35 protein-coding genes are annotated in these 42,395 nt (G+C 72.1%); 13 read left to right on the forward strand and 22 right to left on the reverse strand.

The window, feature by feature from the left end; genetic code table 11:
- Positions 1-403: 403 nt before the first annotated feature.
- Positions 404-2,737 carry a DNA helicase PcrA gene (gene pcrA / locus ACIRPH_RS25120; RefSeq protein ID WP_402918628.1) on the reverse strand — a complete coding sequence of 778 codons (2,334 nt, stop codon included), beginning with the start codon at positions 2,735-2,737 and terminating at the stop codon, positions 404-406.
- Between the two features lie 167 nt (positions 2,738-2,904).
- On the opposite strand from pcrA, the gene ACIRPH_RS25125 reads away from it, so the two are divergent.
- Positions 2,905-3,834, forward strand: coding sequence for a nucleoside hydrolase (locus tag ACIRPH_RS25125; protein WP_402919096.1), 930 nt, complete (start codon positions 2,905-2,907; stop codon positions 3,832-3,834).
- 102 nt (positions 3,835-3,936) lie between these two features.
- Here the strand turns inward: ACIRPH_RS25125 and ACIRPH_RS25130 are convergent, their stop codons facing one another.
- Complete coding sequence (locus ACIRPH_RS25130) at positions 3,937-4,608, reverse strand: response regulator (RefSeq protein WP_402918630.1); 672 nt, start codon at positions 4,606-4,608, stop codon at positions 3,937-3,939.
- Positions 4,609-4,730: 122 nt separating this feature from the next.
- Complete coding sequence (locus ACIRPH_RS25135) at positions 4,731-5,942, reverse strand: PspC domain-containing protein (protein WP_402918632.1); 1,212 nt, start codon at positions 5,940-5,942, stop codon at positions 4,731-4,733.
- Positions 5,943-6,156: 214 nt separating this feature from the next.
- Between ACIRPH_RS25135 and ACIRPH_RS25140 the strand changes: the two genes are divergently transcribed.
- Together ACIRPH_RS25140 and ACIRPH_RS25145 are read left to right on the forward strand one after the other, a co-directional pair.
- Positions 6,157-7,632, forward strand: coding sequence for a PspC domain-containing protein (locus ACIRPH_RS25140; protein WP_402918634.1), 1,476 nt, complete (start codon positions 6,157-6,159; stop codon positions 7,630-7,632).
- The gene (locus ACIRPH_RS25145) at positions 7,619-7,846 is read left to right on the forward strand and encodes a hypothetical protein (protein ID WP_402918636.1); all 228 of its coding nucleotides are present in this window, start codon (positions 7,619-7,621) and stop codon (positions 7,844-7,846) included. The genes ACIRPH_RS25140 and ACIRPH_RS25145 overlap by 14 nt, the downstream gene beginning before the upstream one ends.
- Positions 7,847-7,966: 120 nt before the next feature.
- On the opposite strand, the gene rsmA is transcribed toward ACIRPH_RS25145, so the two are convergent.
- Positions 7,967-8,851: a 16S rRNA (adenine(1518)-N(6)/adenine(1519)-N(6))-dimethyltransferase RsmA gene (gene rsmA, locus ACIRPH_RS25150; protein WP_267946598.1), complete on the reverse strand. Its 885-nt coding sequence runs from the start codon at positions 8,849-8,851 to the stop codon at positions 7,967-7,969.
- 57 nt (positions 8,852-8,908) lie between these two features.
- Positions 8,909-9,982, reverse strand: a complete 1,074-nt coding sequence (locus ACIRPH_RS25155; protein ID WP_402919098.1) for a ubiquitin-like domain-containing protein — start codon at positions 9,980-9,982, stop codon at positions 8,909-8,911.
- 415 nt (positions 9,983-10,397) lie between these two features.
- On the opposite strand from ACIRPH_RS25155, the gene ACIRPH_RS25160 reads away from it, so the two are divergent.
- The 3 genes from ACIRPH_RS25160 (at position 10,398) to ACIRPH_RS25170 (ending at position 14,899) form a co-directional block, all read left to right on the forward strand.
- Complete coding sequence (locus ACIRPH_RS25160) at positions 10,398-11,492, forward strand: CaiB/BaiF CoA transferase family protein (protein ID WP_402918638.1); 1,095 nt, start codon at positions 10,398-10,400, stop codon at positions 11,490-11,492.
- A 146-nt stretch (positions 11,493-11,638) separates the two neighbouring features.
- Positions 11,639-13,948 carry a hypothetical protein gene (locus tag ACIRPH_RS25165; RefSeq protein ID WP_402918640.1) on the forward strand — a complete coding sequence of 770 codons (2,310 nt, stop codon included), beginning with the start codon at positions 11,639-11,641 and terminating at the stop codon, positions 13,946-13,948.
- Between the two features lie 597 nt (positions 13,949-14,545).
- On the forward strand, positions 14,546-14,899 hold the full coding sequence (locus ACIRPH_RS25170) for an STAS domain-containing protein (RefSeq protein ID WP_402918642.1): 354 nt from the start codon (positions 14,546-14,548) through the stop codon (positions 14,897-14,899).
- Between the two features lie 146 nt (positions 14,900-15,045).
- Here the strand turns inward: ACIRPH_RS25170 and ACIRPH_RS25175 are convergent, their stop codons facing one another.
- Positions 15,046-15,741 carry a M50 family metallopeptidase gene (locus tag ACIRPH_RS25175; protein ID WP_402918644.1) on the reverse strand — a complete coding sequence of 232 codons (696 nt, stop codon included), beginning with the start codon at positions 15,739-15,741 and terminating at the stop codon, positions 15,046-15,048.
- Positions 15,742-16,010: 269 nt separating this feature from the next.
- On the opposite strand from ACIRPH_RS25175, the gene ACIRPH_RS25180 reads away from it, so the two are divergent.
- Positions 16,011-16,496, forward strand: coding sequence for a hypothetical protein (locus ACIRPH_RS25180; RefSeq protein WP_402918646.1), 486 nt, complete (start codon positions 16,011-16,013; stop codon positions 16,494-16,496).
- 114 nt (positions 16,497-16,610) lie between these two features.
- Here ACIRPH_RS25180 and ACIRPH_RS25185 read toward each other — a convergent pair whose 3' ends face one another.
- The 11 genes from ACIRPH_RS25185 to ectA all read right to left on the reverse strand — a co-directional run bounded on the left by ACIRPH_RS25185 (position 16,611) and on the right by ectA (position 27,552).
- On the reverse strand, positions 16,611-17,054 hold the full coding sequence (locus tag ACIRPH_RS25185; protein WP_402918648.1) for an SRPBCC family protein: 444 nt from the start codon (positions 17,052-17,054) through the stop codon (positions 16,611-16,613).
- A gap of 56 nt (positions 17,055-17,110) precedes the next feature.
- Positions 17,111-18,136 (reverse strand): NUDIX domain-containing protein, encoded by a 1,026-nt coding sequence (locus ACIRPH_RS25190; protein ID WP_402918650.1) that lies wholly within the window; start codon positions 18,134-18,136, stop codon positions 17,111-17,113.
- Complete coding sequence (locus ACIRPH_RS25195) at positions 18,133-20,235, reverse strand: RNA degradosome polyphosphate kinase (protein WP_402918652.1); 2,103 nt, start codon at positions 20,233-20,235, stop codon at positions 18,133-18,135. The genes ACIRPH_RS25190 and ACIRPH_RS25195 overlap by 4 nt, the downstream gene beginning before the upstream one ends.
- Positions 20,236-20,445: 210 nt before the next feature.
- Positions 20,446-21,378, reverse strand: coding sequence for a lysostaphin resistance A-like protein (locus ACIRPH_RS25200; RefSeq protein WP_402918654.1), 933 nt, complete (start codon positions 21,376-21,378; stop codon positions 20,446-20,448).
- Positions 21,379-21,595: 217 nt separating this feature from the next.
- The gene (gene ehuA / locus ACIRPH_RS25205) at positions 21,596-22,432 is read right to left on the reverse strand and encodes an ectoine/hydroxyectoine ABC transporter ATP-binding protein EhuA (protein ID WP_402918656.1); all 837 of its coding nucleotides are present in this window, start codon (positions 22,430-22,432) and stop codon (positions 21,596-21,598) included.
- Entirely contained in the window at positions 22,419-23,057 is a 639-nt protein-coding gene (gene ehuD / locus ACIRPH_RS25210) for an ectoine/hydroxyectoine ABC transporter permease subunit EhuD (RefSeq protein WP_402918658.1), read from the reverse strand. The genes ehuA and ehuD overlap by 14 nt, the downstream gene beginning before the upstream one ends.
- The gene (gene ehuC / locus ACIRPH_RS25215; protein ID WP_402918660.1) at positions 23,054-23,782 is read right to left on the reverse strand and encodes an ectoine/hydroxyectoine ABC transporter permease subunit EhuC; all 729 of its coding nucleotides are present in this window, start codon (positions 23,780-23,782) and stop codon (positions 23,054-23,056) included. Before ehuC ends, ehuD begins: the two co-directional genes overlap by 4 nt.
- 7 nt (positions 23,783-23,789) lie before the next feature.
- On the reverse strand, positions 23,790-24,641 hold the full coding sequence (ehuB, locus tag ACIRPH_RS25220) for an ectoine/hydroxyectoine ABC transporter substrate-binding protein EhuB (protein ID WP_402919099.1): 852 nt from the start codon (positions 24,639-24,641) through the stop codon (positions 23,790-23,792).
- Between the two features lie 514 nt (positions 24,642-25,155).
- The gene (locus ACIRPH_RS25225) at positions 25,156-25,557 is read right to left on the reverse strand and encodes an ectoine synthase (protein ID WP_267946611.1); all 402 of its coding nucleotides are present in this window, start codon (positions 25,555-25,557) and stop codon (positions 25,156-25,158) included.
- Positions 25,558-25,687: 130 nt separating this feature from the next.
- Entirely contained in the window at positions 25,688-26,953 is a 1,266-nt protein-coding gene (gene ectB / locus ACIRPH_RS25230; protein WP_402918661.1) for a diaminobutyrate--2-oxoglutarate transaminase, read from the reverse strand.
- 89 nt (positions 26,954-27,042) lie between these two features.
- Positions 27,043-27,552, reverse strand: a complete 510-nt coding sequence (gene ectA, locus ACIRPH_RS25235) for a diaminobutyrate acetyltransferase (RefSeq protein ID WP_402919101.1) — start codon at positions 27,550-27,552, stop codon at positions 27,043-27,045.
- 781 nt (positions 27,553-28,333) lie between these two features.
- On the opposite strand from ectA, the gene ACIRPH_RS25240 reads away from it, so the two are divergent.
- The 3 genes from ACIRPH_RS25240 (at position 28,334) to ACIRPH_RS25250 (ending at position 30,223) form a co-directional block, all read left to right on the forward strand.
- Positions 28,334-28,597: a WhiB family transcriptional regulator gene (locus ACIRPH_RS25240; RefSeq protein ID WP_402918663.1), complete on the forward strand. Its 264-nt coding sequence runs from the start codon at positions 28,334-28,336 to the stop codon at positions 28,595-28,597.
- 296 nt (positions 28,598-28,893) lie between these two features.
- A complete protein-coding gene (locus tag ACIRPH_RS25245) occupies positions 28,894-29,469 on the forward strand; it encodes a copper resistance protein (protein WP_402918665.1) in 576 nt (191 codons plus the stop codon).
- A gap of 76 nt (positions 29,470-29,545) precedes the next feature.
- Positions 29,546-30,223: a copper resistance protein CopC gene (locus ACIRPH_RS25250; RefSeq protein WP_402918667.1), complete on the forward strand. Its 678-nt coding sequence runs from the start codon at positions 29,546-29,548 to the stop codon at positions 30,221-30,223.
- Positions 30,224-30,351: 128 nt separating this feature from the next.
- Here the strand turns inward: ACIRPH_RS25250 and ACIRPH_RS25255 are convergent, their stop codons facing one another.
- Positions 30,352-31,113 carry a PP2C family serine/threonine-protein phosphatase gene (locus ACIRPH_RS25255; protein ID WP_267946617.1) on the reverse strand — a complete coding sequence of 254 codons (762 nt, stop codon included), beginning with the start codon at positions 31,111-31,113 and terminating at the stop codon, positions 30,352-30,354.
- 770 nt (positions 31,114-31,883) lie between these two features.
- Between ACIRPH_RS25255 and ACIRPH_RS25260 the strand changes: the two genes are divergently transcribed.
- Positions 31,884-33,161, forward strand: coding sequence for a glycosyltransferase (locus ACIRPH_RS25260; RefSeq protein WP_402918670.1), 1,278 nt, complete (start codon positions 31,884-31,886; stop codon positions 33,159-33,161).
- 86 nt (positions 33,162-33,247) lie between these two features.
- Positions 33,248-34,180, forward strand: coding sequence for an anti-sigma factor RsbA family regulatory protein (locus ACIRPH_RS25265; protein WP_402918672.1), 933 nt, complete (start codon positions 33,248-33,250; stop codon positions 34,178-34,180).
- On the opposite strand, the gene ACIRPH_RS25270 is transcribed toward ACIRPH_RS25265, so the two are convergent.
- Both ACIRPH_RS25270 and ACIRPH_RS25275 read right to left on the reverse strand, forming a co-directional pair.
- The gene (locus ACIRPH_RS25270; protein WP_402918674.1) at positions 34,170-34,517 is read right to left on the reverse strand and encodes an STAS domain-containing protein; all 348 of its coding nucleotides are present in this window, start codon (positions 34,515-34,517) and stop codon (positions 34,170-34,172) included. The two genes, ACIRPH_RS25265 and ACIRPH_RS25270, sit on opposite strands and share 11 nt — an antisense overlap.
- A gap of 52 nt (positions 34,518-34,569) precedes the next feature.
- Positions 34,570-35,325 carry an ANTAR domain-containing response regulator gene (locus ACIRPH_RS25275; RefSeq protein WP_402918676.1) on the reverse strand — a complete coding sequence of 252 codons (756 nt, stop codon included), beginning with the start codon at positions 35,323-35,325 and terminating at the stop codon, positions 34,570-34,572.
- Between the two features lie 103 nt (positions 35,326-35,428).
- Between ACIRPH_RS25275 and ACIRPH_RS25280 the strand changes: the two genes are divergently transcribed.
- Positions 35,429-36,595 (forward strand): PAS domain-containing protein, encoded by a 1,167-nt coding sequence (locus ACIRPH_RS25280; RefSeq protein WP_402918678.1) that lies wholly within the window; start codon positions 35,429-35,431, stop codon positions 36,593-36,595.
- 489 nt (positions 36,596-37,084) lie between these two features.
- On the opposite strand, the gene ACIRPH_RS25285 is transcribed toward ACIRPH_RS25280, so the two are convergent.
- Both ACIRPH_RS25285 and ACIRPH_RS25290 read right to left on the reverse strand, forming a co-directional pair.
- Positions 37,085-37,723, reverse strand: a complete 639-nt coding sequence (locus ACIRPH_RS25285) for a two-component system response regulator (RefSeq protein ID WP_402918680.1) — start codon at positions 37,721-37,723, stop codon at positions 37,085-37,087.
- Between the two features lie 6 nt (positions 37,724-37,729).
- Positions 37,730-42,217, reverse strand: a complete 4,488-nt coding sequence (locus ACIRPH_RS25290) for a HAMP domain-containing protein (protein ID WP_402918682.1) — start codon at positions 42,215-42,217, stop codon at positions 37,730-37,732.
- Between the last annotated feature and the right edge of the window lie 178 nt (positions 42,218-42,395).

A 42,395-nucleotide genomic window follows, 5' to 3' on the forward strand; every position in this document is an offset into this window, starting at 1 on the left:
GTCTGCTCTTCCGTGGAAGGCGTCTGCGTTTCCGCTTTGTTGTGTCTTTACTTTATCAGGTGTTCCGCGCCCCGCCAAATCGGCGGTTTGTGGTGCTGATCGGGGTAAAGCCCGTTGTGCTTCGTTTGCTTTTGTCCGAATGGACTGGGCTTTTGAAGCGACTCCCTGAGTTTACATGGCCAGACCAGTGCTCGAACCGCGAGGCCCGGAGGACAGTGCTGGTGATGAATCAGGGAGGGACCGGCCCGTCCGCGGAGATTCCGCGTCCGTCTCGCTCGGTCTTGACCAACTGTACCCCTGTGCCGGAGTCCTCGTGACGCGTTCCGGGGAATCCGTCGGTGTGGCGTGTCCCGCTCCCCCGTCCCGCGCGGGCGGAACCGGGACACACCGGCACACGTCGTCGTCAGAGCTTCTCGATCGGGGCGTACTTGACGAGGAAGTCCTTCTCCCCGATGTCTGCGCCGAAGTCGATCCGGGCCTTGGTCTTGTCACCGGAGCCCTCGACGAGCTGCACCCGGCCCATGCCGAACGAGTCGTGGTTGACCAGGTCGCCCACGCTGAGCGTCGGCGCCTCCTTGCCCGCGCCGCGGCGCGGACCGCCGCCGAAGGCGCCGCCGAACCCGCCGGCGCCGCGCCCGCCGCCGCCGATGCTGCGGCTGGGCGGGGCGGCCAGGCTGGACTCCGCCCTGCGCCAGTCGACCAGGGAGGCGGGGATCTCGTCCAGGAACCGGGACCCCGGGTTGTAGGAGGGCGTCCCCCAGGCGCTGCGCACCGCCGCGCGGCTGATGTAGAGGAGCCGCTGGGCGCGGGTCAGGCCCACGTAGGCGAGTCGCCGCTCCTCCTCCAGCTGAGTCTTGTCGCCCAGCGTGCGGGTGTGCGGGAAGACGCCGTCCTCCATGCCGGTGAGGAACACCGCGGGGAACTCCAGCCCCTTGGCCGCGTGCAGTGTCATCAGGGTGACGACGCCGCCGGTGTCGTCCGCGTCGGGGATCTGGTCGGTGTCCGCGACGAGGGAGATCCGCTCCAGGAAGTCGACCAGTGTCGGCTCCCCGGGATCGAGCGTTCCGGAGGGGACAGCGCCGTCCCCCTCGTCCTCGTCCGGCGGCTCCTCCTCCAGGAGCGCGGCGAAGGTGTGCTCGAACTCCCTGGCCACGTCCACGAACTCCTCCAGGTTCTCCACCCGGCTCTCGTCCTGGAGGTCCTTGGACTCGGCGAGCTCGGAGAGGTAGCCGGTCTTGCTCAGCACCGCCTCGACGACCTCGGCGGGCGTGCTGCCCGGCACCGCCTCGGCCAGCTCGTCGAGCAGGGCGGTGAAGTTCTGCACCGCCTTGACCGAGCGGGTCGCGATCCCCGGCGCCTCGTCCACCCTGCGCAGCGCCCTGGAGAAGGAGATGCGCTCGCGTGCGGCGAACAGCTCCACCGCCTCCTCGGCCCGCGCCCCGATCCCGCGCTTGGGCACGTTGAGGATGCGCCGCAGGCTGACCGTGTCCTCGGGGTTGGCCAGCACCCGCAGGTAGGCGAGGATGTCGCGGATCTCCTTGCGCTCGTAGAAGCGCACGCCGCCGACGATCTTGTACGGCAGGCCGGTGCGGATGAACACGTCCTCGAACACACGGGACTGGGCGTTGGTCCGGTAGAACACGGCGACCTGGCTGGGCGTGACCGTGCCCTCGTCGGTGAGCTTGTCGATCTCGCCGACCACGAAGGCGGCCTCGTCGTGCTCGTTGTCGGCGACGTAGCCGGTGATGGCCGGGCCGTCGCCCTGCTCGGACCACAGGTTCTTGGCCGGTCGGCCCTCGTTGCGGTCGATGACCGCGTTGGCCGCCGAGAGGATGTTCTGGGTGGAGCGGTAGTTCTGCTCCAGGAGGATGGTCCGCGCGCTCGGGAAGTCACGCTCGAACTCCAGGATGTTGCGGATGGTCGCGCCGCGGAAGGCGTAGATGGACTGGTCCGCGTCGCCGACCACGCACAGCTCGGCGGGGGGCACCACGCTGGTGTCGGAGTCCTCGGCCGCGCCGACCAGCTCGCGGACGAACGCGTACTGGGCGTGGTTGGTGTCCTGGTACTCGTCGACCATGACGTGCCGGAAGCGGCGCCGGTAGTACTCGGCGACGTCCGGGAACATCTGGAACAGGTTGACGGTGACCATGATCAGGTCGTCGAAGTCCATGGCGCCCGCCTCGTGCAGGCGCCGCTGGTAGAGCTGGTAGGCCTCCGCCAGCTTCTTCTCCTGCTCGGTCTGGGCCTGCTCGGCGGCCGTGTCGTAGTCGACCAGCTCGTTCTTGAGGTTGGACACCTGGAAGGAGAACGACTTGGGCGGGAACCGCTTGGGGTCGAGGTCCATCTCCTTGCAGACCAGCTGCATCAGCCGCGCGGAGTCCGCGGAGTCGTAGATGGTGAAGCTGCTGGGGTAGCCGAGCCGGTGCGCCTCCCTGCGCAGGATGCGCACGCACGCCGAGTGGAACGTCATCGTCCACATGGTGTTCGCGGCACGGACGCCGAGGAGGGCCTGGATGCGCTCCTTCATCTCGGCGGCGGCCTTGTTGGTGAAGGTGATCGCGAGGATCTCACCGGGGCGGACGCCGCGCTCGGCCATGAGGTGGGCGATGCGGTGCGTCAGGACGCGGGTCTTGCCCGATCCGGCGCCCGCCACGATCAGGAGCGGTGCGCCGCTGTGGGTGACGGCGTCGCGCTGGGGACCGTTCAGACCTTCGAGAAGCTGCTCTTGGGAGGACACTCCTCCAGGTTACGGCCGTCGGGGACGGCGGCGTCCCGGTGGCCGGGGGCCGCTCCGCGTGCTCTGCCCGTTTCGCGGGTGAAAGTGCGCTGACCGGCGGCCTAGGCTGTTTCGGTACGGGTCCCCGGTGGGGGACCGCGGTTGTCTCGGGGGGAGTTTCCTTGACCATGCGTGTGTTCGTCGACTGCGACCCGGGGATCGACGACGCCGTCGCTCTCGCCTACCTCGCCGCGCGCCCGGAGGTGGAGATCGTCGGGATCGGTGCGGTCTTCGGCAACAACAGCGTCGACATCACGGCGGACAACGCGCTGCGGCTCCTGGAGCTGTACGGCCGTCCGGAGGTGCCCGTGGCGGTCGGCGCCGCCCGGCCGCTGGTGCAGGCGCCCCGCCTCGCCGCCCACGTCCACGGCGGCAACGGCCTGGGCGACGTGGAGCTGCCCGCGCCCGCGGGCAAGCCGGTCTCGGAGTCCGCCGCCGAGCTGCTGGTGCGGCTGGTCCGCGAGGCCCCGGGGGAGGTCGACGTGCTGGCGGTGGGGCCGCTCACCAACATCGCGATCGCGCTGGGGCTGGAGCCGCGGCTGCCGGAGCTGGTGCGGCGCCTCGTGGTGATGGGGGGCGCGGTGCGGGTCCCCGGCAACGTGACCTCGCACGCCGAGGCGAACATCAACAACGACCCCGAGGCCGCGGAGGCGGTGTTCGCGGCCGGGTTCGACCTGGACCTGGTGGCGCTGGACATCACCATGAAGACGGTGGCGACGCCCGAGTGGCTGTCCGACCTGCGGTCGGTGCCGGGTGAGCGCGCCGAGCGCACGTCGGCGTTCCTGGACTTCTACGCGGACTTCTACACGGGGATCTTCGGCGTCCGCCAGTGCGCGATGCACGATCCGCTGGCCGCCGCGGTCCTGGTGGACGGGCACCTGGTGACGGAGGCGTTCGAGGCGCCGTTGCGGGTGGAGCTGTCCGGCGGGCTCACCCGCGGGATGACCGTCGCCGACCTGCGCCCGCGTCCGGGGGCCGACGACCGCCGGCCCGCCCGGGTGGTCACGGGGGTGGCGGAGGCGGAGTTCCTCACCAGGATGCTGGACTCCCTGCGCTGAGGCGCCGACGGCGGTCGCCCCGGGGGCGGCCGCCGTCGCCGTTCGCACGGCGGGTGCGCGGCGCTCCTCCGGACGGGGCGGGCCCGGCCCGGCCGGAACGCGTCAGACGAGCCGCCGGGCCGTCGCCCACCTGCTCAGCTCGTGCCGGTTGGACAGCTGGAGCTTGCGCAGGACCGAGGACACGTGGGTCTCCACCGTCTTGACGGAGATGAACAGCTCCTTGGCCACCTCCTTGTACGCGTAGCCGCGCGCGATGTGCCGCAGCACCTCGCGCTCGCGCTGGGTGAGGCGGTCCAGCTCGGGGTCGACCGGCGGGGCGTCGGTCGCGGAGAACGCGTCCAGCACGAAGCCGGCCAGGCGCGGCGAGAAGACCGCGTCGCCGTCGGCCACGCGCACGATGGCGTTGGCCAGCTCCTTGCCGGAGATGGTCTTGGTGACGTAGCCGCGGGCGCCGCCCCGCACCACGCCGATGACGTCCTCCGCCGCGTCGGAGACCGACAGCGCGAGGAAGCGGATCTGCGGGTGCTGCGACAGGACCCTGCGCAGCACCTCCACCCCGCCGCCGCCGGGCAGGTGGACGTCCAGGAGGACGAGGTCGGGCTTCTGCTTCCCGATGACGTGCACGGCGCTGTCGACGTCCCCGGCCTCCCCGACGACGTCGACGGCGTCGCCCAGTTCACCACGGACCCCGCTGCGGAACAGCCGGTGGTCGTCCACGATCACGACGCGGGGCACCGCGTCACCGTCACTGAAGGTCGTGCTCTCGTCTCCCACACCCTGGACTCTACCCACGTCGGGGGGCGCGGGGACAGCGGAGCCGGGGGTCGCGGCGCCCGTTGTCCGCATCCGGTCGGCGGGCGGCGCCCCGGGGTCTTCCCGCGCGGCTCCGGCCGGCGCTACGCCTCCGGGATGCGGGCCATGCGGAGCTGCACCTCGGTGCCCTCGCCCGGACCGGTGCGGATGCGCGCGGAGCCGCCGTGGCGCTCCATCCGGCCGAGGATGGACCCGCGCACGCCCATGCGGTCCTCGGGGATGTCGTCCATGTCGAACCCGGCGCCCCGGTCGCGGACGAACACGAGCACCTCGTCCTGGTCGACCTCGCCGAACACGGAGATGCTGTCGGTGCCCGCGTACTTGGAGGCGTTGACCATGGCCTCGCGGGCGGCGCGGAGCATCGCGGAGAGGGCGTCGTCCATGGGGCAGTCGCCCACGCACACCACCTCGATGGGGACGCCGTGCTCCTCCTCGACCTCGGCCGCGACGCGTTCGAGCGCGGGCGACACGGTGGTGTCGGCGTCGGCGGGCCGCTGGTAGAGCCAGCTGCGCAGGGCGCGCTCCTGGACGCGGGCGAGGCGCTGGACCTCCCGCGGGTCCTCGGCCCGGCGCTGGATGAGCGTGAGGGTGTGCAGGACGGAGTCGTGGATGTGCGCGGCGAGTTCGGCGCGCTCGGCGTTGCGGATGCGCTCGCGGCGCTCCTGGTCGCGTTCGCGGACCAGTCCGATGATCCACGGCGCGGCGATCAGGGAGACCCCGGCGAGGAGGGTGAAGGCGAAGGTCAGTCCGGCGCGGGCGTTCTGGAGCTGTTCCTGGAAGACGAGGAAGCCGATGACGCCGACCACGACGAGGAGGACGCCCGTCCCGGCGCGCATGACGCCCTTGCCGCCCCGGTCCCCCCTGCCGACGGCGCTGGTCATCCACTCGTCGCGCTGGGAGGGGTTGGCCTGCTGCCAGAGGATGATCCCTCCGAGCGTTCCGAACACCACGAACCAGAGCAGGGGGTCGAACACGCCGCCGAAGAGCAGGAACAGGAAGCCGAGCGCCGCGGCGAGGCCGACGTAGGCGATCAGCTGGGAGATGTCGCGCCCCTTGCGCCGGTTCTCCGCCTCGCCGGGTCCGCGCTTCTCCCCGTCCTCGTCCGCGGGGACGAAGAAGTACAGGGCGACGTACACGGCGAGGCCCATGCCGCCGACGGACAGGGCCATGAAGGCGAGGCGGACGACCACCGGGTCGAGTCCGAGGTGCCGGGCCAGTCCGGCGGCGACCCCTCCGAGGAGCCTGCCTTCCACCGCGCGGGTGAGCCGCGGGGTGTCCGCGGCCGTTGCTGCCACCGCCCGATCACCGCTTTCCGTCGTGCGGCGCGGGTGTGCGCGCCGCTCGTGTGTCCTGTGCTCCAGGATGCCCTCCCTGGGAGGTGTTCGGCATCCGGGGCGCGTCCCTGGTCCTGCCCTGGACCCGGTCAGGGTGTGTTCAGGGTCGTCCCGGATGCCGTGGCGCGTGGTTTCGGGTGACCATGGGTGGGTGAGGAAAGTGCGGTGAGCGACCATGGCTGACGATCCGACGCCCGGCGGTCCGGGGGGCGGCGCGTTCCCCGCGTCCGGTTCCCCGGGCGCCGCGGAGGGCGGGCCCCGGGCCGCCGCCGAGGCGCGCCCGGAGGCTTCCGGGCGCGAGATCCGCAAGGGGGACGAGGACCGGGTCCTCGCCGGTGTGTGCGCGGGGCTGGGCCGGTACACGGGGGTCGATCCCGTGGTGTGGCGGACGGGGTTCGTGCTGACCGCGTTCGCCGGGGGCGCCGGCCTGCTGCTCTACACCGGTGCGTGGATGCTGATGCGCGGGCCCGAGGGGGGGCCGGCGACGTTCGAGCAGATGCTGAACCGGAGCTTCCCCTCGCGTGCGGTGCCGAAGCTGCTCGCCGTCGGGTTGGCGGTGGCGACGGCGTTCAGCCTGGTCGGCGGCCTGGGGTGGTCGACCCTGGTGCTGGCGGTACCGCTGGTGCTGGGGCTGCTGACGGCGCGCAACCGCGGGGTGGACCTGCGGGCGGCGTTCGCGGAACTGCGGCAGGACCTGGCGTCGAAGGAGCCGCCGCCCGCCGCCCCGGTCTCGGAGCCGTCCCCGACCTACTACAACCCGGCCCAGCCGTGGGCGTCCGCTCCGCAGGGCCCGGTGGACCTGGCGGTGGTGGCGGAGCGTTCCGCGCACGCCGGCGGGTCCGGAGCGGTGGGGGAGGACGAGGACGCGGAGGAGGGACCCGGCGGTTGGCACGGGGGCGGCGGCTCCTCCGCCGTCGCCCCCGACCGGGACTCCGGCGGGACGTGCCGCAGGGGTGCGCCCCTGGCCTCGTTCGCCCTGTGGACGGTGGTCGCCGGGGCCGTCCTGGTCCCGGTGGCCGTGTTCGGCTGGTCGTCCTCGCTGTGGAGCGCGCAGACGGCGACGCTGCTGTTCGGCCCGGAGACGGGCGTGTTCTTCCTCGCCGGGGTCCTGGCGGTGATCGGCCTCTGCTCGTTGGTCGGCGCCTGGGCGGGCGATCCCCGCGGCCTGGTGTCCATGGGGGTGGCGGCCGCCCTGGCGCTCTCTCTGGCGTCGGTGACCGACCTCACCCGGGTGCGGATCGGCGGGGAGACCTGGCGCCCGGCCACGGTCGCCGAGGCCGAGGCGGGCGACCACCTGCTCACGGTGGGCTCGGGGACCCTGGACCTGACCGGCATCCGGGACCTGGGGCCCGGCGGGACCGCCGACGTGTCGCTGAGCGTGGGCGCCGGGCACCTGGAGGTCCTGCTCCCCGAGGACGCCCGCGTCGCGTTCACGGCGGACGTCGGCCTCGGGATGGTGGACCTCGGGGGCACGGGGGACGGCGGTGAGCTGGCCGGGCGCTCCCTCGTCCACGAGGAGGTGTACGAGCCCGTCCCGGCGTCCGGGGGCGCGGCGGAAGGTCCGGCGGACGGCGGGGCCGAACCCCCGTTGATCAACGTGCGCGCCGATTCTCGGGTCGGGGTAGTGGAGGTACGGCATGGCGAGGCGTAGGACCGACTGGGGTTCGTTCGTGGCGGGGCTGCTGTTCCTCGCCCTCGCGGTCGCGTTCGCCGTGCGCGGCACCGGCGACTGGGAGTTCGACGTGGTCTGGGTGCTGCCGGTCCTGGCCGTCGGCCTGGGGGTGGCCGGGGTGGCCCGCGTGCTCACCCGGCGGTCGCGGAAGGAGGGGGCCGTGGCGGACGGTCCGGGCGAGGCGAAGGACTGACGCGCAGGACCGCCCGGCCCCGTGGGGGCGGGGAGCACGGGACGAAGGGCGCCGGCCGACGGGGGCGGCGCCCTTCGGCGTGCGCGCACCCGGGGCGCGCCCGGCCGTGCTCCGCGGGGGCTACCCGGCGGCGGGGCGCTGCTCGGCGATGGCCGCGAACCCGGCCACGTCCAGGGACTCCCCGCGGGCGCCCGGGTCCACGCCCGCGGCCCGGAGCGCGGTCTCGGCGGCGGGGGCGGACCCGGCCCAGCCGGCCAGGGCGGCCCTCAGGGTCTTGCGGCGCTGGGCGAAGGCCGCGTCGATCACGGCGAAGACCTCCTTGCGGGTGGCCTTCGTGTCGGGCCGGGGGCGGCGGACGAGTTCGACGAGCCCGGAGTCGACGTTGGGGGCGGGCCAGAACACGTTGCGTCCGACCGAGCCGGCGCGCCGGGCCCGGGCGTACCAGGCGACCTTGGCGGAGGGGACCCCGTAGATGCGCCCGCCGGGGGTCGCGGTGATCCTGTCGGCCACCTCGGCCTGCACCATGACCAGGACCCGCCGGAGGCTGGGCAGGAGTTCGAGCAGGTGCAGCAGGACGGGCACCGACACGTTGTAGGGAAGGTTGGCCACCAGGGCGGTGGGGGCGGGTCCGGGCACCTCGGAGATGCGCATGGCGTCCCCGGGGACGACGGTGAGCCGGTCGGCCAGCTCGGGAGCGTGGTCGGCGACGGTTCCGGGGAGGGCCGCGGCGAGCGCCGGATCGATCTCGATGGCGGTCACGTGGCGCACGTGCGGGAGCAGTGCCAGGGTGAGCGAGCCCAGGCCCGGTCCGACCTCGGCCACGACGTCCTCGTCGGTGACGCCCGCGACCCGGACGATGCGGCGGACGGTGCCGTGGTCGATGACGAAGTTCTGGCCCAGGGTCTTGGTGGGCCTGATGCCGAACCGCTCGGCGAGCGCCCGCACGTCGGCGGGCGTCAGCAGGCGGGAGCGGTCGTCGGGTGCGGGTGTCTGTGTCACCCCCACATCTTGCCAGCTCCCGCCCGCTGCCCCGGCGGTCGGCCGGGTCGGGGCCCCTCCCCCCTACTCGAAGAGGTGGGCGCCGCAGTGGGGCCACTGGCTGCGCCAGTCGCCTCCGACCGCTTCGTAGAGCTGCTGGGCGCGCCGGGTCTGCTCCGAGGCGCTGGCGTCGGAGGGCAGCCCGGCCCCGCCCACCGACTGCCAGGTGCCGGCGCTGAACTGGTAGAGGCCGTAGTAGCCGCCCGCGGAGTTGACGGCGCCGGCGTCGCCGCCCGACTCGCAGCGGGCGAGGGCGTCCCAGTTGAGGCCGGCGGCCGCTCCCCCGCCCGCGGGGGGCGCGGTGCCGACCTCGACGAGCCCCTCGACGGGTTCGGCGACGACCTCGTTCCGGAGCTCGTGCGGAACCTCCTCGCCGTCGATCAGGACGGTGGCGGTGGTGACCCTTCGGAGCCCGTCCACGGGTTCGGTGAGGACCTTGCGCTCCCCCTCGGGCAGGTCGGGGTTGTCCCGTTCGACGGTCTCGGCCCGGATGGCCTTCTCCTCCGTGACGGGTTCGCCGACGACGGGTGTGATCTCGACGACCATGTCGGGCTCGGCCGGCTCGCCCGGGGCGGGCGAGACGATGTCGTGCTCGCCGGGGACCACCCCGGCGGAGAGGAGGACGTCGGCGACCGTCGCCCCGGTGGACCTCGTCTCGGTGCGCACGGTGTCGTACATGACGACCATGCGCGGCGCCCGTTCGGCCGTGACGGTGAGGCCGTCCTCGGGGACGGGGGTGTCCCGGTCCTCGGACAGTTCGACCCCCTTGGGGTCCATGCCGATCTCGCGGAGCGCCTCGTCGAGGGTGAGCGCGTGGACGCTGTGGTCGTGCCGGTGGCCGTCGAGTTCGAGGACCAGCTCGCGCGGGGAGCGCAGGAGCACGTGGTCGCCGGAGGCGATCGGGGCGTCGGGGGGCGGGGCGACGATGTCGCCCTTCCCGGGCGTGACGCCGGCGGAGTCGAGGACGTCTTGGACCGTGCCGCCGAAGGTGTGCACGGTCCGCTGGTCGCCGTTGGCGTCGAGGACCACGCCGCGGTCCATGGCGAAGGCGGTCCCCACGGCGGCGACGGCGACGGCCCCCGCGACCGCGAGGGCCATGAACGGGCGCGGGAGTCCGCCCCGTGCTCGCCGTCGGCCTTTGGCACGGCGCGTGCGCTTCTTCGGGGTAGCGGGCATGGCGGCTGCATCCTTCTCGAAAAAGGGGTGGTTCGGGTTTCTCCGGTTTCGCCCGGGTAGGGCGGCGCCGGAGCCGTCTCCGCTGATGGCGACGGCGGTCCGCGGGATCTCCACGCGGCTTCGCGACTCTCTCCCACGAGCACGGACACATTAACACCCATGGTGGTTCGCGTTTTTACTCGGCCGAAACGATTTTCCTTCTGCGGGTTTTGGTTACCCTTTTTCCTTTTCTTCTTCACCGATCTTCTGCGGCAGCGCTGTGGCGCCCCCTCCGCGGAACCTGCACAATGAACCGAACCACGTTCTAGCCCGCTCTCTCAGCTGGAGGCCCTCGCCCATGGGACCCCTCACCGGAATCCGTGTCGTCGAGTTCACCGGGATCGGCCCCGCGCCGATGGCCGGGATGCTCCTCGCCGACCTGGGTGCCAGTGTCATCCGTCTGGACCGTCCCCCGGCGGCCGACGCCATGAACGCCGGGGCCGACGGCCCCCACATGAGCGAGGGGCGCACCGTTCTGGGCGCCGACCTCAAGACCGACGAGGGGCGCGCCCTCGCCCGCGACCTGGTCGCCCGCGCCGACGTCCTCCTGGAGGGCTTCCGCCCCGGGGTCATGGAACGGCTCGGACTCGGCCCCGACGCGTGCCTCGCGCTCAACCCCCGCCTGGTGTTCGCCCGGGTCACCGGCTGGGGACAGGACGGCCCGCTGGCCCGCACCGCCGGACACGACATGAACTACGTCTCCGTCAACGGCGCCCTGCACGCCATCGGACGCGCGGGCGGCCCGCCGGTACCGCCGATCAACCTCCTCGGCGACTTCGCCGGGGGCACCATGTTCGCGGTCACAGGGATCCTGGCCGCCCTGGTCGAACGGCAGTCCTCCGGCCGGGGCCAGGTCGTGGACGCCGCCATGGTGGACGGCAGCTCCCTGCTCATGTCGATGGTGCACGAGGACCGGGCGCGCGGCGCGTGGAGCGACGAGCGCGGCACGAACTACCTGGACACGGGCGCCCCCTGGTACGACGTGTACGAGTGCTCGGACGGCGGGCACGTGTCGGTGGGCTGCATCGAGCCCCAGTTCTACTCCGCGTTCCTGGCAGGTCTGGGCCTGACCGGCGAGGACCTCCCCGGCCAGTGGGACCGGGACGGCTGGCCCCGGCTGCGCGAGCGCTTCGCGGAGGTCCTGCGCACCAGGAGCCGCGACGAGTGGGCGGCGGTGTTCGACGGCGTCGACGCGTGCGTGATGCCGGTCCTGTCCCTGGAGGAGGCCCCCGACCATCCGCACGTGCGGGCCCGCGGGTCCCTGGTCCGCCACGGGTCCCGGGTGGTCCCCGGTCCGGCGCCGCGCTTCGACCGGACGCCCGGCGGTGTCACCCGCGGACGCGAGCAGCCCGACACCGGCACGACCCTCCGGGAGTGGGGCATCGCCGACTGACCGGTGCGGCGGTCCCGGGCGGGCCCCCGGGAGCGGTTCGACCCGGGCGGCCCGGGCCACGCGCCCGGCGGGCGCGGGTCCCCCTACCGGGCGCGGATGGTCACTATCGTGGCCAGTCCGGCTGAGCGCGACTGGGGGGGTTCGCCATGCCACGACGGCTCGTCACACGGACGGCGGCGCGCTGGTGGGCGCGCCTGGGCCCGCTCGTCCTGTCCGGCGCGGTCCTGCTGTGCGCCGCCGCGCCGACGGCGGCCGCGGAGCCCCGGACGCCCGCGGCGTCCGCCTCCGCGGAGGTTCCCCGGACCGGGGGCGGCTCCGGTCCGACGGACCGGCGCGGCGGTCCGGTGGTCCTCGTGGGCGTGCCAGGACTGTTGTGGCAGGACGTGACCCCTGAGCACACACCGACGCTGTGGGGGATGGCCGAGGACGGCGCCATCGGCAACGTGTCGATCCGCAGCGCCACCTCCCGCACCTGCCCGACGGACGGCTGGCTGTCGGTGTCGGCCGGGCAGCGCGCCCTGTCCGAGCGCGAGCGCTTCACCGTGTGCGAGGCCGCGCCCGAGCCCGAGGGCGACGGTTCCGGCGCGGTGGTCCCCGGGTTCGACTCCTACGTGCGGCAGAACGAGCGCTCGGCCTTCTCCGCCCCCGTCGGCCTGCTCGGGGAGACGGTGCGGGACTCCGGCGGAACCACCCTGGCGGCGGGCCCCGGCGCCGCCCTCGGCGTCGCCGACGCCTCCGGCCGCGTCGACCACTACGCCGACGGACCGCTCGACCTGACCACGGAACGCCTGGAGGGCGTGTCCCTCGCCGCCGTGGAACTGCCCGAGCTCACCCGGCTGTACCCCGACCCCCCGCGGGAGCGGGAGGCGGAGAGCGAGGAGGAGCCCCCCGAACCCGACCCGGAGGACGTGCCGGAATGGGCGCGTGAGGAGGCGCTGGCCGACCTGGACGGGCGGCTGAGGGCCCTGCAGCGGATCCTGCCGGTCGGCTCGTCCCTCATGGTCGTCGGCGTGTCCATGGACACCGGTCCCTCCCAGCTCACCGTGGCCCTGTCCGGGGAGATCACCGAGGACGGGTTCTCCGGGAGCGAGTCGTACCTGGCGTCGGAGTCGACGCGGCGGCCGGGACTCGTGGCCCTCACCGACACCACTCCGACCGTCCTCACCGCGCTGGGGCTCGAGGCGACCGAGCCCACCAGCGGGCGGGTCTGGCACCTGGCCGAACGTCCGCCGTCGGTCGAGCAGGCCCTCGTGCGCCTGGTGGACTTCAACACGGCGGCGGTGGTCGTGGGCGCGGCGATCCCCGGCTTCTTCAGCGGGCTGGTCGCCTTCCAGCTCCTCATCTACGCGGCAGCGGCCTACGCCCTGCACCGGTACTCGGGCCGCCAGCGCGGCAAGCGCGCCCTGGTCCTGTCGGTGACGCGGATCGTCGCGCTCGCGGGCGCCGCCTTCCCCGTCGCCAGCTACCTGGCCAACCTCATCCCGTGGTGGGCCTCCGGGAGCCCTCTGGTGGCGCTGCTCGCCTGCGTGGTGACCGCCGACGCCCTGGTGGTGGCGCTGGCCGTGGCCGGACCGTGGCGCCGGAGCATCCTGGGACCGATGACGGTCGTCGCGGGCGCGACCACGGCGGTGCTCTTCCTCGACCTGTGCTTCGGGGCGAACCTGCAGATGAACTCGCCGACCGGCTACTCGCCGATCGTGGGCGGCCGGTTCTACGGGATAGGCAACATCGCCTTCGCGACGTTCGCGACCGGCATGCTCATGGCGGTCGCCGGGATCGCCCACGGGCTGATCGCCCGGGGCCGGCGGCGCGCGGCCGTGGCGACGGCCCTGGCGGTCGGCAGCGCGTCGGTGCTCATCGTCGGCTGGCCCGGGCTGGGCACCGACTTCGGCGGGGTGATCGCCCTGGTCCCGGGGCTCGCGGTGACGACCATGATGATCGCCGGGGTGAGGGTCACCCCCCTGCGGCTGGTGGCCGTCGGGGCGATGGCGGTCGCGGCGATCTCGCTGCTCTCGTGGCGGGACTACCTTCGCCCGCCGGAGGAGCGCAGCCACCTGGGGGCGTTCGCGGCCCAGGTGGTGAACGGGGAGGCCGGGACCGTGCTGGCGCGCAAGCTCGGCGCGATGCTGGGGACCCTCGGCAACTGGCAGCTCACCCTGCTCGCGGCCTGCGCCCTGGTGTTCCTGTTCGTGGTGCTCAACCGGCCGACCAAGTGGCGGATCGGGGCGCTCCAGCGCGCCTACGAGTACGCGCCGACGCTCCGGGCCGGCCTCACCGGCTCACTGGTGACGGCCCTCGCGGGGTTCGCGGCCAACGACTCGGGGGTGGCGATCCCCGCGATCGCCCTCACCGTGGCGGTCCCCCTGACGCTTTCCGCGTGCGTGTGGGCGGTCCAGCAGGAGGACCTGGACCAGACACCCGGCCGTCAACCGACCGAGAACGCCCACTGCTTGTGATCTACGCCTCAGGAGGCACAGGAAGAGCAAACAGCACGAGCACGACCTTGCGTCGCTCACGTCACGAATCGGCCACGGTCCTATGGTAAAGTCCGAGGCTGGGCGGGTCCGTTAGAGGAACATGGCACCTGCAGGGGCCCCTGGGGACCCCGGTGACCGACCGCCCGCCACACGGGGACGGCCGCGATTCCACCGCCCCGGAAGGCCACTCCTCGACCGCGAGGGGAATGCCCGCTCCCACGGGCGGGTTCACAGTTGCAGAGGGCTGGGAGTGGCCCGAAGCGACGAGCGACGCGTCCGACGACGCACCACGCGTCCTCCGCCGTCGGCGGCGGGACAGGACGCGTCCAGGAACTTTCGACCCGGGTTCGCACGTTCGACGGGCATCCGTGCTTTTCGCGGAACCCCCAGGACACCCAGGTGAGAAGGCGTTTCGTTCCCGGACCCAGCCCGGGGCACCACGCAAGGAACTTGATGAACCATCAGTTTGGCCACCGCGGTAACGCGGCGAACGCACCGGTCGACGCGCGCTCATGGAGCGGCGTACGGCCTGTCTCGCCGACCCATCGGGCACGTCCCGAATACGCCGGAGTCGCAATGCCCGACCTGAACATCTCCTCCACCCTGCACGACGCCGGACGCGTTCTGGCGCTGGACGGGGAGATCGACATGGCCACCGAGCAACGCTTCCAGGAGGCGGTGACCCAGGCCCTGACCACGCAGCCGTTCGGGCGGGTCGTACTGGACTGCTCCGACCTGCGGTTCATCGACTCCAGCGGTCTGCGCGTCCTCATCCGCGCGCACAAGGCGGCCAAGGAACAGCAGGCGCTCCTCGCCATCGCCTCGCCCATCCACCGGGTGATGCAGACACTGCGGGTGACGTCGCTCGACACGCGCATCCCCGTTTTCACCACGGTCGCCGAGGCGCTCGCCGCACCGCGCGCCGACTGACCGTCCACCGACGGGGAGCCCCGACCCGCTCCCCGGTCGACGGGGGCCGGACGGGCCCCGACGGACAACGCACAGGGCGCGACCACCGGGCCGCGCCTTTTCGTGTGTCCGGAACCGGCCGTCCCCCGCAGGGCCGGCCGGCCGCCTCAGAAGAGCAGCAGCCACACGCCGAGCGCGGTCACCGCGAGGTTCACCAGGGCGAACACCACCACCCAGAGGGTGCCGGGCACGCCGGTGAGCCGCGCGAGCTGGTCGGCGTCGGAGTGGGGAGAGGGGTTGCGCCTGCGCTGGGACTGGAGCTCGACGACCGGTCGAACGCCGGCGAAGAGCAGGAACCAGATGAACAGGTAGGCGAAGGCGGCCTGGATCTCGGGCGGGGTGAACCAGCTGACGCCGAACACCACCGCGCCGGTGGCGACGACCGACACCACCCCGTAGACGTTGCGGATCATCAGCAGCATCGCGGCCAGCACGACGATGCTGAGCCAGAGCAGGGCGGTGATGCGGTCGGACATGAGCATGAGGATGCCCAGGAGCCCGATGACCGACGAGGAGACGTAGCCCGCGAAGACGGTCAGGATCATGCCGATGCCGGTCGGCCTGCCGCGGGAGACGGTCACACCGGAGGTGTCCGAGTGGAGCCGGATCCCCGTGAGCTGTCGGCCGCTGAGCAGCGCGACGAGCGCGTGCCCGCCCTCGTGGGCGATGGTGACGACGTTGCGCCCGACCCTCCACGGTGGGCCGAGCAGGACGGCGGCCAGGGCCAGGACCGCCGCGGAGACGACGATCCACGACTCCGGCTCCGGTTGCACGGACAGGACTTCCTGCCAGACGTCACCCAAGGTTGTTCCCACCACTGCCCCCGACTCCTGCTTCGGCGTACCGTCGACGGGCCCGACCGGTTCGCGCCACGGCTGCCGGGAGACGCGGAGAACACGGGCCCTTGCCGAACTTTAGGGCATATGGCCGAGTGCTGCGGGGGCCCTGTGGATAACGGTCGGGGCGGCACGAAAACGGGTGCACCGCACCGATGAACTGGCCAAAAGGGGACGACCGTCCTAAAGTCACGACTGTCAGTAATAACTTGAATACACACAGCAAGGATCATGTCGTGAAACGTATCGCCGGACTCGCTCTCATCACCCTGGCCGCCGGTGCGGCCGTCGGCCTGGCCGCCTCCCCCGCCTCCGCCTGGGCCGGGGCAGAGGGGCCCCGCGGCTCCGAGCGTCCCGCCGCCGAGCAGTCCGGTCTCGGAGGCTACGACGGCCACGGGCAGGACCACGGCTGGGCCGGCGGACACGGGCAGGACCACCACGGCGGGAACACCGGCGCCGGGCACACGCACCCCGCCGGGGTCGAGGAGGCCGTGAGCGCGGAGGGAGCCGAGGGCGAGGAGGCCGAGGCGGAGACCACCGGGGCCGAGACCACCGACGGCAAGGCCGCCGAAGGCGCGGACGCCGTCACCGCGGAGGGCGAGGAGGCCGAGGAGGCCGAGGAGGAGACCACCGGGGCCGAGGGCGCCGAGGGCGCGGAGGCCGGGGCCGAGGAGGCCCCCGAGGCCGAGCTCGTCGAGTCCGAGCACCCCGGCTACTTCTAGCGGGCGGGGCCCGGACGCCCGCGCGGCGCCGGGCCCCGTGCGACCGGTCCCGCCCACGGCCGTCGGCCGTGGGCGCCGCCGTCCCCCGGGACCCGCACCGGATCCGGGGAGGGTTCAGACCCCGTCCCGCTCCGCCGCGGCCTTGAGGCGTTCCAGGGTCCTCTCGATGCTGCGCCCGTTGTTCGCCGGCATCCCCATCAGGACGTAGAACGCCGGGAGCCCCCGCGAGTAGTCGAAGGTCTCGGTGACCCGGGTTCCGCCCTCCGGCAGTTCCCGGAGCTCGTAGCGCCAGCGGTGGGGGCCCCAGTGCCGCCAGGCGATGAGCCGGTCCTGCTCGTACTCCACCACCCGGTTGGTGATCCGGTAGCCGACACCGAACAGACGCATGTCCATGCCGAACTCGCTGCCCCGCTCCAGCCGGTCGGGGCCGAAGTGGGTGCCGCGCACGGTGCCCGAGCCGTCGAACTCGGGGTGCAGCGCCGGTGACGCGATGATGTCGAAGATCCGCTTGGCGGGGGCGTCCACGACGACGCTCCGCGCAACCTTGTGTTTGGCCATGACCGCATCATGTCACCGTCGTCCGCCGCGCCCCGGGCGGGCCCGGCGAACCCGCTTCAGCCCCGGAGCGCGTGCCGCTCCACCCCAGCCAGCGTCCCCCCGCGGGGTTCGACGTGCACCACCCAGAACGAGCCCTTGCGCAGCCCGAGCTGCTGGGTGACCGGCGCCCCCAGCCGTGTGAGCGCCGCCGACATCAGCTTCGGGACCAGCTCCCCGTGCGTGCAGACGACCGTCGGCCGCCCTTCGGCGAGGACGCGCGCGAACTCCTCGCAGGCCCCCTCCACGTCGTACTCCGACCCCTCCCGCACGGTGAAGGCGCGCTCGGTCCGCATCGGCACGTCGTGCTCCACGGTGTACGGCAGCACCGACTCCGTGCACCGCGCGGCGGCCGAGGAGACCACCCGGGGGCTGCCGTAGGCGCCGAGCACCCGGGGCAGGGCCAGGGCGTCGGACCGCCCGGCCTCGTCGAGGGGGCGCAGCAGGTCGCTCCCGGACCACGCGCGCTTGTCGCCCGCCGACAGGTGCCGCAGCAGGATCACGGGGACGGTGACGGCGGGCCCGGCCCGGAAGTTGTCGAGGACCTGGACGTCGTGGTCGTAGGTGAGCCTGGCCCCTGCCTCCGCCACGGGGACCCACTCGACCAGTTCGACCTCCTCGTTGGGCTTGTAGTCGATCTCCTCGCCGGGACGGTCCGGGGTGGCGGCCCACCACTCCACCTGTTTGGGCCACCCGTCCTTGAGGTAGTGCTGCGGCGGGAGCCTGCGGCCCATCAGCGGGGTCAGCCCCGTCTCCTCCTCGACCTCGCGGACCGCGCCGGTGAGGGGGTGCTCGCCGTTCTTGAGCTTGCCCTTGGGCAGGGTCCAGTCGCCCCGGTCGGGGCGGCGGATGAGGACCACCTCGGTCGCGCCGCCGGCGCCCGTGCGCCACAGCACGGCGCCGCCGGCGCGGATGGGTTCGAGATAGCCGCCGACCGCCGTGTCGCGCGGCGGGAAGGCGCTGGTCACGCGCACCTCCCGTTCCGGGCCCCCGGCGTCCCCGTCCGCGGCCCCGGCGTCCGCGCCGGCCTCCGCTCCCCCGCTCATCCGCCCTCCACCACGCGTAGGTGGCGGTCGCCGCGCAGGCTGTCCTGGAGGTCGACGAGGGGCAGCCCGTCCTCCCCGTGCGTGTGCCGGGTCCACGTGCCGTCGGGTTCGAGCCGCCAGGACGAGGTGCTCCCGGCCATGGCCAGGTCCATGAGCCCGACCAGGCGTCGGCACTGCTCGGGGTCGGCGATCCGGACCAGCGCCTCCACCCGGCGGTCCAGGTTGCGCGGCATCAGGTCGGCGCTCCCGATCCACACCTGCGGCCGCCAGCCGTTGGCGAACACGAAGATGCGCGAGTGCTCGAGGAAGCGGCCCAGGATGCTGCGGACCCTGATGTTCTCGGAGAGGCCGGGGACGCCCGCGCGCAGGACGCAGCTCCCGCGCACCCACAGGTCGACGCTCACCCCGGCCTGGGAGGCCCGGTAGAGGGCGTCGATGATCTCCTCGTCGACCAGGGAGTTGACCTTGATCCGGATCCGGGCGGGGTCGCCCTTGAGGCTGTTCTCGATCTCCTGGGAGATCTGCTGGAGCAGGCCCTCGCGCAGTGCGGCCGGGGCGACGAGCAGTCGGCGGTAGTGCTTCTTGCGGGAGAACCCCGTGAGGCTGTTGAAGAGGTCGCTGACGTCCTCGCCCACCTCCGGCTCGGCGCTGAACAGGCCGAAGTCCTCGTAGATGCGCGCGGTGCTGGGGTTGTAGTTGCCGGTGCCGACGTGGCAGTAGCGGCGCAGCAGGCCGTCGTCGTCCTTGCGTATGACCATGGACAGCTTGCAGTGGGTCTTGAGTCCGACGACGCCGTAGACGACGTGGCACCCCGCGAGTTCGAGCTTGCGCGCCCACTGGATGTTGTTCTGCTCGTCGAAGCGGGCCTTGATCTCGACCAGGACCACGACCTCCTTGCCCGCGTTGGCGGCCTCGATGAGGGCCTCGACGATGGGCGAGTCGCCGCTGGTGCGGTAGAGGGTCTGCTTGATCGCCACGACCGCGGGGTCGGCGGCGGCCATGGCCAGGAACCGCTCGGTGGTGGTGGCGAACGACTCGTAGGGGTGGTGGACGAGCACCTCCCGCCCGCGGATGGTCGAGAAGAGGTCCCCCATGGTCAGGGCGCGCGGCTCGACCGGGACCATGGGCGGGAAGCGCAGTTCCGGCCGGTCCGCGTCGGCGATCTGGGCCAGCCCGGCGAGGTTGAGCGGCCCGGGGACCCGGTAGATCTCCTCCTCCTCGGCGCCGAGCTCCTCGGTGAGGATCGACAGGACCTCGGCGGAGATGGTCTCCTCCACCTCCAGGCGCACGAGGGGGCCGAAGCGTCGGCGCAGGAGTTCGTTCTCCAGCGACGTGACGAGGTCGTCGGTCTCGTCCTCGTCCACCTCCAGGTCGGCGTTGCGGGTCACCCGGAAGGCGTGGTGCTCCAGGATCTGCACGCCCTCGAAGAGCTGGGGCAGGTGGGCGGCGATGACGTCCTCGACCGGGACGAACCGGCCGCCCGGCCGGGGGGCGGGCTCGATGAAGCGCGGCAGGGAGCTGGGCACCTTGACCCTGGCGAACATGCGCCGCTCGTCGAGCGGGTCGCGGACGGTGACCGCGAGGTTGAGGGAGCGGCCGGAGATGTAGGGGAAGGGGTGCGCGGAGTCGACCGCGAAGGGCGTCACCAGCGGATAGACGGAGCGCAGGAAGTAGCCGTGCAGGTACTCGCGCTCGTCGTCGTCCAGCTCCCCCCAGCGCACGATGCGGATCCCGGCGTCCCGCAGGGCGGGGGCGACGCTGTCCTCGAAGCACGCGGCCTGGCGGAGCATCAGCTCGTGCGTGAACAGCGAGATGCGTTCGAGGAGGGCGCGCGGCCGGTGCCCGCTGGAGGAGGCGACGGCGAGCCCGGTGGCCAGGCGCCGTTTGAGTCCGGCGACCCGGACCATGAAGAACTCGTCGAGGTTGCTGGAGAAGATGGCCAGGAAACGGGCGCGCTCCAGGAGCGGGATGTCCTCGTCCTCGGCGAGTTCCAGGACCCGCTGGTTGAACCGCAGCCATCCCTCCTCCCGGTCCATGAACCTGTCGGCGGGCAGCTCGGTGGTGGGTCCCGCTGGCGTTGGCGCTGATTCCGTGCTCACAGTGGGCAGACTCCCCCTCTTTCATGACCGCACGGTGACAACCCCATGAGGGGGAGATGACCTCCACGCGACCGCTATGGACCTTGTGTACCCGCCCACGGGCGGATGTCAGGGTATTTCGCGGACGGATTGCCGGTCTTCCACGATCCGGGGACGGGAAGAGGGCCGGTCACACGGGTGGGGCGGACGGAGGGGAGCGTCCGCGGGGCCCTAGGCGATCCCGATCTGGAGGTCCGGCGGCATGATGACGACGAACATCCCGATCCGCATGACCACGTTGAGCCACGTGTTGCGGAAGCAGGCCCACAGGTAGCCGTAGAACGCGCCGGCGGTGGCGTAGGTGAGCAGGGACAGCCCGGTGTCGTACACGAGGTCGACGCCGGTCAACTGGGACACGGCGTCGTAGGGCTGGATGACCGCGTAGGTGAGCGCGAAGACCACCGAGGTCGCCAGGATGCCGCCCCACCGGCCCATGAGGATCTCCAGGCGGGTCTGCACCATGCCCCGGAAGAAGATCTCCTCGCAGACCGCGACGAAGGCGAACGCGAACACGAAGCCGGCCAGGGGGAAGGACACGGGCGGGAGCCCGGTGTACGGGACGAGCAGGTAGGCGATCACGCCCAGGGCCAGGCCGACCGGGACCAGGCCCGACCAGCGCCAGCCCTCGGTCACCTTCAGCGCGAGGGAGGGCATGGCGGTGCCCTTCCCGTCGATGGTGACGCCCGAGCGGTCCATGACGAGCAGCGGCAGGGTGAAGAGGAACAGCAGCCGGGACACCAGGGAGGCCGACATCGCCAGGTCGGCGCCGATCGTGTCCTCGTACAGGCCGAAGAACAGCGACAGCACGACCATGCTCAGGACGAAGGCGCCCAGGCAGACCGTCAGCCAGGCGAGCTCCCGGCCCAGGGGGTGGCCCACCATCGCCGCGGCGATCCTGCGGTCCAGTGCGTCACGCTCCCCGAACGACCGGACCAGGGCCCAGGCCAGGAGGCCGCCGACCAGCATCGGCCCCCAGGAGACGAGGAAGAGGACGGCGAAGTCGCCCAGGACGTCGGAGCGCAGGTCGGGATGGACGGCCATCGGCACCGCGATGAGCAGGACGGCGAGGGCCGACCACCAGGTGAGCCCCCATCTTCGCGCCATGGTCACAAGAGTCCCCCCTGTATCAGGACTCTCATTCTGCCCAAGAGATAACTAAAAGCTGTCCAATGACCACGGTATGTCGCCACTCGCCTCGGAACGGGGCGCTCCGGACGGCGGCACGGGCCGTGCGCCGGCACGGGTCCGCCCCGTGGCACGCGGTCCCGCCGCGCCGCCCGGCCCGGCCCGCGCCGGGGGCCGGGCCGGGCGGCGGCCCGTGTCAGACCCCGTTGTCCAGGACCGACCTGAGGAACGACTTGGTCCGCTCCTCCTGGGGGTCGCCGAAGATCTGGTCCGGCGTCCCCTCCTCCGCGATCTGCCCCTGGTCGAACATGAGCACGCGGTGCGACACGTCGCGGGCGAAACCCATCTCGTGGGTCACGCAGAGCATGGTGATGTCCGTGCTCTCGGCGACCTCGCGCAGGACGTCCAGGACACCGGCCACCAGTTCCGGGTCCAGCGCCGACGTGACCTCGTCCAGGAGGAGGATCTCCGGGCTCATCGCGAGCGCGCGGGCGATCGCCACGCGCTGCTGCTGGCCGCCGGACAGCTGGGTCGGGTGGGCGTCGATCTTGTCCTCCAGGCCCACCAGCTCCAGCAGCTGCTCGGCCTTGGCGTTCGCCTCCTCCTTGGGAATCCCGAGGACGTGGACCGGGGCCTCGATGACGTTCTGCCGCACGGTCATGTTCGGGAACAGGTTGAACTGCTGGAAGACCATGCCGATGCGCTTGCGGCGCTCGCGCAGGTAGCCCTCCCCGGCCGGGACCACCCCCCCCGAACCGCCGCGGGGCATGTGGCTGAACGGTTCGCCGCCCACCCGGATGACGCCCTCGGTGACCTTCTCCAGGGTCATCAGCAGGCGCAGGATGGTGGTCTTCCCCGAGCCGCTGGGCCCGATGAGGGTGACGCGCTCGCCGGCGTCGACCGAGAAGTCCAGGCGGTCGAGCACGGTGAGGTCGCCGAAGCGCTTGACCACCTGGTCGAAGACGATCAGGGGCTCTCCCCCGGCCGCGCCGCCCTGGGGCCGTGCGTTCGTAGGGGTGTCAGACGGCGGCATAGCGTCGCTCCAGTCGTCGGATGATGATCGCGGACGGGATGCTCACGAGGAGGAACAGGAACCCGACGAGGGTGAACGCCTCCACGATCTTGAAGCTCGCCTGGCCGACCTGCTGGGCGGTGGCCAGGAGCTCCACGACCGTGATGGCGAAGAGCAGCGGGGTGTCCTTGAACATCGCGATGAGGTAGTTGCCCAGCGCGGGGATGACCTTGCGGATCGCCTGCGGCAGCACGATCGCCCCCCACGTGCGCCGGGCCGGGAGGCTCAGCGCGCGCGCCGCCTCCCACTGGCCCCTGGCCACGCCCTCGATGCCCGAGCGGTACACCTCGGCGGTGTAGGCCGCGTAGTGCACGCCCAGGACGACGATGCCGACCATCAGGGGCGAGAAGCCCGCGGGCACGAGCGCGAAGACGAAGACCAGCTGCACCAGCAGCGGCGTGGTGCGGATGAACTCCATCACCACGTGGACGATCGTCCCGAGCACCGGGATCCGGCGGACCATGGCGATCACGAGGCCCAGGGCCAGCGCGATCAGGTAGCCGAACACGGTGGCCTGGACGGTGACCCACAGGCCGCGCAGGAGGTCGGGCATGACCTCCAGGGTGAACTCGAAGTCCCAGATCACTTGGCGACACCCACCTTCGTGCCCACGGACGGGGGTCGCAGGAGCGCCAGCAGCCCGGTGCCCCCGGGCGGGATCCGTCCCAGCTTGCGGTTGGCGCGGCGTTCGAGCAGTCGCATGCCGAAGATCAGCACCTGCGCGATCAGGTAGTAGAGGATGAGGGCTCCGGTGAAGGCCAGGACCGTCTCACCCGTGGCGGAGCGGATCTGCTGCGCCACGGCCGTCAGGTCGGCCACACCGATGAGGTAGGCCACCGCGGTGGCCTTCATGAGCTCGATGACCAGGTTGCCGAACGTGGGCAGCATCTGCGCCCACGCCTGGGGGAGCACCACCAGGCGTGTCCGCTGGAGCCACGACATGTTCAGCGCGACGCACGCCTCCACCTGGGCCTTGGGCACGGCGTTGACGGCAGCGCGCACCACCTCGGCGCCGTAGGCTCCGAGGTTGATGCCCAGGGCGACGATCGCCGCGAAGGTGTCGTCCAGCTTGTAGCCGGACACCAGCGGTAGGGCGTACGCCATCCAGAACATCAGGACCAGTGCGGCGATCCCGCGGAAGACCTCCACGTAGACCGTGGCCACGGCCCGGGGAAGCCAGTGCTTCATGCTGCCCAGGATCCCGAAGACCATGGCCAGCACGAAGGCCAGCGCACTGCCACCCGCGGTCAGCTGGATGGTGATCAGAGCGCCGTCGAGATATCGGGGGAGCTGCTCGATCAGGAAGTCCACGTCGTGGTCATCCCTCGCAGAGTTCGGCGGTGGTCGTGTCGTCCGGGAGGTCCGCCTCGGTGAAGCCCCACTCCTCGCCCAGTTCCAGGAGGCGGCCGCTCTCCTTGAACTCGGCGATGACGCGGTTCATCTCCTCCAGGAGCTCGGTGTCCTCCTGGCGCACGCACAGTCCGCCCCAGCCCTTCTCCTCACGGCCGTCGATCTCGGGGAAGAACGCCTCGGTGACCTCGAAGGGGCCGCCGCGGTCGATGAGGAGGTACTCGTGGGAGACCTTCAGCATGGACACCGCGTCGACGCGGCCCGCCTCCAGCAGCTCGTAGCCGGTGGTCTGGTCGGGGATGAGCTCCAGCTGGCCCTCGGGCACCTCGAAGTACTCGGCGTAGCCCTGCTCGACCGAGCCGTTGAGGACGGCCAGGGTCAGGTCGGGGTTGTCCACGAACGAGGTGAAGTGCTCGATGCCCTCGGGGTTGCCCTCGTTGACGAGGAAGGCCTCGGGGGACGTGGCGGTGGGCTCGGTGAAGGCGACCTGCCCACAGCGGTCCGGCGTGATGAACACGCCGGCGGCGAGGACGTCGAATCGGTTCGCCTGAAGGCCGGGGATCAGGCCGTCCCAGGTGACGGGGGTCGGCTGGATCTCCGGGACGCCCAGCTCCTCGAAGACCGCCCTGGCGACGGCCGGGGACTGCCCGGCGGGGGCCCCGCTGCCGTCGATGAACCCGAACGGGATCTCGTTGGCGAGGCCGACGCTCACGAAGCCCTGTTCGCGCAGGCGTTCCAGGGTGGACTGTCCCCCCTCCTCCCCACCGCCTCCCCCGTCGACCCGGGTGCAGGCGGCGAGGCCGACCGTGGCGAGCCCCACGCCGCCCAGTCGGAGTGCGTCTCGGCGGCCCCAGGTTCCTCGGCTGACCGCTGGTACCTGCTTCTTCACGACTGCTCCTCGGTGATTCGCGAGGCGGCGCCCCCGGCCGGGAAGGCAGGACGGGTGCGCCGCGCGTTCGGATGGTGGGACGCCTGATGCGGGCGGTGCGCGGCGCCGGGCCGCGGCTGCGGCCGCCGGTCGGGACACGGAGCGGCGGCGCCGGCACGGGGTCTCCCTCCCCGAGCACATCCGGCAGTAACGAGACGGGTTTAGTCCGTTATGCACTGGTTATGGATACGCGGTCACCGGGTGACCCGGCTTTCGGCCTGTTCAGGGCGGGTCACCTGTACCTGGTGACCCTGGGTCCGGGGCCCGGTCACACTGGGGCGTCGGCCCTCCACCGCCCTTCCCCCGTTCCGCCCCCCGGGTCCGCAGACCCTCATCAAAACCCAGAAAACGACCGTGGGCGGGGTCCGCCACGCGGATCCCGCCCACCTGCTGCCGTGTCGGCGCCCTACGCGGGGGCGTCCTCCTCCACGACGAGCGGGTAGACCCCGTTCTCGTCGTGGACCTCGCGCCCGGTCACGGGCGGGTTGAACACGCAGAGCACGCGGAAGTCCGTCTTGGGACGGACGGTGTGCTTCTCGTGGCCGTTGAGGAGGTAGAGGGTGCCCGGGGTGATGGTGTGCTTCTCCCCGGTCTCCTCGTTGGTCAGCTCCGCCTCGCCCTCGATGCAGTGCACGAGCTCGACGTGGTTGGCGTACCAGAAGGTCGACTCGGTGCCCGCGTACAGGACGGTCTCGTGGAAGGAGAATCCCACCTTCTCCTTGGCCAGGATGATCCGGCGGCTGCGCCAGTTCTCCGTCTTGATGTCGGCCTCGGTGTCGTTGACCTCGTCCATGCTGCGAACGATCACTGGCTAGCTCCTTAAACGCGCTGCTGCGCCTTGCTGGGGTGGTGCGACGCGGCGCGGGGCCGGACGACCCTCCCTCGTGGGAGTGCCGTCCGACCCCGTACCGCGTGGATGTGGAACCGCCGTCCGGGCCCTAGGCCGGCTGCGCCACCTTGACCGCGGCACGGGCCGCGTCAGCCATGATGTCAAGGCCGGCGGTCAGTTCCTCCTCCGTCGCGGTGAGCGGCGGAAGAAGTTTCGCGACCTCGTCCTCGGGCCCGGAGGTCTCCAGGAGCAGGCCCCGGGAGAACGACTCGGCCGCCACCTTCTTGGCGATGCCCTCCTGCTCGAAGGCCAGGCCCCGGGCGAGCCCGCGACCGCGCACGTGCGCGCCGAAGGCGGAGTGCTCCGCCGCCATCTCCCCCAGGCGCGCGGCGACCATGTCGCCCTTGGCCTTGGTGGAGGCGGCGAAGGAGCCGTCGCTCCAGAAGCGGCGCAGCGCCTCGGCGCCGGTCACCATCGCCGGGTTGAATCCGCGGAAGGTGCCGTTGTGCTCGCCCGGCTCCCACACGTCCAGCTCGCGCTTGAACAGGGTGAGGGCCATGGGCAGGCCGTAGCCGCTGATGGACTTGGACAGCGTGACGATGTCCGGGGTGATCCCGGCCTCCTCGAAGCTGAAGAAGTCGCCGGTGCGGCCGCAGCCCATCTGGATGTCGTCGACGATCAGGAGGATCTCGTACTCGCGGCAGAGGTCGGAGAGCTCCCGCAGCCACTGGGCGCTGGCGACGTTGATGCCGCCCTCGCCCTGGACCGCCTCGACGATGACGGCGGCGGGCTTGTCCAGTCCGCTGCCGCTGTCGTCCAGCAGGCTGCGCAGCCACAGGAAGTCGGGCGTGCGCCCGTCGAGGTAGTTGTCGAACGGCATCGTGGCGACGTGGTCGAGCGGCACGCCCGCGCCGCCGCGCTTCATCGAGTTGCCGGTGACGGCCAGGGCCCCCAGGGTCATGCCGTGGAAGCCGTTGGTGAAGTTCACGATCGTCGAGCGGCCGGTGTACTTGCGGGCCAGCTTCAGCGCGGCCTCGACCGCGTTGTTGCCCGCAGGACCGGGGAACTGCACCTTGTAGTCGAGGCCCCGCGGTTTGAGCACGATCTGCTCGAAGGTCTCCAGGAACTCGCGTTTGGCCACGCTGTAGGCGTCGAGGCTGTGGACGATGCGGTCGTCCGTCAGGTACTCGATGAGCGAGGTCTTCAGTTCGGGGTTGTTGTGCCCGTAGTTGAGCGAGCCCGCTCCCGCGAAGAAGTCGAGGTAAGGCTTGCCGCTCTCGTCGTAGACATGGCTTCCGACCGCCCTGTCGAAGACGACCGGCCAGTTCCGGCAGTATCCGCGGACTTCGGACTCCAGGCGCTGGAAGGTCTCCATCGTGTGTACCTCGGTTCCTTTCCCCAGGTTCGTGGGCTCATGGCTTGGACGACGGGGTGGGTCGGGATCGGTCGATCCGGTGCGGATGGTCAGTCACGCCCCTGACCCGGTGACTGCCCGAACGGACCGATCCGGACCAGGTCCTCGGGCTCGTGGGGGGCGCCCCCCTCCTGGGGGAAGTGTTCCCCGGTCAGGAGCGGACTCCACACCGCCTCGGTGTCCCGGTCCCGGGCGAACGACGCGAACAGCGCACGGGAAGCGGTGTTGTCGGGTGTGACGGTCGCTTCGAGATAGCGCAGACCACGGTCGGTGATCCGGTCGCCGATGAAGTCGAGCATCCGGCGGGCCAGCCGCTGTCCGCGGAACGCGGAGTCGACGGCGACCTGCCAGAGGAAGTACGTGTCGGGACTGTCGGGACGCACGTAACCGGTGACGTAGGCCGCGACACGGCCCTCGTCGTCGCGTGCGACGACGCTGGTCGTGGCGAAGTCCCGGCACCAGAGCGCGTAGGCGTACGGGGAGTTGACGTCCATTCCCGTCTCCCGGGCCAGCCGCCACATGTGCGGCCCGTCCTCCGGGGACGGGTGCGCGAGGCGCACGTCCCCACGGCCCGCGGCCCCTGCGGTCTCAGGGCTCTCGGCCCCGGTGTCAGTTCGGTCGCGTGCTTGGAGGTTCGTTCGTAGATGTGGCACGTCGATCGAATTTAGCGAACGAATGTCAATGAGGTTCCGGAGAGATTCCGCGCAGATGTTTCGGGAGGTTCGCATCGGGTATGGCCCGTTTATTTAGCAGCGGACCAAGGCCCTGACCAGGGCTTTCAAGGGGAGTCGCGGCGGCTCCGATGGCGCGGTGCACGCCCTGCCCATCAGGCGGTTCGGCGGGCGGGCCGGGTGCGGGCGGCGCGCGCGGGCGGCGGCGACGCCTCGCGCGGCGGCCGTCCGACACGGTCAAACATAGAGCTTGACCGAGCAATATTAAGCGTGCGTTAAGTCACATCAATTCGGTGGGAACCTCGCGACATAACGCCTCTTCGGGACGGCGCCTCAGGTCACACGCTACGCGGCGGGGCGCCGAAAAGGGTTCGTGCGCTGGAATTTCCCGAGCTTTCCCGCCCCCGCCCGCCCCGCGCGCACGGCCGCGCCCCCGCCCTCCGGGGGCGCGGAGGGGGGCTGACACGGTCGAACGTCCTTGATGATTCGGCGGATTTCCAGCAGACCCCGTGTAGTACGACCTCATGTAGTACTACACTTGGTCGCATCGCTTCGCCGCAGTTCCGCCCGGTCGACGGGAACGCGGGCGGGGCGGAGGACTTCCGGCCCCGCCGCGGGAACACGGCGCGGCCCACGGACCATGGACCAAGCCACGGATCGGAGGCGCCCCGTGAACCGCCTGTACCACGAGAGCGAGGACTGGGTCGAGCAGGGCAACTGCCGCTCGTACGACCCGGAGATCTTCTTCCCGGTGAGCAGCACCGGGATCGGGCGCGCCGACACCGAACAGGCCGTCGCCGTCTGCCGCAGCTGTACTGTTCGCCAAGAGTGCCTGCGGTGGGCCCTTCGTGCCGGTGAGGCTCACGGAGTCTGGGGTGGCACCACCCCCGAGCAGCGACGCTACATGCGGCGCGAGCTCGTACCGGCCGGTTAGCGGACCCCCGGGTCCGCCTGCGCACGAAGGCTGCGAAGGGCGACGGAGGAGGCCGCCGGGAGCGCGGGGGATCGCGCCCGGCGGCCTCTTCCACGTCCGCGCCCCGTCCCGCCGCCCCTCCCGGCGTCGCCCCCGCCCCGCGGCCCGGCAGGAGGAGCCCGGCCGCCCGACCGGAAACGCGAGGTGCCCAACCGTGGACCGCCCTCCCGCTCCGTGCGGAACCGCGACCCCAGGGGCACGATTCTCACCTTTCGGAGATCTTGCGGCCCCCCGGGGCACGGCCTAGGTTCGTTCACGTGCGACCCGCCCACGGCACACTCCGCCTCACACGCACGGCGTCCCTCGCCGCGGCGTGCACCGGGCTGGCCTGGGGCGGCCACAACCTGTGGGCGGAGGTCCCCGCCTCCGCCGGCGGGTTCGCCGCCGCCACCGCGGTGCTCTTCCCCGTGCTCTGGTTCTTCACCCGGGCCATGCGCGGCTTCGGCGACATCCTCGCCGTCATGGCGACGGTCCAGGTCGCCCTGCACCTCGTCCTCCAGGGCTCGGTCGCCCCCGTGTTCGGCTCCCTCGGCGCCGGGCACCCCCCGGGCCACGGATTCCTCGCGCACGCGCTCGGCTTCGCGCCCGGCATGCTGCTCGCGCACCTGTGGGCGGCCCTGCTCGCCTCCGCCCTCCTCGCCCACGGCGAGGCGGCCCTGTGGTTCCTCGCCGCCCTGTTCGCACGCGCACTGCCGCCGCTGCTCGCCCCCCGCCTCGCGTTCGGCGCCGCGGCTCCGGTCCGGTCCCCGGCCCGTTCCGCGGCGCCCTCCCCCGCCCCGCTCTCGGCGCACCGGCCCCGGGGTCCTCCCGGTCCGTCCCCGTACGCACTGTGAGAGGCCCGGACCGCGCGACCCCGTACGGGGACCCGTGCGCCGGGCGCGAACCGACCACGAACGCTGAGAGAAGAACATGACCACCACCAGCAGCACCCCCGTCGCCGGGACCGGGGCCGCCTCCCGCGTGCTCCCGCGCGCGGCCGCCGCCCTCCTCGCCCCCCTCGCCGCCGCGGCACTGGCGCTGGCCCCCTCGCCCGCGCTGGCCCACGACGTGCTGACCGACTCCAGCCCCGAGGACGGGCAGACCCTGGAGACCGTGCCCGAGGAGGTCGTGCTGACCTTCAACAACGCGCCGATGGAGGGCGGCAGCGGCAGTGCCGTCGTCGTGACGGGACCGGACGGGGAGACCACCTACGAGGACGGTGAGCTCTCGTTCGACGGCACGGACGTGTCCGTGGCCCTGAGCCCCCTGGACGAGGCCGGCGAGTACACCATCGGGTTCCGCGTCGTGTCCTCCGACGGCCACCCCATCCAGGACAGTCTGACGTTCACGGTGACCGAGGAGGCCGCGGCCGCCGCGGCTCCGGAGCCGGAGGCGGGCGAGAGCGAGGCGCCGGCCGCCGAGGAGGCGGACGAGCCCGCCGAGGAGCCCGCCGCGGAGGAGGTCTCGGCCGAGGAGGCCGACGAGGGCGGTGTCTCCCCCGTGGCGCTGGCCGTGGTGGCCGTCGTCGCGATCGCGGGCATCGGCGCGGTCGTGCTCGTCCTGGTCCGGACGCGCAACCGCCCGGGCGGCGGCGCCGATCAGAAGTAGGCCGGCGCGGACCCGTGCGGTCCGCGAGCGGAAGGGGCCCGTACACCTCGCGGTGTACGGGCCCCTTCGTGTGCTCCCCGTGCCGGCCCGGCCCCGCGGAGCGGGAGCCGCGCGCGTCGGAGCCGGGGTCAGACGCGGCGCGCCAGCAGGATGCTGATGTTGTCCTTGCCGCCGGCCTCCATGGCGGCCTGCCACAGGGCGTGCACGGCGGCCTCGTCGCTGCCGGCCTCGGCGATCATCCGCTCCATCTCCTCGGGGAGGACGAGGTCGGACAGCCCGTCGCTGCACATGAGCCAGGCGCTCGGGTCGGCCGCGTCGTCGCGTCCCACGTGCGGGACCATCGAGCCGCCGGAACTGCCGCCCAGGGACTGGGTGATGAAGTTCGTGGTGACCGGGCGGCCGTCCTCGGAGGGGGGAAGCGCAGGGGAGTCGTCCTCGGAGAGCTGCCGCAGGCGGCGTCCCTCCAGGCGGTAGGTCCGGGAGTCGCCGACGTTGAACCAGAAGTTGCCGTCGTTGTTGAGCAGGACGCCGGCGACCGTGGTCCCCATGCCGGAGAACTCGGTGTGCTGGAGGGCGTGGTCCTTGATCTCCTCGTCGATGTTGCTCAGCAGTTGGGCGATCTCCTCGGGGCCGTTCAACCGCGGCCCCATCTCGGCCATGCGGTGCACCGCGTGCTCGGAGGCGATCTCTCCCGCGGCCTGCCCGCCGATCCCGTCGGCGACCGCCAGGATGACGGGCTCGCTCACCGGCAGCACGCAGCGGACCGGAGAGGTCATGTTCGCACTGGCGACGGTGAGAGCACCCATGACGACGGCGTCCTCGTTGGCGGGGCGGATAGCGCCCCGGTGCGTGAGGGCCGTGACAATGACTTCCCCACCAGCGACACCCATACGCCCTTCCTCCCGTTTCGTCGGCCGTGGCCGGTTGCCCGGCGCCACGCGCCGGACCTTGGTCGAGTCCCGTTCAACGTCTGGATTCTGTAACCGTACCGACCTACTGCTGGAGTCGGTCAAAATCCGCGTACATCATGGCGGAAAACACCCGGATATGCAGTTCCCGCACCGGTTCCGGCCGATAAAAGTGCTGTGACGGGTGGGCCTCCGGTGTGTGTCGCGGCCTTCCGTGGTCCCGGTCCGACAGTAGCGGCGTCCACGCGCGCCCGACAGGGCCGATCGTCGGGTACGGAGAACCCCCAGCGCACAGGGGTACCCGGGGTATTACGGTCTGCCCCGAAGTCTCCTTGGGGCATGGCGCGAGACGGGCCCTGCGTTGTCCGCCCACGAGGCGTCTGGCAGAATGGGCCCCGTTGGGTGTCTAAGACGCAGACACACACGACCCGCCGCGTGCGCCGCGACTCCGTCGCGCCCGCGGTCCTCGATCTCCTTCGACGGTCGTTTGGTGTGATCACTGTGCGTCTGCCCTGCCTCTCTTCCTTTCCCGGTTCGCCCCGCAGCAGCCGCGTGCCCTCCGTGCACGCGGCCGTCAGTGCTGCCCGGCGTCCACCACCCGCTGTGCCCGGGCGTTCCCGACCCGTGCGCCCGCTCTCCCCTGGATCGCACAGCCGCCGTCCCGCCCGGGGGGATTCCGATCCCCGCTCCGGAGTCACCTCGGGCGTTCGCACCTACGACGGGCACCGTTCTCGCCCAAGGAGTCCAGCCCAGTGAAGATCGCCATGATCGCCGAACACGCCAACCCCCTCCCCGCCCACCGGGGCGAGCCCGCCTGCCCCGCGAGCCTGCACGTCTGCGCGCTCTCCCGGCAGCTGGCCAAACTCGGTCACAAGGTGACGGTCTACGCCCGTCGCAGCGACCCCGAACAGCCGGAGGGGCGCACCCGGATGGCGCGGGGCGTCTCCGTCACCTACCTCGACGCCGGGCCCGCCAGCCCGCTCCCCGCCGAGGAGCACGCCGAGCACACCGGCGCCTTCGGCACCGCCCTGGCCGCGGTCCTGGACGAGGACGCGCCCGACGTCCTGCACGCCATCGGCTGGACCAGCGGCCTGGCGGCGCTGCACGCCCAGGCGCACAGCGAGAGCGACCAGAGCGGGACCCCCATCGTCCAGACCTTCCACTCCCTCAACGCCAGCGAACAGCGCTCCGGGCTGTCCCACCACCCCGAGCGCGCCCGCATGGAGACGATCCTCGCCTCCCGCGCCGACCACGTCCTGGTCAACTCCACCGACCAGCAGGGCGAGCTGGCGCGCCTGGGCGTGCCCCGGCACCACGTGAGCGTCGTGCCCTTCGGCGTGGACCCCGACCACTTCAGCATGGAGGGCGGGACCTCGGCCGAGCACTGGACCTCCCGGCGCGAGGAGCGCGCACGGCTGGTGTCGGTCACCTCCCTGACGGAGGCCGGCGGCGCCGACCGCCTCGTCGAGTCCATGACCCGGCTGCCCGAGGCGGAGCTGCTCATCGTCTCCACCGCCGAGGACCTCGACGTCGCCCTCGACGAGAACGCCCGCCGGGTGGAGCTCCTGGCCAAGGAGGCCGGCGTCGACGACCGCGTCCACCTGGTCGGGCCGGTCGAGCGCAAGGAGCTCCCGCGCCTGCTGCGCTCGGCCGACGTGTACGTGTCCGCCGCCTCCTACGACCCCTACGGCGGCGCCGTCCTGGAGGCCATGGCCTGCGGTCTGCCCGTCGTGGCCACCGCGACCGGCGCGACCCCCGGCGCGGTCCTGCACCGCACCAGCGGCGTGCTGATGCGGTTCGGCCGGCCGGACGAGGTCGCCCGTTCCGTGCGCGCCGTGCTCAACACCCCGACCATGAGCACCGCGTACGGGATCGCCGCCGTGGACCGCGCCCGCTCGCGGTTCACGTGGCAGCGGATCGCCGTGGAGACCGAGATCGCCTACGACCGGTCGCGCCCGCAGCCGGCGGAGGACGAGGGCGCCGACGGGGGCGAGACGGACAGCCTCCTGCTGTCCGGGGCCACCCGCTGATCCGTGTGGTCTCCCATCCCCCCGTGTCCGTGTCCCGAGCCCGGCGGAGCCCCCTCCGGGCGGCCGGGGCGCGGAGCCGTGCGCCGATGACCTTCGAGCACCAGGGACTCCTCTTCGAGAGCGAGGGGCGGTTCCACGACACGGCCCTGGAGCGGCTGCGGTCCGCGCTGGGCGGCGACGCCCACGCGGTGCTCGCCGTCTCCGGGGCCCGCGCCGCAGCGCTCGTCGGGTCCCTGTCCCCGGCGGAGGGCGCGCGCGTCCACGTGCTCGACAGGGACGGGCTCTACGAGGCCCCTGGGCGCACCCTGGCGGCCCTGCACCGCCTGACCCTCGCCCACGAGCCCGTGGCGCTGGTGGCGGAGCCACCGCCCCCCTCCGGATCGGGCACGGAGACGCGCGAGTGGCTGCGCCTGGAGTCGGTCCTGAGCACGGCGCTGGCGCCCCTGAACCTGCGCCTGCTGTGCGCCTACGACGGGCGGGTGCTCGGCCCGGGGGCCCGCGCGGCGGTGCGCGCCACCCATCCGGCGCTGGTGGGCCCCGAGGGGCCCGGCCCCAACCCCGGCTACCTGGGCACGGCGGCGTTCGGCGCCCTGCCGGCCGCGCCGGACCCCCTGCCGGCCCGCGGGCCCGTCCACCGGTTGGAGATCGGGCTGTCGCTCCCCCGGCTGCGCCGTGAGCTGACCGCGCTCTGCGCGTCCCTGAGCCTGGCGCGGCACCGGGCCGAGAGCCTCGTCGTGGCCGTGAACGAGCTGGCCGCGAACGTGCTGGAGCACGGGGCGGGCAAGGGCTCCGTCAGCCTCTGGCGGGGACCCGACCGGTGGGTGTGCGACGTGTTCGACGAGCACGGGGGCCTCGCCGACCCGCTGGCGGGCTACCGTCCCGCCGACAGCATGCGCCCGCGCGGGTACGGGCTGTGGATCACCCGCCAGAGCTGCGACTTCCTGGAGATCAGCGGGGACGGCGGGGGGTCGACGGTACGGCTGCACTTCGTGGACGGGCTCGGGGGGCTCAGCCCCTGAGCGAGTCGACCGCCTCGCCGGTGCTCGGCACGATCGGGATGACCTGGTCGATGCCGGCTATCACGAACAGGCGGTTGACCTGCTGCTGCGGCTCGGCGACCACGAACCCCACGTCCAGGTCCCGGCCGCGCCGGAAGGCCGCGACGAGCACCCCGATGCAGCGGGAGTCGCAGAAGCCGACCTTGGCGAGGTCCACCACCACGCCCCGCGGCCGGTCGGCGGCCAGGACCTCCTCCAGGACGTCGGCCAGGCCGGGAGAGGTCACCGCGTCCATCTCCCCCACGGGGGTGACGACGACGACGTCATGCTCGCGACGGATCGAGATGTCTGACGTCACGGTCGCTTCTCCTTGTCGCTGCGGGTCGGAGCCTCATCATGGCGGTTTTCGATCACGCTCCGGACTCGTCACCCGCCGTGTTCTCCATGACCAGGTCCCTGGCCACGTCCACGACCCGCTTGCGGTTGCGCTGGGCGACCTCCCGCAGCGCGGAGAAGGCCGTGTCCGCGTCGCAGCCGCGCGCGTGCATGATGATGCCCTTGGCCTGGTCGATGTACGTGCGCGCGGACATCGCCCGGCGCATGTGCGCGGTCTCGCGCGCCACGTCGGCCTGGCGCCCCACCGTGTGCAGGGCCGCCGCCGCGTGCTCCGCCAGCAGTGCGGTGAGCGGCGCGACGACCTGCTCGTCGAAGGCGTCGGCGCGGCCGGAGTGCACCCCGAACGTGACCACGCGGCCGTCGTCGGCCCCGTCGCCGGACAGGAGGCTGGGCAGGGTGATGGAGGAGCGGTCGCCGCACTGGACGGCCATGGCGGTGTAGCTCGGCCACCGGTGGGGTTCGCGGAGCACGTCGGCGACCCTGACCCGGGCCATCTCCCGCACGGCCTCCACCGTCGGGCCCTGGTCGGTCGTGTACTGGTGCTCGAAGGCGGCGGAGAGGTCGGCGTGGGAGGCGCCGTAGTCGGTCACCACGTGGCGGACCGTCCCGTCGGCCCCCTCGACCTCGCGCCACAGCACGACGAGCGCGGCCGAGCAGCCGGGGACCCCGAAGGCGGCGGCCCTGCTCATCTGGTCGAGGGCGCGTTCGAGGGTGGTGTTCTCCGCCTGTCCCAGCGCACCGATGTCGCGGGCCAGGCGTTCGATCCACACGGCGGGGCCTCCTTCCGCGTCCGGGGCTCACCCGCTAACCGTAACCTTGGGGACCACGGACCCGGACATCCGGGAGAGACCAGCCACGACGGGAGCCCTGAGCGTGCCGGAGAACCTCGCCGCGTTGCAACGCGAGACCACTGCTCTCGGCGAGAGGATAGTCGCCCTCCGCAACACGCACACGACGTACCCGGACGACGCCGAGGGCACCGCCGAGGCGGCCCTCGCGGAGCTGGAGTACGCGGAGCGCCTGCTCAACGACGCGGGGGCGCAGCTGGCCCGCGCCCACAGCCAGCCCGGGCCGCGCCGCCAGAACGACGACGACCGCAACCTGCTCCGGGCCGTGTTCACGGAGCTCAGCGTCCCGGTCCTGCTGCTGGACCACGAGGGGTACATCAGGCGGATCAACAACGCGGGGGCCGCCCAGCTGGGCAGCGCGCCGGGCTACCTCACCGGGAAGACCTTCGCCCACTTCGTGGACCTGCGCAAACGGGCGGCGATGCAGTCCTGGCTCGCGGCCGTGCTGCGCGGCGACGGGCCGGCCTCGCTGGAGTCGCGGCTGGCGCAGCGCGGGTGGGCGGAGGACGTCCACCTCACCCTGACGCGCCTGGAGCTGCCGACCGAGCCGAACCCGCTGGTGCTGGTGGCGATGTCGCCGCCGATGAACGGGGCCGAGGAGGAGGCCCCGTCCCCGCTCGAACCGGAGGTGGAGGACCAGGTGGTGGTCCTCGCCGCGCGCAGGCTGGACGTCCTGACGAGGATGACGCGGCTGCTGCTGCGGTCCGCGGGGCCGGGCGGGGCCGGAAAACCGCTCGCCCTCGCGGACGCCGCCGAACTGCTCGCCGACTCCTACGCGGACTGGGTGGTCGTGGACGTGTGCGACCTGCCCACCGACCCCGGGGCCGCCCGGCGCGCCGTGGTCGCCGGTCCCCCCGACGCGGCGCCCGGTGTGCGGGAGGAGGTCGCGGCCGTGCCGCCCGGGGACTCGGAGATCCCCGGCGAGGTGCTCGGCCGGGGCCAGTCCCTGCTGTTCCCCCTCATCGAGGACGAGTCGGTGCTGGGCAGCGCCGGGTCGGGCGCTCCCCTGCTCGCGGTCCTCGGGGCCGGATCGCTCCTCTCCGTCCCGCTCCGGGGGAGCCGGGGCGTGCGCGGGGCGCTCACCCTGATCCGCCGCAGCAGCCGCAGCAGCTTCCGCCTCGCCGACCTGGGGCTCATCGAGGAGATCGGCGAGCACATCGGACTCGCGCTCCCTCCCCGCCCCGTCCCCTGAGCCCGCTCCCCGTTCCAGGGGAGGTCCGCGTGGGCGCAGCCCCGCCCCCGGGGTGTGCGCGCCGGCCGACTCCGCCCCGGCGGGGCCGGTGCCAGCCGATCCCTGCCCCGGGGGTGCGAGTGAGAACGAACCCCTGCTTCCCGGGGGGTTGTCCGTGAGGGCGCCGCCGGGGTGCTGCAGGACGAGTCGAGCCGCGAGCGAGGAACGAGCGGCAGGCGCAGACGAGGACGAAGCACACCGGCCTCAAGGCGCCCGAACCCCGGGGCGAAGCGGAGCGGAGCCCCAAGGACAGCAGGGGTCGAGCCGCGAGCGGGGAACGAGCGGCAGGCGCAGACGAGGACGGAGCACACCGGCCTCAAGGCGCCCGAACCCCGGGGCGAAGCGGAGCGGAGCCCCACGGCAAACACAGGAAGCACCCCGGCTCCCAGGCGCCCGGACCCGGGGCGGAGCCCCACCGCAGTACGGCGGGGCCCCACGGCGGGCACGGCCCTACTCGGGGCCGTGCAGGGTGTCCACCAGTGTGGACAGCTGCGACACCGACCGGTCCATCCGGCGCACGCCGTTGACGAGGGGCTGGTCCACGTCCTGGTAGTTGGTGACGATGTGCTCGCGCAGTTCGGCGAGGTCGGCCTGCACCTGCCGGGAGCGCTGCGCCAGCTGCTCGGCCAGGACCTTGCCCGGCTCCCCGGTCTCCTGTCCGAGGTCGCGCTGGAGGGCGCGGGCCTGCTCGCGCATCTGCGCCTTGAGCTGGTGCAGCTCCACGAACACCTCGACCTTGGAGCGCAGCACCCAGGGGTCGAAGGGCTTGAGCAGGAAGTCGACCGCGCGCGACGCGTAGCCGCGGAAGACCTGGTGCCGGTCGATCTCCTGTGCCGTCAGGAAGATGATCGGCACGTCCTTGGTCTTCTCGCGCTGCTTGATGTGGGCGGCGGTCTCGAACCCGTCCATCCCCGGCATGACCACGTCGAGCAGGATGACCGCGAAGTCGGTGCCCAGGAGGTGCTTGAGCGCCTCCTCCCCGGAGTTCGCACGGACCAGGTTCTGGTCGAGGGACGTGAGGGCGGCCTCCAGCGCGATCAGGTTCTCGTCGCGGTCGTCGACGAGAAGGATGTTGGCCTTCTGGGTCACTTCGGGTTACTCCAGGTCTTCGGTCGGGGTGCTGGTGCCAGTGTCCCCGTTCGGGTCGTTGTTATCCCTGGTACCGGTGCGGGTGTCGTCGCCGTCGCCGGCCGTCGCGCCATTCTGCCCGGTCCGTGTGTCGTCCTCGCCGTCGGCCCCGGTCCCCGCGTCGGCGGAGGCCGCCGCGGCGGCGTCCTCGGCCGCCGCTCCGGCGATGGTCTCCTCACGGCCGGCGGTGAGCCAGCGCCGCATGACGTCGAGCAGGTGGTCCAGGTCGACGGGCTTGGTCACGTAGTCCGTGGCGCCCGCCGCGAGGCTGCGCTCGCGGTCGCCCTGCATGGCCTTGGCGGTGAGCGAGATGATCGGCAGGTCGGCGAACTGCGGCATCTCCCGGATGCGCTGGGTCGTCTGGTTGCCGTCCAGCTCCGGCATCATCACGTCCATGAGGACGAGGGAGATGTCCTCGTTGGCCTCCAGCCTGGCGATGCCCGCGTGGCCGTTGTCGGCGTAGAGCACCTCCAGCCCCTGTGCCTCCAGGGCACTGGTCAGGGCGAAGACGTTGCGCACGTCGTCGTCGACGATGAGGACCCGCTGGCCGGCCAGGACGGCGCGCCGCTCGGGGTCGGTGCGCGCCTCGGCCTCCTTGGGCTCCTCCGCGGCCTCTCCCCCGGCCGGTGCGGCCGGCTCGGGCGCCTTGAGCACCGGGACGGTGGGCAGCGGCTCGTGGCCGATGTCGGTGAGGGCGGCCACCGCCGCGTCGAAGTCCTCGTCCGGCATGGCGAAGTCGTCGTTGATCGGGACGCCCGTCCCGAACCCGACCCCGAAGGCGTCCTGGGCGGGGTCGGTGTCGCCGCGGCCGGTCTCCGGCATGGGCACCGAGGACACGCCGACCGCCTGGTCGTCCCGGTCCCCGGCGTCCTCGGGAAGGCGGACCGGCAGCAGCAGCGTGAAGGTCGAGCCCTGGTTCGCGACGCTCTGCACCCGGATCTCACCGCCGAGCAGGCGGGCGAAGTTCCGGCTGATGGACAGGCCGAGGCCCGTGCCGCCGAACCTGCGCGACGTGCCGCCGTCGCCCTGGTGGAAGGCCTCGAAGATGACCTGGAGCTTGTCCTCGGCGATGCCGATCCCGGTGTCCGCGACCGTGAAGGCGATGACCTCCTCGTTCTCCTCGAACATCTCCAGATCGGCGTCCTCCAGCGCCCACGCGGGCTCGATGAGGAGGCGCACCTCGCCCTGCGGCGTGAACTTGACGGCGTTGGACAGCAGGTTGCGCAGTATCTGCTGGAGCCTCTGCTCGTCGGTCCACAGCGTCCCCGGGATGTCCGGCGACACGTCCACCGCGAACGCGAGCCCCTGCTCGCCCGTGACCGGGCGGAAGGTCGCCTCGACGTAGTCCACCAGCTGCCCGATGGACACCTCGCTCGGCTGGACCTCCGCGCGGCCCGCCTCCACCTTGGACAGGTCGAGGATCTCGTCGATGAGCAGCAGCAGGTCGCTGCCCGCCTTGTGGATGGTCTGGGCGAACTCGACCTGCTTGGGCGAGAGGTTCTGCTCCCCGTTGTCGGCGAGCAGGCGCGCCAGGATGAGCAGGCTGTTGAGCGGTGTGCGCAGCTCGTGCGACATGTTCGCCAGGAACTCGGACTTGTACTTGGAGGAGACCTGGAGCTGGTGCGCCCGCTCCTCCAGCGCGTTCCTGGACCGCTGGATCTGCTGGTTCTGGAGCTCGATGGCCCTGTTCTGGTTGGCGAGCTGGGTGGCCTTCTGCCGGAGTTCGGCGTTCTTGCCGCGCAGCTCCTCCTGCTGGCGCTGGAGCTCGTTCGAGCGCTCCCGCAGCTGGCTGGTGAGCTGCTGCGACTGCTCCAGCAGGTGTTCGGTGCGGTTGTTGGCGAGGATGGTGTTGATCGTCGTGCCGAGCAGGGAGACCAGCTGGCGCAGGAAGTTCTTGTGGATCTCGCGGAACTCGCCGTAGGAGGCGAACTCCACGACGCCGAGGGCCCGCTCCTCCGAGACGATCGGGAGGATGTACAGGTTGCGGGGCGAGGCCTCGCCCAGGCCGGACTCGACCTTGACGTACCCCGGCGGGATGTTGCCGACCTGCTGTTCGACCTGCTGGGAGAGGGCCTCGCCGATGAGCCCGACGCCCTTGCGGACGCGTCGGCGGCTCTCGCCCGGCTCGAAGCCGAACCCCGCGTAGAAGAGGAAGTTCTCCTCGTCGTCCTGGGCCTCGGGCAGGTAGCAGGCTCCGTGCTGCGCGCCGATGAGCGGCGTCACCTCGGTCATGATGAGGCGGGCCAGCTCCTTGAGGTCGCGGTGGCCCTGGATGTGGCCGGAGATGCGGGCCACGTTGGACTTGAGCCAGTCGGCGTCGCGCTGGGTGGCGGTGGTCTCGCGCAGGTTGGACACCATCAGGTTGATGTTGTCCTTGAGCTGCTCCATCTCGCCGCGGGCGTCGACCTGGATGTTGCGGGTCAGGTCGCCCTCGGCGACGGCGCTGGCCACCTCGGCGATCGCGCGCACCTGCGTGGTGAGGTTGCCCGCCAGCCCGTTGACGCTGTCGGTGAGCTGCTTCCAGGTGCCCGAGACGCCCTCGACCTTGGCCTGGCCGCCCAGCTGGCCCTGGCTGCCCACCTCGTGGGCGACGCGGGTGACCTCCGTGGCGAAGGCCGACAGCTGGTCCACCATGGTGTTGACCGTCGTCTTGACCTCCAGGATCTCGCCCTGGGCGTTGACGTCGATCTTCTTCGTGAGGTCTCCGGCCGCGACCGCCGTCGTCACCTCGGAGATGTTGCGCACCTGCGTGGTGAGGTTGTGCGACATCGAGTTGACGTTCTCGGTGAGGTCGTTCCAGATGCCGGACACGCCCTTGACGTTGGCGCGACCGCCCAGCTTGCCCTCGGTGCCGACCTCGCGGGCGACCCGCGTGACCTCGTCGGCGAACGCGGACAGCTGGTCGACCATCACGTTGATGGTGTCCTTGAGTTCGAGGATCTCCCCCTTGGCGTTGACCGTGACCTTCTTGGTCAGGTCGCCCGCCGCGACCGCGCGCGTGACCATGGAGATCTGCCGCACCTGGTAGGTCAGGTTGTTGGCCATGGAGTTGACGTTGTCCGTCAGGTCCTTCCAGACCCCGGAGACGTCGCGGACGTGGGCCTGACCGGCGAGCTTGCCCTCCGTGCCCACCTCGCGCGCCACCCGGGTGACCTCGCTGGCGAAGGAGTCGAGCTGGTCCACCATCTTGTTGATGGTGTCCTTCAGCTCCATCATCTCGCCCTGGGCGTCCACGGTGATCTTCTTGGTGAGGTCGCCGGCGGCGACGGCGGTTGTCACCTGGGAGATGTTGCGGACCTGGTAGGTGAGGCTGTTGGCCATGGAGTTGACGTTGTCGGTCAGGTCCTTCCAGATGCCCGACACGCCCTTGACGTTGGCGCGACCGCCCAGCTTGCCCTCGGTGCCGACCTCGCGCGCCACGCGCGTGACCTCGTCGGCGAAGGAGTCGAGCTGGTCGACCATGGTGTTCACGGTGTTCTTCAGGGCCAGCATCTCGCCCTGCACGTCGACCTGGACCTTCTGGGTCAGGTCGCCCCTGGCCACCGCCGTCGTGACCTGTGAGATGTCCCGCACCTGGTTGGTCAGGTTGTCCGCCATCGAGTTGACGTTCTCGGTGAGGTCCTTCCAGATGCCCTGCACGCCGCGCACGTTGGCCCGGCCGCCGAGCTTGCCCTCGGTGCCCACCTCGCGGGCCACGCGCGTGACCTCGTCCGCGAACGTGGACAGCTGGTCCACCATCGTGTTGACGGTGTCCTTGAGGTCGAGCATCTCGCCCTGGACGTCGATGGTGATCTTCTTGCTCAGATCACCCCGGGCCACGGCCGTCGTCACCTCGGAGATGTCGCGGACCTGCACGGTGAGGCGGGACGCCATCTGGTTGACGGACTCGGTGACCTCGCGCCAGGCGCCGGAGACGCCCTCGACCCGCGCGGAGCCGCCGAGCTTGCCCTCGGTGCCCACCTCGCGGGCCACGCGGGTGACCTCCTGGGTGAACCCGCTCATCTGGTCGGCCATGCGGTTGACGGTGGTGGCCAGCCGGAGCAGGTCGCCCCGGAGCTCGCCGCGGCGGCCCTCGGTGGAGGCGCGGCGGCTCAGCCGGCCCTCCGCGACCGAGTCCAGGACCTGGGCGACCTCGGACAGGGGTTCGGCGACCTCGTCCAGGAGCTCGTTCAGGGCCTGGGCGCTCTCGCCCCACGCCCCGCGGGAGGGGTTGACGTTGACGCGCTCGTTGAGCCGCCCCTCGTCGCGGACGACGTCGCCGACCCGCTGGAGCTCCTTGCTCAGCTGCTCGCTGTGGTCCACCACCTCGTTGAAGACGGAGGCGATCTCCCGGACCGTGCCGCTGCCGCGCTTCCGGAGGCGGACGCTGAAGTCGCCGTCGCGCATGCGGTACAGGGCACGCAGAATCTCGTCGAGCTGGTCGTCGGCCACCAGTTCCTTGACCGCCTCGGGCATCGAACCCCCTCCTCAACCTGCCTGGTCACCTCTGTGTCCCGCCGGTGCGCCCCGGCCCGGGGGCGGGGCCCCCCCCCGGGGGGGGGGGGGCCCCCGCCGGGGGGCCCCGCGCCGGGGGGCCCGAGGGGGGCGCGGCACCAATGGGGGAACACCCCGCCCCGAACCCCCCGCAGTGCCC

Origin of the sequence: Nocardiopsis sp. NPDC101807 (genome assembly GCF_044766605.1) — a bacterium.
GTDB classification, from domain to species: Bacteria; Actinomycetota; Actinomycetes; order Streptosporangiales; family Streptosporangiaceae; genus Nocardiopsis; species Nocardiopsis tropica.

What these genes read in the sequence shown, in the direction of transcription:
- ACIRPH_RS25125 (WP_402919096.1), top strand. Translation starts at nt 2,905, where the DNA reads ATGCGTGTGTTCGTCGACTGCGACCCGGGGATCGACGACGCCGTCGCT.
- ACIRPH_RS25140 (WP_402918634.1), top strand. Translation starts at nt 6,157, where the DNA reads ATGGCTGACGATCCGACGCCCGGCGGTCCGGGGGGCGGCGCGTTCCCC.
- ACIRPH_RS25145 (WP_402918636.1), top strand. Translation starts at nt 7,619, where the DNA reads ATGGCGAGGCGTAGGACCGACTGGGGTTCGTTCGTGGCGGGGCTGCTG.
- ACIRPH_RS25155 (WP_402919098.1), bottom strand. Translation starts at nt 9,982, where the DNA reads ATGGCCCTCGCGGTCGCGGGGGCCGTCGCCGTCGCCGCCGTGGGGACC.
- ACIRPH_RS25160 (WP_402918638.1), top strand. Translation starts at nt 10,398, where the DNA reads ATGGGACCCCTCACCGGAATCCGTGTCGTCGAGTTCACCGGGATCGGC.
- ACIRPH_RS25165 (WP_402918640.1), top strand. Translation starts at nt 11,639, where the DNA reads ATGCCACGACGGCTCGTCACACGGACGGCGGCGCGCTGGTGGGCGCGC.
- ACIRPH_RS25170 (WP_402918642.1), top strand. Translation starts at nt 14,546, where the DNA reads ATGCCCGACCTGAACATCTCCTCCACCCTGCACGACGCCGGACGCGTT.
- ACIRPH_RS25185 (WP_402918648.1), bottom strand. Translation starts at nt 17,054, where the DNA reads ATGGCCAAACACAAGGTTGCGCGGAGCGTCGTCGTGGACGCCCCCGCC.
- ACIRPH_RS25190 (WP_402918650.1), bottom strand. Translation starts at nt 18,136, where the DNA reads ATGAGCGGGGGAGCGGAGGCCGGCGCGGACGCCGGGGCCGCGGACGGG.
- ACIRPH_RS25200 (WP_402918654.1), bottom strand. Translation starts at nt 21,378, where the DNA reads ATGGCGCGAAGATGGGGGCTCACCTGGTGGTCGGCCCTCGCCGTCCTG.
- ehuA (WP_402918656.1), bottom strand. Translation starts at nt 22,432, where the DNA reads ATGCCGCCGTCTGACACCCCTACGAACGCACGGCCCCAGGGCGGCGCG.
- ectB (WP_402918661.1), bottom strand. Translation starts at nt 26,953, where the DNA reads ATGGAGACCTTCCAGCGCCTGGAGTCCGAAGTCCGCGGATACTGCCGG.
- ACIRPH_RS25250 (WP_402918667.1), top strand. Translation starts at nt 29,546, where the DNA reads ATGACCACCACCAGCAGCACCCCCGTCGCCGGGACCGGGGCCGCCTCC.
- ACIRPH_RS25255 (WP_267946617.1), bottom strand. Translation starts at nt 31,113, where the DNA reads ATGGGTGTCGCTGGTGGGGAAGTCATTGTCACGGCCCTCACGCACCGG.
- ACIRPH_RS25265 (WP_402918672.1), top strand. Translation starts at nt 33,248, where the DNA reads ATGACCTTCGAGCACCAGGGACTCCTCTTCGAGAGCGAGGGGCGGTTC.
- ACIRPH_RS25290 (WP_402918682.1), bottom strand. Translation starts at nt 42,217, where the DNA reads ATGCCCGAGGCGGTCAAGGAACTGGTGGCCGACGACCAGCTCGACGAG.